We start from the raw sequence: 56943 nt of genomic DNA, 5'->3' as shown, positions 1-56943 counted from the left end.
TAAACCGGCAAGGCCAATGGCCGGGAGACGAAAAGCAATAGCCGGAAACCGCCATGGGTATGGAAATGAGTTAGGCCCGCTCAATCCGGGCTTTCGCCAAGGTCGATCCTCGGGACAAGCCAGAAGGATGACGGAGAGTTGGGCACGAGAATTCACATTGCCTTCGTCAGAAAAAAGACCGCCCGAAGGCGGTCTTTTCCAGTTATCCAGAGGTCAATCGCTCAAGTATTCGTGCCGATAGAAAGCGCGGCCTGTCCGTCGCGCTCGTAAATATCGTCGCGCAAGTGAACGACCCCGTCGCCGGTCGACCACGCTGTCACGTAGACGAAGTGCAGCGGCACCGGGTTACTGACGTTGATCGGCGTGTTGACGCCGGTCTTGATGGTCGCTTCCATCGTCTGGCGATCCCAGCCCGCCGTATCGCGCAGCAACCATACGTTCAGATCGCGCACGTTCTGTACGCGGACACAACCGGACGATTCGAAGCGCATCAACTTGTTGAATACGCCCTGCTGCGGCGTATCGTGCATATAGACGGCATAGGGGTTCGGGAAATTGATCTTCGTCGATGACATGGCGTTGATCTTGCCCGGATCCTGGCGGAACATCAGCTTGACGGCATCATCCGTATTCCAGTCGACCTGTTCCGGCGGAACTTCCTGACCCTGCTGGTCGAAGAGGCGAATCTTGTTGCGCGTCAGATAAGTCGGGTCCTTGCGCATCAGCGGAATGATGTCTTTTTCGATGATCGACTTCGGCGCGGTCCAGTAAGGATTGAGAATGACCTCGTGGATCTTGGAATCGAGGATTGGCGTCTGACGATCGATCTTGCCGACGATTGCGGTATGGCGCTGGACGACGCGGCCGCCCTCCACTGCCTCGAGCTGCGCAGCCGGAATGTTGACCATGACGTAACGTGGGCCCTGGTCGGCGGCGGCCAAAGTGCGAACACGTTCGAGGTTGGTCTGCAGCTGTCCGAGGCGGATATCGGCGGGGACATTCATTGCAGCCAGCGAATACTGCCCCATGACGCCATCGGCAGGCAGACCGTGCCGGGCCTGGAAGCGCTTAACAGCGGCATCAACATAGGTATCGAACGAATTGGAGATGCCTGCGCTCTCCGAAAGGTCGCCTGCGATCATCAAGCGCTTGCGCATGACGGCGACTGAAGGGTCGACGACGCCAAGCTGCAGCTTGACCGTGGTATCGACGCGCGGCCAACCGCCATTGCTGACGATCTGGTTATAGGTGTTGATGGCGTTTTGGATGAAAGAAGCCGTCTCCGGGCTTGCGATCGGCTGGAAGCTTGCGACCTTGCCCTTTGATGTCGAGCGCGCGTCGAACTGATCATCCCAGTTGCCGCGGCGCGGCGCCGCCAGAATCTCGCCGATATCGCTTTGCTGGGCGAATGCCGACGTTGTTGCCGCGGCGAAACCAGCAGTTGCCACGCCTCGCAGGAATGCGCGGCGATCAATTGCCGATGATCCGAATTTCTTCATGTTGTGTCCAACCCTTGGAAGTACTGCGGCCAATGCCACCTGCAACGCAAGATGAGCGGTTACGATTATCCAGAATTACCAGCAACTACTTTAACAAACAGCAATTTTAACGCTGATCGCGCAATCGTGATGCCGATCACGCCTCTCCAGCTGTCCGCCGTATTTCGCTGAGCATGCAATGACTTCGTCGATTTCCACGCCATTATGGCGGATTAATGACCCTAGGCCATGGGAAACGCACTGACTTGAAGAACCCCACAGAACAATGGTCAAAGCCCGCCCTCGCATGCAGCGAAGCCGGGCTTTTGCAGTGGAGACACTGTTAGAGCTTACATGCGGTAGGCGATGCTGTCGTTCCAGAAGCGATCGAGACGCTGGAGGGCCTTGTTCATCGACTGGAATTCTTCCGCCTTGATGCCGCCGACATGTTCGATCGACGCGATATGGCGCTCGTAGAGACCCGCCACCAGTTCCGCGACTTCCGTCCCCTTGTCCGTCAGGCTAACCCGAACGGAGCGACGATCGGTGCGGGACCGTTCATGCGAGATGAAGCCAAGCTCGACCAGTTTCTTCAGATTGTACGAAACGTTCGAGCCTAGATAGTAGCCGCGGCTGCGCAGTTCGCCGGCCGTCAGTTCAGCATTGCCGATGTTGAAAAGCAGCAATGCCTGGATAGCGTTGATGTCGCTGCGGCCGTTACGGTCGAATTCATCCTTGACGACGTCAAGCAAACGTCGATGCAAACGTTCTACCAACTGAAGTGCTTCAAGATAAAGTGTCCGCAACGCAGTATCACTGGGTGTCGAACGCTGGTTCTCACCAGACTTTCTCTGTGTGTTGTTCATAATACCTGCCTCACTGTTGTTTCGGTGTATTTTTCTCACCGTTGAGGCAACACTATCGAATACGCATAAAATTCGACTTAAAACACAGACTTAACAGTACCTTACCTCGGCTCAATCAATTTCAGGCTTAATGAAGACTTACGCCTCGCCTTAAAAAGCGCCCTATCGCCGGGGCTTGGCCTGGCGTCTTTTCTGCACGAACAGCAGGATCCTGAAGGCGATATAGAGAAGGGCCACGCCGCCGTGGATGATGGCAATCTGAGGCTTGTAGAAGAAATATCGGGAGAAAGTCGTGAACATCAATGTTTCGCCGAGCGCGGCGACGAACCAGATGACCGGGCCCCAGGAGACCATCATCCAGAGCCCTGTCGCTGCCACCGGATAGAGCACCGCGAGCGATACCGAGGCAACTTTCCATTGCCACGGCATAAGGTCGAAGCGCCACAGCATGCCCTCGTAATAACCGCTGATCTGCGCCCAATACCCTATGCCCGCCACGATACAGTAGATGGCGACGAGCCGCAGGAACCAGACAAAGCCCAGTTGCGTCAGCGTCGGGTCGAATGGCAGATGCGTCGGCCTCTCGTTCATGCCAGCTTCAGTTCACGCTCACCGAGGAGGGCGAAATAGGCGTCCACCATCTCCGGCGTCACCTCGTCAATCGAGGCCGGCTGCCACACGGGCGCATTGTCCTTATCGACGAGAAGCGAGCGGACGCCTTCATAAAAATCATGGTTTTCGAGCATGCGCGACAATATCCGGTACTCCATCTGCATACATTGATCCATTTCAAGATGCCCGCCCTCGGCGATCTGCCTGAACGTCACGTGCAGGCTGGTCGGAGAACGGGTCTTGATAAGTTCAAGGATCTGCTGCGCCCATTCGTTTCCGTTGACCCCTGAGGCGGCGAGCCGGATGAGGCAGCCGCCCAAGGTCTCCGAATCGAAGAGCACGCCGATCATATCGCGCGTTTTCTCAGGTGTTTCATAGTCCGGGTTGATGGTTTTTCCCCCTAAGGCCACTTCGGGCTTGCCGGTCCTGATCAGGCTGCGCCTGACCCTCTCCTTGTCTTCGGCCTTGATCGCGTGGGTAGCGATCCCGCTCTGCAGGCAGTCGCCCTGCCGGATTCGATTGCCCGTCAGGGCGAGATATGTGCCGAAATGTTCGGGCAGATGCGGGAGAAAGGCGCTGCCGCCGACATCGGGGAAAAAGCCGATGCCGACTTCGGGCATGGCAAAAAGTACATTCTCGGTGACGACCCGGTGCGAACCGTGCACCGATATTCCGACGCCGCCACCCATGACGATGCCGTCGATCAGGGAAACATATGGCTTGGGAAAATGCCGGATATAGGCATTGAGGCGATACTCGTCGGCGAAGAACTCGTAGAGCGGCTCTCCCGCCTTGCCGGCGTGATAAACCGCAAGAATATCGCCGCCCGCGCAAAAAGCCCTGCCCTCGCCCTCGACGATCACGCAATGGACGTCGGAATCGGTCGACCAGGCGACAAGGGCGCGGTGCATCGCATTGACCATCGTCTGCGTCAGTGCATTGAGGGCTTTCGGCCGTGTCAGCCGGACGAGCCCTGCCTTGCCGCGTCTTTCGAACAGCACCTCGCCCGCCCCACCAAAGTCGATTTCCATTCGCCCCTCCAAGCTTGAGCATGCGAGGTTAGGAAACTCAAGCGTGCCGCGTCAATGGATCCCACATCACCCCAAATATCTTGGTAGACGGCTGCTTCCCTGTTAGAACCATTACAAACAGAGGAAATGCCCGCTATGGCGGGTCAAGGCAACGATGAACAAATACCCAGCTTTCGCGGGCCCCCAGGGCCGGACCGTGGATGAAATTACACAAGGCCGCCGCCTGCGCCGGATGCGCAAGGCCGATTGGTCACGGCGGCTCGTTCAGGAAAACCAGCTGACAGTCAATGACCTCATCTGGCCAATCTTTCTGTGCGAGGGCGAAAACCGGCGCGAAGACATTGGCGCGATGCCGGGGGTCCAGCGCTTTTCGGTTGACATGGCGGTTCGGGAAGCGGAGCGCGCGGCAAAACTTGGCATTCCGGCGATCGCCACCTTTGCTAATATCGATCCGGCGCTGCGCGACGAGACGGGCTCGGGCATTCTCGACCCCGACAATCTCATCAATCGCGCGACCCGCGCCATCAAGGATGCTGTGCCGGAAATTGGCATGATCACCGACGTTGCCCTCGATCCCTTCACCAACCACGGGCATGACGGCATCCTGCGCGACGGCATCATCGTCAATGATGAGACCGTCGAACAGATCACCAAGGGGGCCGTGCTTCAGGCGGCAGCCGGGGCCGATATCATTGCGCCGTCGGACATGATGGACGGCCGTATCGGCGCCATCCGCGAGGCACTCGACCACAACGGCTTCCAGGATGTCGCCATCATGGCCTATGCGACCAAGTTTGCATCGGCCTTTTACGGTCCTTACCGCGAAGCCATCGGAACATCCGGCCGGCTCAAGGGCGACAAGAAGACCTATTATATCGATCCCGCCAATACGGACGAGGCGGTGCGCGAAGCGGAACAGGACCTGGCTGAGGGCGCGGATTCACTGATGGTCAAGCCCGGCCTTCCCTATCTCGATATTATCCGCCGGCTGAAGGATGCCTTCGCGATGCCGACGTTCGCCTATCAGGTGTCGGGCGAATACACTATGATAAAGGCGGCGGGCGCCAATGGCTGGATCGACGAAGAGCGGGTCATGATGGAGACGCTGCTCGCGTTCAAGCGGGCGGGCTGCGACGGAATTCTCACCTATTTCGCACCGATCGTTGCCGAGCGGCTAAAGGCGGGCGCCTGACTGCTCCTTGATTTTTTATTCCCGAGTTCCCAATTTCAGCGCAACGGCATTCTGTCGCCGGTTTGAAACGGAAAACGAAATGAACACCGAAACGCTTGATGGCGAAATCGTAACCAGCCGCCTTGATGACTGGCGGCTCTATCAGGGCGTGCGGACGAGCCGCGCCTTCGCCTTCCTCATCGACTATGTGATCGTGTTCTTCCTGTGCATTCCGGTGGCGATCCTCATTGCAATTCTCGGCGTCGCGACGCTCGGCCTTGGCTGGACGCTCTACGGCATCATGTTCCCCGCCGTCGCCCTCGCCTATGTGGCAACGACACTTGGCGGGCGACGTCAGGCGACCAAGGGCATGCAGATGATGGGCATCAAGCTCGAACGGCTCGACGGCCAGAAGGTCGATGGCCTGCTCGCCGTCGTCCATACTGTGCTGTTCTGGGGCCTGAACGTGGTGTTGACGCCGCTCATCCTGCTCGCAACATTCTTCCTCGACCGTAAGCGAACTGTGCACGACCTTCTTCTTGGGACGGTTGTCGTCCGCGCGTACAGCTAATTTCGAGGCTCCTTTAGCCGTAATAATTCAGGACCTTCGCTTTTCGAGGGCCGCTTTCAAGGTAGTACAAATGATGAAAATGCGTTTATCCGCGCTCGCTTTTGCGGCGCTCGCAATCTATGGGCTCGGCACGATTCCGGGCATGGCGGCATCGCCGGCCGGCCGCTATTGCGGTGAAATGATTTCAGACGGCGACTATCGCGACGTCGAGACGATATTGAACGTCGACAAGGCGGGCCACATCAACGGCACCTATGAAGCCGGTGATTCCGCGGGGCGGCTTGTCGGTAAGCTTGCTGAAAAGGACGATGGAACCGGAACCTCGCGGTCGCTGATCTGGACCGACAAATATGGAACCGGCCGGCTCGACCTTCATTTTTCTGATGACTACAAGCAATTCAACGGACGTTGGGGCGCATCGAAGGACGGCAGATTCGATGCTGTCAGCCATAGCTGGACCGGGGCTGCCTGCGGTGCGAATTGAGCAATACTACAGGGACGAAGACTTTCATTGCTGAATACAATATTATTCAATTGACGTTTCGGACGGTCATACGATTCTATTAGCTATTGAAGACCGTCCCAGGGCATGGAATGACGCACCAACCACAGCAGTCACCACAGTTTTTCCTGACAGCACCTTCGCCCTGTCCCTATCTGGAGGGGCAGCTGGAGCGCAAGGTCTTCACGCATCTTGTCGGCGGGCGCGCCAGCGAGCTCAATGATCTGCTGACGCAAGGCGGTTTCCGCCGCTCGCAGAACATCGCCTACCGTCCTGCCTGCGAAAACTGCCGCGCCTGCGTCTCCGTGCGCATCCTTGCCGGCGAGTTCAAGCAGGACAAGTCGATGCGCCGCGTCTGGAATCGCAACCGCGACCTGATCGGCAATATTCACCACGCGGAGCCCTCCACTGAGCAATATGCTCTGTTCCGGCAATATCTCGATGCCCGCCATAACAAAGGCGGCATGTCGGAGATGTCGGTTCTCGACTATGCGATGATGATCGAGGACACGCATGTGCCGACGCAGATCATCGAATACCGACGCCGCGGTCCGGACTCATTCATTACCAAGAAGGGCGAAGGCGAACTTATTGCCGTCGCGCTCACCGATATCATGGGCGATGGCCTGTCGATGGTCTATTCGTTCTTCAATCCCGAACACGCCAGCCGCTCGCTTGGCACCTTCATGATCCTCGATCATATCCAGCGCGCCGCCGCCGCAGGACTTCCCCACGTCTATCTTGGCTACTGGGTGGCGGGCTCGCGCAAGATGCAATACAAGATTCGCTACAAGCCCCAGGAGCATCTCGGCCCCAAGGGGTGGGAACGCCAAGACTGATCTATCCAGCCTGCCCTAACACTGCCCTGGCATGCGGCAAATAAAGCAATTCGGAAAAGCCGCATGTCCCAGCTTCACCTCGACCATCGCAAGGGTTTGCTCATAACCGGCCTTGGCGGCCTTATCCTGACGGCGGACATTCCGCTATTGCGGCTTGGCCATGGAGAAACCTGGTCGACATTGTTGCTGCGCAGCGCAACGACCTTCATCAGCGCCTTCCTCATCTGGCTGATCTGGAGCCTTGCGACGGGAAAGTGGCGGCCGATTGTTCCGGGCGCCGTCGGTTATGTCGTCGCCGGTCTCTACGGCCTGACCTCGATCACCTTCATGATTGCCGTCTACAATACCAAGACAGCAAACCTCGTGTTCATTCTTGCGCTCAACACGGTGTTTTCGGCGCTCCTGTCCTGGATATTCCTCAAGGAGCGGCCGAAACCTGCAACTTTTGCAGCCATGTTCTTCATGCTGGTCGGCGTCAGCATTATTGTTCGCGAAGGGCTTTCCTCCGGCCATCTTTTCGGCGATCTGGTCGCCCTGCTCTCGACCTTCATCCTGTCATCGGCAATCACGGTCAGCCGTGCCTCGGGCAAGGACATGGGATTTGCCGCGATCATCGGCACTGCGCTTCCCATGGCGGTGGCGGCGTTCATGGTTGCCCAGAACGGCTATTCGGTTGCAGTCCCGGGCTGGATCATATTCAACGGCGCTGTCGTGACGACGCTGGCATTCCTTTGCCTTGCCACCGGCCCGAAGTTCATCTCGGGACCCGAAGTCGCGATGTTCTATCTGCTTGAAACCGTGCTGACGCCAATCTGGGTGTGGATGATCTTTGCCGAGCGGCCGAGCGATCCGACCCTTGTCGGGGGGCTGATCATCATCACCGCCCTCGTCTGCCACTCGCTCTGGCAGATGTACCACAGCCGCCGGATAGCGAGATTGGGAGCACTGCGGCATCCAGTGTGATTTAGTCGAATATACCCTGATCTCGAGAATTCTCCCGCCGATGATTTCCGCAGATATCGGACTGCCGCCGCATCGTTACTCCGCGGCCTCAACGATAATCGGCCGCGATCCTTGCACGTGAACCAACTCGCCGTGTGCAACAGTCTCAGGCTCGTCGGGCTTGTTGGGGCGGAACGACCATTGGAAGGCGCGGCCCATCCAATGGCTGGCATCGTCCATGATCGTATAGAACGATGGAACGAAGACCAGCGACAGAACCGTTGAAACCAGAAGACCTCCGATAACGGCAATCGCCATCGGCGCGCGGAACTCACCGCCATCGCCGAAAGCCATGGCGGCGGGCAGCATGCCAGCAGACATGGCGATGGTCGTCATCACAATCGGGCGGATGCGCTTGCGTCCGGCATCGATGATTGCCTCGTTGCGGGCAACGCCATGCTTGACCTCCTCGACCGCGAAGTCGACGAGCATGATCGCGTTCTTGGTCACGATACCCATCAGCATCAGGATACCGATGACCACCGCCATCGACACGGAATTGTTGGTGAGCAGCAATGCCACCGCCACACCGGCGATCGACAGAGGCAACGACATCAGAATGGTGAAGGCGTGGAAGATACTGCCGAAAAGCAGGATCAGCACGACGAAGACGAGCATGAGGCCCATGATCATCGCATCGCGGAACCCGGCAAACACCTCACCCATGACCTCTGCGTCGCCCGTCTCCTGTATGCGCACGCCCTGGGGCATGGACTTCGCAGCCGGGAGGTTCTTGACGATATCGAGCCCCTCGCCGATCTCCTTGCCGCCCGCCATATTGGCGCCGACAACGACGCGGCGTTCGCGGTTGAAACGCTCGATGGAGGACGGTCCCTGGCCAAAGCTGATATCGGCGATGGATTCAAGCGGCACCACCACACCCGCCGGGGTCGTCACTGTCTGCGTACTGAGGATCGAAAGATCGCGGCGCGCTTCCTCGGTCAATTGCACGCGGATCGGAATCTGCCGGTCACCGATCGTGTATTTGGCAAGGTTCGCATCAAGATCGCCCAGCGTCGCGACACGCAATGCGTCCGACACCTGCGAAGTCGAAATGCCGAGTTCGGCGAGCTTGTCCATGCGCGGCGTAACAATGATTTCCGGCCGGTCGAGCGCGGCAGTCGACGATGCCGCCTGGAAACTGCCTGTCGCGGTCATCCCGCTCTGCAGCAGGCGGGCCTGCTCGCTGACCTTATCGCCATCGCTGCCGATAACGCCGACAGCAAACTCTCGCTCGCCGCGATCATTGACGAAATTTGCCCTGAGATCAGGCACTTCCGACAATTTATTGAAGATATCGACCTCGATCTGCTTCTGGGTCCGGTGCCGTTCGCTCTTGTGGCTGAGCTTGACGATCATCGTTGCACGGCGCGTATCGAGCGAACCCGTCGGCGACGAGCCACCGGTCACATAGGTCTGCTGGACTTCGGGAATCTCGCGCACCTTGAGCGAAGCCGCATCGGTCACGCGCAGCGTCTCGTCGATCGGCGCGCCCGGCGGCAGTTCGAGACTGACGGCGACCCGCGCCTCGTCCTGTGGCGGAACGAAACCGGAGGGCAGGAAGCCCATTGCCCAGATGGCGAGCGCGAAAAGTCCAATGCCGCTTACCAGCGTCAGCCAGCGATAGCGCAAGGTTACGCCGAGGAACCGCGTATAGCCGCGTATCCAGCCGGCTTCCTTGTCGCCATGATGCAGGCTCTTGCCGTCGCGCAGCAGATAGGCCGTCATCATCGGCGTCAGCAGGCGGGCGACGAGCAACGAGAAGAATACGGCGACTGCGACCGTCAGGCCGAACTGCTTGAAATACTGCCCGGCAATGCCGCTCATGAAGCTGACCGGCGCGAAGACGGCAATGATCGTCACCGAAATCGCGATCACGGCGAGGCCGATCTCGTCGGCGGCTTCGAGCGATGCCCTATAGGGCGACTTGCCCGAGCGCATATGGCGGACGATGTTCTCGATCTCGACGATGGCGTCGTCAACGAGGATACCGGTGACGAGGGTGATGCCGAGCAGGCTGATAAGATTGAGCGAGAAGCCCAGCATGTCGATCGCCCAGAAGGTCGGGATGGCCGACAGGGGCAAGGCGATCGCGGCAATCAGCGTCGCCCGAATATTGCGCAGGAACAGGAACACGACGATGATCGACAGCAGCGCACCTTCGACCAGCGAACTCATTGCCGATTCATAGTTGCCGTAGGTGTAGTTCACCGAATTGTCGATGATGCTGAAGCGCGCGTCCGGATACTTCTCCTTCAATTGATCCATCCGCGCCTGGACGAGCGCGTAGACATCGGTATCGCTGGCGCCCTTGGCGCGGAAAATGCCGAGGGACACAACGGTCTGGTTGTTGACCCGGGCAAAGGATTTGGGCTCCTCGAACGAGTCGCTGACGGTGCCAAGAGCATCGAGGCGCACCGAACGGCCGCCGGCGAGCGGAATTTCCACGGCCCGCAGGTCGTCGAGCGTACGCGATGCGCCAAGGGTGCGGATCGTCTGCTGCATAGTCCCGAGATCGCCGCGCCCACCGGTCAGGTCGGCATTCATCGATTTCAGTGCGCGGTTCACGTCCCAGGCGGTAACGCCAAGCGCCGTCAGCCGGTCGGGATCGAGCGAGACGCGGATTTCCCGGGTAACGCCACCATAACGCTCCACGCGGCCGACACCCTTCAGGCCCTGAATATCGCGGATGATCTTGTCATCGACGAACCAGGACAGTTCTTCCGATGTCATGGTCGGCGCCGAGACGGCATAGGTCAGGATAGACGATCCTTCGACATCGACCGAATTGATGATCGGTTCCTTGATCGTCGCCGGCAGGTCGTCGCGAATTCGCGACACGGCATCCTTGACGTCATCGAGTGCCTTTTGCGTGTCGACTTCGAGCCGGAACTCGACAAGCGTGGTGGAATTGCCTTCCGTCAAATTGGTGGTGACGTTCTTGACGCCGGTTATATTCGCAACCGAATCCTCGACCCGCTTGGCGATCTGGGTTTCAAGTTCCGTCGGCGCGACGCCGGGGTCGGTGACGGAGACCGAAATCAGCGGCACGTCAATATTGGGGAAGCGCGTGATCGGCAGTTTGGCGAAAGCCATCAGGCCGAGAACGACAAGCACCACGAAGAGAAGGATCGAGGGAACCGGGTTTCGGATCGACCAGGCAGAGATGTTCCAGTTCATTTGATGGCCCCCGTGGCCTCGTCGGTAACGCGAACCGGCGTTACGCGGTCGCCATTGGCGACGAAGGTTCCAGCGCGGGCCACGACTTCCTCGCCTTCCGCCAGACCCTTGAGGACCTCGACGGCGCGATCGTTGCGAATGCCCAATTCCACCGTCCGGCTATCGATGACGCCGTCCTTGACGACCTGCACAAGCGCGGTGCGGCCATGATAGACCACGGCGGAGAGCGGAACATTGATGCCGTCGCGACGTGTGAGTTCGACCACGGCGCGGGCGAAATTACCGGGCCTGATCGCCGGGTTCTTCTCAAGCGTGATCTTCACCGAGCCAAGGCGCGAACTTGCGTTGATTTCCGGCGAAATGAGGCGCACGCGACCGGATACCGGTTCTTCCATGCCCGAGACGCGGACCGAAACCGGCATACCCTCCTTGAGGCGAGGCAGATCGACCTCCGGGATATTGGCTGCTACTTCGAATTGCGCGTCGCGCGCAATGCGGAACAAGGGTCCTGCATTGAACGAAACGATGCCGCCAAGCAGGGCATTCCGGCTGAGCACGACGCCGGCGGTCGGTGCCTTCACGTCGGCTTTTTCCAGGCGCAGGAGAACATCTCGCTTCTGCGCGGCGACAAGCTGCAACTGCGACTGGGTGGCGACCAGCGCCTGGCGGGCGGTATTGAGACGGGCATTGGCGCTGTCGTGGGCGTTGGTGGCGTTGTCGAGCTCCATCTTGGAGTTGATGCCCTTGCTGGAGAGAGCACGTGCCCGCTCCAGCGCTTCCATGGCTTGGCGCACGGCAATCTCGGCATCGACGATTTGGGCCTCGGACTGCGAAATCGAAGCGTCGGCCTGAGCCCGCTGGGCATCAATCTGTGCGAGTTGTATCTGCAGCGCGGACTTGTCGAGGCGGGCAAGAATGTCGCCCTCCTTCACCACATCGCCCTGATCGGCGTTGAGTTCGAGGACGAGCAGGCCGGCAACATCGGTCCCGACCGCAACCTCCTGGCGCGGCACGATGGTGCCGTTTACGGTGATTGTCGAGACCATCTCGCTCTTACCCGCGGGTATGACATTGATGACCGGCGCTTTAGTCTCGGGGACGGCGGCAGCGGCTTTTTCTTCAGCCATCGCGCCCGCCATGACGGAAAGGGAGAGGCTCGACACGAGAGCCAGGGAAACAAGAACTTTTTTGCTGTAACGGCTCATCGGGAAAACTCGAGTTGGAGCGATCTTCAAATCTTAGAACTTGTCGGGCGCAGCATCGCTACCGCGAGCGCACGAAACACGGGCTCCAGCGCCTCGACCGGGAGGCCCTGGGCCGGAAAGTTGCGCATGATGATCCCCTCGCCCATGGCGGCCAGCGATGCGACTACCAGATCCATATCGGCGATCGGATCGATTTCGCCCCGCGCCTTGGCAGCTTCGAGGGCTGCATGCAGCTTTTCGCGCATCATCCCTTCGTGCAGTTCGCAGGTTGCCGCGACGGTTTCGTTTCGCATCGCCTCGGCCCGTACCTCGACAAAAAGACGCGCGCTGGAATCGGCCGGGCCCGGACCGCTATCGTTCAGCGACATCTTGCGCACATGGTCGGTGCCGACCTGGGTAATCGCATCGATGATATTGTTGGACTGCAGCATGCGATCGAGGATCTCGTTGCTTTGCTGGCGATGCATCGCCGCGATCGTCTCGATAATCGCTTCCTTGGAAGGAAAATAGCGGTAAAGCGCACCCGGGCTCATGCCTGCCTCGGAGCAAATATCGTTCATCGACGCGCCACGGAAGCCAGAACGGATAAAACAGCTCATTGCGGCGTTAAGAATACGCTCCTCCTGCGCTTCGCGATTGCGCGCGCGCTTGCCGAAGAGTTTGGCCACGAAGCAATGAGAGCCTTCCGCATCATCGTCGGAAGCGCTCCTTGCCTGCTTGGGCAGGACTTGATCAACCATCGATCCACCGAAATGAGAGAGAACGTTCTCTCTCATTTATATGAATGCGGGATGGCCGTCAATATGCGAGAGATCACTCTCGTTTATATGTCTATGCGGGAGATGCCAAGCGATGAAGCCGTCGCGTAATGTCATCCGCCTTCTTGCGAACCTGCGCCACGTCATAGGCCACCTGCATCTTTAACCAGTGGTCGGCCCTGCCGCCAATTACATATTCCAATCGCAGCGCCATTTCCGCAGTGATTGCGCTTTGGCCTGATAAAACTCGATACACCTGAGATCTTGTCACGCCCAGTGCTTGCGCGACTACTGTCACCGGCAGTCTGAGCGCCTCAATATCATCCTTGAGAAGTGCACCCGGATGCGGCGGATTCTTCATCGGCATGGCAATCTCCTAATGATAGTCTTCAAAGTCGACGTCGAAAACATTTCGCTCCGACATTGAAAATGTAATGCGCCAGTTCGCCAGAACCGTGACTGCCCATCGTCCGCTGCGATCTCCCTTCAGCGGATGCAGCTTCAGCGAAGGTCGATCCATGTCGTGCAGCGCTTCGGCCGAGTCGAGAGCGGCCAATATCGATGCGACCCTAGTTAGGTGAGTAACATTGCGATTTGCAGGCGAACCCCTCTCTTCCGCTATCCAGGTCAGCCAATCCTGCAGCCCTTTTTACTGACTGCAACTTCTGCATGCTGAAACGAGGTTCTTGCGTACTAGAGGTCGCAGCTGACCCATCATGAATAGCCCCATCGCAATATGCAAAATCAATTTTATATCCAACCATACCTAACATTTTCAGGGCCGCAGTCCGTTGCGGGGCAGTAGGAGGTATCTATAACATGACGCCCTGTACGAAGCTGTTGGTTAGAGGCGGCTAGAAGGGTCATCTCCAACGGCGTTCAAGCTTTCATACCCCTGCACCGCCGTCGAATTGGCTATCACGACCTCATGTACTGGTAGGCATGGCTTCTTCGTATGGATAACGCGGTGACAACTGGCGCAAACCATGGCCATTTCATCCACCCGAGTAATGCTGTCTGGCTGTAGTTCTTCTATCGGAACCTTATGGTGTGCCTCAATACAACGCTCACCATCCAAGCCGTACAAAGCAATGGGATCGAGGCCACATGCCTCGCACATAAGCTTTCCGTTGTTCTTGTCCTTGTAGTACTTCTTGGCACGCGCCGCGAATGCTCGATCTCGTTCTTTATAGACGTGCATCCGCACCAGCAAGCGCCCCTCGACACCGATAATGTCCTCCTCGATGTCGGTAGCTGGTTTTGAAGCGATGTCTTCCACTGCAGTTGCCGATGCGGCATTCGTAAGGCCGAATATTTCGTTCTGTATATCATTGATTCTGTCGGCCGCTTCCCGGATGGCAGTCGAATTTACGCCCTTGGAAACTTCATCACCGTGCGCGGTTATGGCGGCGGCTAGGTCTGGATGCTTGCTGGTGATTTCCACAAGATTGTTCAAGTCCACCGCAATGGCTTTGAAGCGATCCTGTAGTTCAATCTGGTAGTCTGAGTTCCGTATGGAGACGCGCAACGGCGCCAGTGTTGCCGTCATGCCATCATCTTCAATAATATCGAAGTCCATGGAATCCATGACGAACGACTTGTTCCTCAGAGGAAAGGCGACCTCGTACAAGGTGTCTTCGCGGGCTGGTTCAGGTAGCCTAGCGACTGCCATCACCAATTGTGGCAAATGGAACTTCTTTCTATTATTCTTGTCGAACTTACGAAGCCGGGGCTTTCCCTGAGCTTTTATCGCTCGTACTTCCGCTGGAATAATAACGTCTAGCGGCTCGAATAGCACTAAGAGGTCGCGATCTTGAAGCGATTCTGCGGGTACATACTCGAACTCTCCACGTCCCCCCGACGATCTCCACCGAACGGAGCATGTGGTCATGGTTAATCCTTTATAAGTTTGATTCGTGATAGTAGAATATCATCTGTACGATTCTTCGCTACGTGGTGCATTGACGACCTGACTCCAAACGTCGTATGGTTGGCCAATGTTCTCTTTATGTTCTCTATTGGAGTGAAACTCTGTCATACAAGGTCGCCTCATTTTTCTCTGGGATCGGCGGGCTCGACCTAGGGCTTGAACGCGCCGGATTCGACGTGCGGTTCCAATGTGAAGTGAAGCCCTTCTGCCGCGAAATCCTCCAGCAGCATTGGCCTAACCTCCCGCTTGACGACGATATTAGGAAGCTCGATGACACAAAAATCCCTGAAGCTGACGTTTGGGCAGCAGGATTCCCATGCCAGGACCTCTCGCTTGCACGCATGGGGCCTCGATCTGGGCTTCGAGGCGACCAATCTGGACTCTTTCACGACTTTATGCGCCTCGTTCGAGGACGCACTCCACGAGCCATTGTCCTCGAAAATGTCCACGGCCTTCTCTCTAGTCACGGAGGACGCGACTTCGCCATCGTACTCAAGGCGTTGGACGAACTCGGGTATGGTGTCGGATGGCGTGTGCTTAACAGCAAAGACTTCGGAGTCCCCCAGCAGCGCCGTCGTGTCTACATTGTTGCCATGCATCGAGACTCACGAGGTCCCGGACAAGTACTTTTTGAGCCAAAATGCGGCGACTGGAATTCTAAGAAGGGTAGACAGGATGAAGAGAAATCTGCCTCCCTCTTTCAGACAATCATTGGAGATGCTCTCAAAGGACCCCTCGTAAAGAGCATTGCTCACTGCATCTATGCCGAGTCGGCACGCCATACGGGGACTGATTGGTCTCGTAACTATGTCTGGTATCCGGATGGACGCGTAAGACGCTTTACTCCTAATGAGATTGAGCGAGTTCAAGGGTTCCCTGAGGATTGGACGAGGCCACGCCATTTTGATGAGCGGCAGGCTGATCGCATCGATAGCTTGCGCTATCATGCTGTTGGCAATGCTGTGACGCCTCCCGTGGCCGAGTGGGTCGGTCGTCAGTTGATGAATGTGATGAAGGCGCAGGACGGCGAGATGGTTCGCTCGCTTGTCGCAGCGGAATGAAGTCCGCCTAGGGGCGCGACACTATGGTCGATCAAATCTCAGCCGAGCGCAGATCAGCCGTTATGGGGAAGATCAAAGCTACAAACACCGGCCCCGAGATAAGGGTACGGAAAGCTGCGCATGCAGTAGGCCTTAGATTTCGTTTACAAAGATCTGACCTGCCGGGCAAGCCTGATCTTGTCTTCCCAAAGTTGAAGACTGCCCTGTTTGTGCATGGGTGCTTTTGGCATCAGCATCAGGGCTGCAGACGCGCGTCCGTGCCGAAAACAAGAACCGAGTACTGGAACGAAAAGTTAGCGCGCAATGTCGCCAGAGATGCAGCGACAATACCCGCCTTACAAGCGAGGGGATGGCGGACGGTTACGATCTGGGAGTGCGAAACTGCCGACCAGAATGCGCTTCAATCCATAATACGGGGGCGCCTATTTCTACAATGCACGGAAGTATCAGGCTAATCGACTTGCAAGTGATGGCCCTTTGCTACTCGCTGAAAGATGCCTAGTTCGCTTATTTCTCGTGCAGCATGCTCCACGAGTTTACCCCGCAGCTTGCCCGGCGGAGAAATACCCAGCCGTTCCAGTAGGCTTAACAACTCGGAATTGGATGCCATCATGTCGCCCAAGTACCTACGCAACTCGTCCTGAGAAAGTCCGAGGAGGAGTCATCAGGCCTTGCGATCCGCTTAAGTGGCGTCATCACAAGTTCTATTGCTTTCTCTGAACCGGCTACGCCTTCGGGCATCCCCAGACTGAAGAATTTTACGAGGGGTATTCTAGCTCTGCGCAGCCGATACCTCCCAATGGGGATTGCCAAGCTTGGCACCATATCCGGAGGCAGGCGGCCAGGATCATTATGTTGTAGAGGCGCTTAAGCGCGCGGCTTCTAAACGATTTGATCATATGGTTGTCTCATGTCGCGCGACAATAGACAACAACAATCGTTCGGAACAGACGACTTAAGTCGCAAGCGATATCAAGCAAACTTGCCGGAGCGCGGGAAACCCTTCGGCACCATCCGTCCGGCGGTTGCGCGCGGGCCGATCCACTCAAGGAGTTCGGCCTCGCTTCGGCTGAAGGTGCGCTCGGCCGCGTCCTGCCAGGTCAGGCCCTGCGCCATGGCGAAGATGCGGATATCGGACACGCCTCCATCCTTGTAGCGCTGCAGCCGCACACCCTTGCCCCGTCCGAGTTCGGGCACCTCCGACAGCGGGAACACCAGCATCTTGCGGTTTTCGCCGACGATGGCAACCGTATCGCCTGTAACCGGAATGCAATGGCGCGCCTCGTCCGGTGCCTTGACGTTCATCACCTGCTTGCCCTTGCGGGTATTGGCGATCACCTCGGCCTCGGGAACGACGAAACCATTGCCGACATGCGAGGACAGCAGCAGTTTGCGCTCGGGGCTATGCACGAAGGCCGTGACAATGTCCTGGTCGTTCTCCATGTCGACAATGATGCGGATCGGCTCGCCATGGCCGCGCCCGCCCGGCAGGCTGTTGGCGCCGATGGTGTAGAACTTGCCGCCAGTGGTGAGGACAAGGATGCGGTCCGTTGTTTCTGCATGGAAGGCAAGCTTAAGCTTGTCGCCTTCCTTGAAGGTCAGCGCCGAGAAATCGGCAAGATGTCCCTTCATGGCGCGCATCCAGCCCTTTTCGGAGACGACGACGGTGACCGGCTCCTTCTCGATCATCGCATGATGAATATCGGTCAGGTCGTGCTGCGGCGCCTCCGCGAATGTGGTGCGACGCTTGCCGAGCAGCGTATGCGGCGCATATTTTTTCTGCATTTCCGAGATTTGCCAGGAAATGGTCTGCCATTGCTTGGGTTCGGAACCGAGGAGTTGTTCAATCTCACGCTTTTCGGCGGTGAGACCGTCAAATTCCTTGCGAATCTCGAACTCCTCAAGCTTGCGCAGCGAGCGAAGCCGCATGTTGAGGATGGCTTCGGCCTGAACGTCTGTGAGTTCGAAGCGCCTGATCATCTCCTGTTTCGGCTCATCCTCCTCGCGGATTATGCGGATGACCTCATCGATGTTGAGATAGGCGATAAGCATGCCGCCAAGGATTTCGAGACGGCGTTCGATCTCGCCGAGCCGGTGGCGCGAGCGCCGGATAAGCACATCCTTGCGGTGTTCGAGCCACTCCTTCAAGACATCGCGCAACGACAGGACATTCGGCACCTTGCCGTTGGACAGCACGTTCATGTTCAAGGGGAAACGGGTTTCAAGTTCCGTCAGTTTGAACAGCGATTCCATCAGGATGTCCGGATTTACACTCCGGCTCTTCGGTTCGAGGACAAGGCGCACGTCCTCGGTGGATTCGTCGCGCACATCGTCGAGCAGCGGCAATTTCTTGGCAATCAGGAGTTCGGCGATCTTCTCGATCAGCCGTGACTTCTGCACCTGATACGGGATCTCGGTGATGACGATATTCCAGGTGCCCCTTCCCTGATCCTCAACCTCCCAGCGGGCACGCAGGCGGAAACCGCCGCGACCGGTCTTGTAGGCGTCAAGAATGGCATCCGCTGTTTCGACGAGGATACCGCCGGTCGGGAAATCGGGACCGCGCACCTTGGTCTTGAGCGGGTCTTCCTCCTCCACGGTCGACATCAGGTCCTCGACGCTCGCGTCCGGATGCTTGATCAGATGCAGCGCGGCCGCGCAAAGCTCGGAAACATTATGCGGCGGTATCGACGTCGCCATGCCGACGGCGATGCCAGACGAGCCATTGGCGAGAAGATTCGGGAATGCGCCCGGGAGGACGATCGGTTCCTCGTCCTCTTCATTATAGGTTGGCCGGAAATCGACCGCGTCCTCGGTAATGCCCTCAAGAAGCAGCATGGCGACATCGGTCATCCGCGCTTCGGTGTAGCGCATTGCCGCCGGGTTATCGCCGTCGATATTGCCGAAATTGCCCTGGCCGTCGACGACCGGATAGCGCACGGCGAAATCCTGCGACAGGCGCACCAGCGCATCATAGATCGACTGGTCGCCATGCGGATGGAACTTGCCCATGACTTCGCCGACGATACGCGCGCACTTGGCATAGGACTGGTCCGGCGAAAGGCGCAGAAGCCGCATGGCATGCATGATACGGCGATGCACCGGCTTCAGCCCGTCGCGCACGTCCGGCAGCGCGCGATGCATGATCGTCGAAAGGGCATAGGCGAGATAGCGCTCCTCCAGCGCCGCCTTCAGATCGACCGGCTCGATATTATTGTCATTGTCGTCGCCATTATCTGGCGGAATCACGCTTTTTCCCATGTCAATGGGTTATCAACTCGCCGATTCGGCGGCAAGCAATGATTCGCCAAGATCACAGCCAGTTGGCCCTGCCGGACGCACAGCTCTTGCTTTCGATCTGCAAATCTGACCTTCTCGCCCTTTAACAGCAAAGCTCCTCGGTGATGGCCATAGTTTTGCCGCTGCTGCACGCTTCGAATACGGGAACAGAAGGGATCAACTCATGGCTTCAATGCATCTGAATTCCAGCCTGCGCGTCCTCGGCGCAACCTCTGCTCTCATGATCATCTTTGCCGGATCGGCCTATGCGGTCGATGGAAATGCCGTCGCAGGGCGCCTCAAGGCCGTCTATGCCGAACAGGGCGGCACCTTCGACTACGGCAGTGTGGAAACCAACGGCTCGACTGTCGTCCTGAAGGATACAAAAGTATCGACCGCGGGCGTCAAGGAAAGTTTCAGCGCCGGCGACGTGACATTGACCGACGTATCTGACGCGCCCGGAGGCGGTTTCAAGATTGGCTCGCTGACGATCCCCGACATCAACTTCACCCCTGAAGGCGAACCCGGCAGCAAGGTCAATGTCAGCGGCATCAGCCTTGCTGGAATCACCTTGCCTCCTGAAGGCTCAACCGATCCGCTTGCCAAAATCCTTCAATATGAAAAGGCCGAGATCAAGCACTTCGACGTCAATGCAAAGGGCAAGGACGTCTTCAACGCCGACAATCTGACGGTCACCGTGTCGCCGATCACCGCGTCTGCCCCCGTCACCTTCACCTCCAACGTGGAACGCTTCAAGGCGGATCTGTCGACGGTGGAAGACCCGAAGGCGAAAGACGCCCTCAAGGCGCTCGGCTATGAGACGCTCACTGGCAAGATCGACATGAGCGGCAGTTGGAACATGGCCGATGGCCGGCTCAACATCGAAAAGATGGACTATATCGCCGACAATGCCGGTACACTCGGCATCAAGCTCGACATTTCCGGCTATACGCTCGATTTCATCAAGGGCTTGCAGGAAGCCACCAAGAACATGGAAGGCAAGCCCGATGATGCGCAGGGCATGGCCATGCTCGGCCTCATGCAGCAACTGAGCTTCAACAGCGCTGCGATCCGCTTCGACGACGCGTCCCTCACTTACAAGGCACTTGATTATGTCGCCAAGCAACAGGGCGCCAAGCGTTCTGACCTGATCAATCAGGCGAAGATGATCATTCCGATGGCCGCCACGCAGTTGAAGAATGCCGATTTCGCGCAAGCGCTCGCCCAGGCGACCAGCACCTATCTCGACAACCCGAAAACGATTGAAATCAAGGCGATGCCGGCAAAGCCCGTACCCTTCGCTATCATCGCGGCGGGCGGCATGGCCGATCCGAAATCGCTGATCAAGACGCTCGGGGTGACTGTCACCGCCACGGAGTAGCATTTCGCGCGACATGGATCCTCGGGCCGAGCCCGAGGATGATGGCGGAGGGAGTCGGTGCAACTCCGTTTGTTCCCCGGACGAGCTCCAAGATAGATTTTGGCGTAGCAAAAAGCCCGGCATTGCAGCCGGGCTTTTCTGTATTCAAAACCACATCGGCGAGGTTTTTAAACCTCTTTCTTCACCGGATTGAGGCGGATGTGCAAGTCACGCAGCTGCGCCTGCGACACTTCCGAAGGTGCATTCATCAGAAGATCGTAGGCTTGCTGGTTCATCGGGAACATGGTGATCTCGCGCAGGTTCCTGGCACCGACGAGCAGCATGACGATGCGATCGATGCCGGCAGCCATGCCACCATGCGGCGGAGCGCCATACTGGAATGCCCGGTAAAGCGCGCCGAAACGCTCTTCCACCGTCTCGCGCGAGTGTCCAACGGCCTCGAACGCCTTGACCATCGTCTCCGGCAGGTGGTTGCGGATGCCGCCCGAGGCAATTTCGAAGCCGTTGCAGACCATGTCGTACTGGAACGCCTTGATCGTCAGAGGATCCTGGTGTTCCAACGCGTCGATGCCGCCCTGCGGCATGGAAAACGGGTTGTGGGCAAAATCGATCTTCTTTTCTTCCTCCAGCCATTCGAAGAAGGGAAAATCGACGATCCAGCAGAGCTTGAACTGGTCGCGATCGACGAGGTTGAGTTCCTCGCCCGCGCGGGTGCGCGCCGCGCCGGCAAAGGAGACGAACTTTTTCGGATCGCCCGCCACGAAGAACACGGCGTCGCCTTCGTCGAGATCAAGCTGCGTCCGGATGGCTTCGGTACGTTCCGGGCCGATATTCTTGGCAAGCGGTCCGGCACCTTCCAGCGCCTCGCCTTCCTTGCGCCAGAAAATATAGCCGAGGCCGGGCTGTCCTTCACCTTGCGCCCAGGAGTTCATGCGATCGCAGAATGCGCGCGATCCGCCGGTTTTGGCCGGTATCGCCCAGACCTCGACCTTTGGATCGTTGGCGATCATGTTGGCGAAAACCTTGAAGCCCGAGCCGGCAAAATGCTCGGTGACGGCTTCCATCTCGATCGGGTTGCGCAGATCCGGCTTGTCGGAGCCGTATTTGCGCATGGCGACGTCGTAGGAAATCCTCGGGAATTCCTGCGTTACCGGCTTGCCATTGGCAAACTCCTCGAAGATGCCGCGCAGCACCGGTTCCATCGTCGAAAGCACGTCGTTCTGCTCGACGAAGCTCATCTCGATATCGAGCTGGTAGAATTCGCCGGGCAGGCGGTCGGCACGCGGGTCCTCATCGCGGAAGCACGGTGCGATCTGGAAATAGCGATCGAAGCCCGACATCATGATGAGCTGCTTGTATTGCTGTGGCGCCTGCGGCAGGGCGTAGAAGTTGCCGGGATGTATGCGGCTCGGAACGAGGAAATCGCGCGCGCCTTCCGGCGAAGAGGCGGTCAGGATCGGCGTCGAGAATTCCGTAAAGCCGATTTCCGACATGCGGCGGCGCATCGCCGAGATGATCTTCGTGCGCGCCATGATGTTCTTGTGCAGCGTGTCGCGACGCAGGTCGAGGAAGCGGTACTTCAGACGGATATCTTCGGGGTAGTCGAGCTCGCCGAAGACCGGCAGCGGCAATTCCTTGGCAGCCGACAGCACTTCGATCTCGCGGGCGAAGATTTCGATCTCTCCGGTCGGCATGTTCGGGTTGATCGTATCGTCGGTACGGGCCTTGACCTCACCGTCGACGCGGATAACCCATTCGCCGCGCACGGTTTCCGCCAATTTGAATGCTGGCGAATCCGGGCTCGCAACGATTTGCGTGAGACCATAGTGGTCGCGCAGGTCGATGAAGAGAATGCCGCCGTGGTCGCGGACGCGATGGACCCAGCCGGATAGACGAACAGTCGAACCAACGTCCGATTTACGCAAGGCTGCGCAGGTGTGGCTGCGGTAACGGTGCATGGTATGTGCCTCTGAATTTATGCTGGTTGCCGAAAAGCGTGGGAAATGCCCCGGCATGAGCCAAGAATTTGGGCGGACAAGCGCATTTTGAGGGTGATTTGTCAAGATCGGGGCGGAGACAAACGCATTCTCATTCGCTATAGAAAATTTATGAGCATGATTACAACCACCGACCAACTTGAACAGGCTGTCGCGGCCCTTTCGCAATCCGATTTCGTGACCGTCGATACGGAATTCATCCGGGAGACCACCTTCTGGCCGGAACTCTGCGTCATTCAGCTTGCCTCGCCTGATCATACTGCGATCGTTGATGCGCTGGCGCCGGGCCTTGATCTTGCTGCTTTTTTTCGGCTGATGGCCGATGAGAAGATCGTCAAGGTCTTCCATGCCGCGCGCCAGGACATCGAAATCATCTTCCACCTCGGAAATCTCATCCCGCATCCGGTTTTCGACACGCAGGTTGCGGCCATGGTATGCGGTTTTGGCGATGCGATTGCCTATGATCAGCTGGTTCAGCGCATCGTCGGGGCGCAAATCGACAAATCGTCACGCTTTACCGACTGGCGTCGCCGCCCGCTCTCCGAAAAGCAGCTCGACTATGCGCTCGCCGACGTGACGCATCTGCGCGACATCTATCTTCATCTGAAGCAGAGCCTTCAGGAAGAGGGCCGCACCGACTGGGTGCTTGACGAGATGAAAATCCTGACGGCGCGCGAAACCTACGACATGCATCCGGATGATGCGTGGAAGCGGCTGAAGATGCGCCTGCGCAAGCCGCAGGAACTCGCGGTTCTGCGCAGTGTCGCGGCCTGGCGCGAACGCGAGGCGCGCGAGCGGAACGTGCCGCGCGGGCGCGTGCTCAAGGACGATGCGATTTATGAGATCGCGCAGCAGCAGCCACGCGATGCGGAGGCGATGTCACGCCTCAGAACGATCCCGAAAGGCTGGGAACGATCGAGCATGGCGACCGGCCTTCTCAATGCGGTGAATCTCGCGCTCGACCTGCCGAAGGAAGACATGCCGCGCCTGCCGAAATCCGTGCAGTCGCCGGAAGGCGCCGGTGCTGCCGCTGAACTCCTCAAGGTGCTTTTGCGCCTTGTCACCGAGGAGCATGGTGTCGCCGCGAAGGTGGTTGCGACAACCGACGAGATCGACCGGATCGCCGCCGAGGGCGACGTCGACGACATTCCGGCGCTGCAGGGCTGGCGGCGCGAGGTTTTCGGCGAAAAGGCGCTGCAGCTGATCAACGGATCGCTTTGCCTCAAATTCGAAAACAGGAAGATTCGGGCAGTTCCCTGGCCAGAAGAGTAAGCCGATAGTTCGGCCGTGATCGTAGCATCGCTTTGGCGATGCAGCTAACGTCCCGGCATGATCACATCACATATTAGGCAACCACGCATGTCCAGTCCCGCCGTTTCGACGACCCCGCCGCTTGCCAGAGAGATTGCCCTTCTCGCGGTGCTTGCCACGCTGTGGGGGGCTTCCTATACCTTCATCAAGATCGGCGTGGAAACCATTCCGCCCGTTACATTTATTGCCGCGCGCACCTTGATTGCCGGAGCGCTACTGCTCGCCATCATCAGGATGCGTGGTCTCGCACTGCCGCGAGATCCGGACGTGTGGAAGCGCTTCTTCATCCAGGCCTGCATCAACAGTGTCATCCCCTTTACCCTGGTTGCCTGGGCCGAAATCACCGTCGACGCCGGTCTTGCTACGATCCTCAATTCGACGACCCCGATCTTCACGTTCCTGCTCACCGTGCTCATCACACGGCACGAACCTGTGACCGCCCGCAAGGTGTTCGGCGTCACTGCTGGCGTCGTTGGCATCAGCCTGATCATCGGCCTTGAGGCCTTCAACGGCCTCGGCAAGGAACTTGTCTCGCAGCTCGCAATTGTCACTGCGACAATTTCCTATGCGTGCGCAGCTATTTTCGGCCGCGGCTTCAAGGGGATGGACCCGATGATGCCTGCGGCGGGCTCGATGATATGCGGTGCGGTCATGCTCATACCCTTGAGCCTTGTCTTCGACCATCCGTGGACGATCGTACCGTCAACCGCGTCGATTGCAGCCCTGTTTGGCCTTGCGGTTTTCTCGACCGCCCTCGCCTTCGTGATCTTTTTCCGCCTCGTCCATACGCTGGGATCGGTCAGCACAACGTCGCAAGCCTATCTGCGCGTGCCGATCGGGGTTGGAATCGGCGTCCTGTTCCTCGGGGAAAGCCTGAGCTCGACCGCATGGCTTGGGCTCGTTTGCGTCATTGCCGGGGTCGCAGCCATGACCCTGCCCGCGCGCAAGAAAGTAACGGCCGCGCCGATCTAGCGGTCAATCGCCAATTGCCTTGCGGTTAAGGTCGGCTCCGAGAACTAGGAGCCGATCGTCATCCGGATGTTTTTACCGGTAAGTTTCGCCAGTTGCTGCAGCCGGCCCTCCGGCACATCGCCGATAAGGTCTGCCTTGGACTTGTGAACAACGAGATCGATGCCGTTTGCCGTCGCCTTCCAGGACAGGTAAGGCACCACCCCGGCCATCGAGGCCGAGAAGGGGTAGACGATGCGCATGACCGCCGCGAGGATGCGCGAATATTCGAGCAGGCGCGGCGTGGCAATCGCCGCGAGGTCCGGATCGGCGACGCTGTTGGTAATGCCTTCATGGCGGAAAAAATTGGCAAGAGCGATATAGGCGCGGCCGGGGTGATCGATACCGATAAAGGCGGCGTTGGAAATCATGTTCAAGGCCTGCGAGCCGCGATAATCCGGATGGGCGCGCCAACTGATATCCGCTACGAGGCAGGCAGCACGCCGATAGCGGCTTTCGTCCTCGGTCTCGTCATACCCGAGCGCGGCAAAGGCGCCACCGGTCCATTCGGCAAGCTCGCGCGCATAGGCAGGCGAGCGGGCGCGAAGTACCGCCAGTTCATCGGCTGCCGAGATGAGCGGGTCTTCCAGTTGCTCGCTTTCAGAAAGCAGCGAATAGAGAAATCCCTCGCGTACCCCAAGCGCCGAGAATACAACCTGGGCCGGACGCATCAGTTTGATGGTTTCGAGCAGCGCAATTGCGCCATAGGAAAGCAATGAGCGGCGGTTTTTCGAGACGTCCTCTATGCCGCGCATATAATCGAGATCGCCGGCGGCGACGAGCTTCAGGAAGCGCTGCGCCTCCTCGAACGGAATTTCGTAATGATGCATGACATGCAGCGGATAGTGCGTCGCGCTCATATGCAGCTTGGCGAGATTTCGCCAGGTGCCGCCGACGGCATAGAAGGTGCGCCCCTTGCCATTGGCCAGAAGCTTGGCAGAAGCCAGATACTTCCGTGCTATCGTCACTGCTGCCGTGAGATCACCATCGGCCATGTCCTGCAGGCGCAGGCCGCCAAGCGGAAGTGTGATCCCGTCGCCGATCTGACGCCCCTTGACGTCGACGAGTTCGAGACTGCCGCCGCCGAGGTCGCCGGCAATCCCGTCCGGATCGTGAAATCCCGAGATGATGCCGAGGGCGGAATAGTACGCTTCCTCGCGGCCCGAAAGCACCCGGATAGGTTCTTTGAGCAGCGCCTCGGCTTCCTTGATGAACATCGAGCCGTTCTCGGCCTCGCGCGCTGCGGCCGTTGCGAGAACGTCGAGCGAAACCGCTCCCGCCTGATCGGCCAGGGCCCGGAAGCGGCGCAGCGCACGCAGCGCGCTTTGCACCGCCTTGGCATTCAGCTTGTGTGTCTTGACCAGACCCTTGCCGAGACCGCAGAGAATCTTCTCGTTGAACAGCACAGTGGGCGAGCGGTTGACGCCTTCGTAAACGACAAGGCGCACTGAGTTCGAGCCAATGTCGATAACTGCGGCCGGCTGGCGCCCCTGTACGCGTCCCTGTGCAGCGGAGATCATGCAGCCTTGTTTCTTTTCGAGCGCTTGCGATGGGCAATCAGTCGAGGTGCCGAGGATTTCAGCGACTTGCCACGGCCGGAAAGGCTGGGATTTGTCATGAAATATTCCTGCGCGTTGAAAGCTTCTTCACCTTCGGCCGGCTCAATCCGGCGCGACGTTCCGTCTGCTAGTAACTCGTAACTCTGCTGGTTGTCGAGAACGTTGGCCAGCATAATCTGTGAAAGAACCTGTTGATGCACAGTTGGATTGGTGATCGGCACCAGCGTCTCCACGCGGCGGTCGAGATTGCGTGTCATCATGTCGGCCGAACCGAAATAGACGAGTGCTTTTTCGGAGGGCAATCCTTCGCCGTTGCCGAAGCAGAAGATGCGGCTGTGCTCGAGGAAACGGCCGACAATCGATTTTGCGCGAATGTTTTCCGAAAGCCCCGGCACCTGCGGGCGCAGGCAGCAAATGCCGCGAACGACCAGGTCGATTTCGACACCGTGCTTGCTCGCCTTATAGAGCGCGTCGATGATCTCGGCGTCGACCAGCGAATTCACCTTCATCCAGATCGAAGCCGGACGTCCGGCCTTGGCGTGCTCGATCTCTTCGGCGATGTGCTGGAGGATGCGCGGACGCAGCGAAATCGGCGAAACGGCAATGCGCATTTCCCCTGATGGCGGTGTATAGCCGGTGATGTAGTTGAAAATCTGCGCCACGTCGCGGCCGATGGCCTGCTCGCAGGTGAAGAACGAGAGATCGGTATAGATCTTCGCCGTGATCGGATGGTAGTTGCCGGTGCCAAGATGCACGTAACTGCGCAGCCGGTTTTCTTCGCGCCGCACCACAAGCGACATCTTCGCATGCGTCTTCAACTCGATGAAGCCGAAGACCACCTGCACGCCGGCGCGCTCCAGGTCTCGCGCCCAACGGATATTCGCCTCTTCGTCGAACCGCGCCTTGAGTTCGATCAATGCCGTCACCGACTTGCCGCTTTCGGCCGCATCGATAAGCGCGCGCACGATCGGGCTGTCGTTCGATGTGCGGTAGAGCGTCTGCTTGATGGCGACGACATCGGGATCGGCGGCGGCCTGGCGCAGGAACTGGACAACGACATCAAAGGATTCGTAAGGATGGTGAACGATGATGTCCTTCTCGCGGATCGCCGCAAAGCAATCGCCGCCATGTTCGCGGACACGCTCGGGGAAGCGCGGATTGTAGGGCACGAATTTGAGGTCGGCCCGCGGTATGCCGACGATTTCCGACATCATGTTGAGGGCGAGCAGGCCTTCGAGCACGCTGATGCGATTGTCCGGCACGCCAAGCTCGGTGGCAACGAAGCTGCGCAGCGATTCCGGCATTTCGTCGTCGAACTCGATGCGGATCACCTGGCCGCGGCGGCGGCGCTTCAATGCACTTTCGAAGAGGCGCACCAGATCCTCGGCCTCCTCTTCCACCTCGATATCGCTGTCGCGAATGATGCGGAACGTGCCTGCCCCCTTGATTTCGTAGCCGGGAAACAGCCGCCCGGTGAAGAGGCTGATTGCATCTTCCAGTGTCAGAAAGCGGAAATGGCCGCTCTCGTCGGGAATCTGGATGAAACGCTTCAGCGCCTGCGGCAGGCGCAGCAGCGCCGTCATCGGGCGATTGTCGCTGCTGCGGTTGAGCAACATGGCGATGGTAAATCCGAGATTGGGGATGAATGGAAACGGGTGCGCCGGGTCGATGGCGAGTGGGGTCAGCACCGGATAGATGGTTTCAAGAAAGTGATCTTCGAGCCACGCCTGTTCGGCGCTGGTAAGCCGGTCCGGCCGCACGATCTCGATATTTTCCTTCAGCATTTCGGCGCGCAGTTCCGTCAGCCTGATCTGCTGCGCGGCCTGGAGCCGCCCAACCTCTTCGAGCACGAAATCGAGCTGTTCCTGCGGGGTGCGCCCGTCGTCGCTGCGATCGGAGACGCCGGCACGAACCTGACCGGCCAGCCCGGCGATGCGAACCATGAAGAACTCGTCGAGATTGGCGGCCGAGATCGACAGGAAACGCAGCCGTTCCAGCAGGGGCTGGTGCGCGTTGTGGGCTTCCTCCAGCACGCGGCGATTGAACTGCAGCCAGGAGAACTCGCGATTGACGAACCGATCGACGCTTTTCGGCAGATCGGGCAGATCGACGCTCTCCACCGGTTGCGGAATGAGGGGCGCCTGTTCGTTCATAATTGTTCTCCAATCAAATACTGGCTGCCACTATACGGGCAACGGAATATACGGTCATGTCTCAACGGCAAACTAATGCGGTGTTTTGACAGATTGTTTGCAAGCGTCTTGAAATCGCATTCAGGATGATACAAACCCTAGGGAAAGAGAAGTCAATTGCGCCAAGGCGCGTTGAGCGGCGAGTCGTCAGGAGCGTAAAATGGCTGGACACAGCATCCCTCATTTCCAGAACAGCGCTGGTCATGCAGCGATCAGCATCGGCGTGAAGGAATTCATGTGTGTCGGCGCCAATCCTCCGTTCGATCACCCGCACGTATTTCTGGATCTTGGCGACGACAATGAAAAGGTCTGCCCCTATTGCTCGACGCTTTACCGCTACGATCCCTCGCTTCCCGCCGAGGTGACGGTGCCGGAAGGCTGCATCTACGTCGATAGGGCTGCTTGAACCCGGACGGAGAAACTGGTTCCATCCGGATGTCCTCTGGCCCGACCCTGATTGATCTCAAGACAGAACGTAACAGGCGAATTCCCAATCCTGACCAGATCATTATTGCGGGGGCCGGCATTGCCGGCCTGACGCTCGCCCTTGCCCTGAGCGACAAGGGTTTTTCGGTTCAGCTTTTCGAGAAGAGTGCGACGCTTGCCGAGATCGGCGCAGGCCTGCAGCTTTCACCCAATGCCACGCGCCTTCTCGATCGCCTTGGTGTACTCGAACGGCTGAAATATGCCTCCGTCGAGCCGCAGGCCATCTGCCTCCAGGACGGGCGAAGCGGCGCAAATCTGCTGCATCTGCCGATCGGCGAAACGGCAAGACAGCGTTGGGGCGCGCCTTATATCGTTTGCCACCGCGCCGACCTGCAAAATGCGTTGCTCAATGAGGCCCGCAACCGTCCCAACATTGCGATCCAGCTGCAATCGACGGTGACGCAATACAAGTCGGACGCCGAAGGCATTTTGGTTCGGGTCCAGTATCATGACCGTATCGAAGAACATCGCGGGGCGCTGCTCGCAGGCGCCGACGGCGTATGGTCGGACATGCGCACCGCTCTGTCCGACACGGACCGCGCCCGTTACACGGGAACGATCGCCTGGCGTTCTTCGGTCGCGGTCGACCAATTGCCGCCCGCCTTTGCCGCGCTGATGCCTCCCGGCACCAATGTCGTGGCGTGGACCGGCGCCAATGCCCACCTGATCGCCTACCCCATTCGCTCCGGACAGGTGATCAATTTCGTGGCGGTTGCACCGGACCGAAACATTCGCCGCCGCTGGGACGACCAGCAGTCCAACAATGCCAGCCAGGATTTCATCCGCGCGTACGCAGCTTGGAATCAAGGCATTTGCGACCTGATGCGCGCCGGCCGGCCCTGGACGCCCTGGCGGCTGTTTGCCATGAAGAAATGCCAGTTCAAGATCGAGGAGCGCGTGGTCCTCATCGGGGATGCCGCCCACGCCATGACACCCTATGCGGCACAGGGCGCGGCCATGGCCATCGAAGACGCCTGCCTGCTGGCGGCTGCGCTTGCCACCGACGGCAAGAAATGGACGACGGCGCTCGATCAATTCAGCAAGGCACGATCCAAACGGGTCGGTGCGGTGGTGCGACGCGGCGCATTGAACCAGCTTGCCTACCATGCAAGAGGTCCGGTTGCGCTTGCACGCAACGTCGTCTTTCGCAATCGGCCAGCCGATAAGTTCGTCGAGGGCTTCGACTGGCTCTATGGATTTGATCCGGAGAAGCGTGGCTGATTATTCGGCGGCCGTTGTGGCACGGCGCTTGAGCTGCCGGTCCCGTCATTCCCGTGCTCTTGGCCCGCAGATCCACTCACGCGCTAACTACTCGCAAAAGGAAGAATGGATCCTCGGGACAAGTGCCCGAGCATGACGGCCGAGGGGCCCGAGGATAACGTCGGAGGCCCCAAGGATGACGGCGGAGATGCCCGGGACGACCGCTCAGAGCGATGAAACAAATCAAAGCGGCGGCCGTGAGGCCGCCGCTTTCAACATTTGTCTCGTCAGTGCAGGATCTGGCTGAGGAACAGCTTGGTGCGCTCGTGCTGTGGATTGTCGAAGAATTCCGCTGGCGCGTTCTGTTCGACGATCTGGCCCTGATCCATAAAGATCACCCGGTTGGCGACCTGGCGGGCAAAACCCATTTCGTGAGTAACGCACACCATGGTCATGCCCTCTTCGGCAAGTTGCACCATCGTGTCCAACACTTCCTTGATCATTTCCGGATCGAGCGCCGAAGTGGGCTCATCGAACAGCATGATGCGCGGGTTCATGCACAGCGAGCGGGCGATAGCCACGCGCTGCTGCTGGCCACCGGACAACTGGCCCGGATACTTATTGGCCTGTTCCGGAATCTTGACGCGCTCGAGATAGTGCATCGCGACCTCGTCCGCCTTCTTCTTCGGCATCTTGCGAACCCAGATCGGCGCCAGCGTGCAATTCTCGAGGATTGTCAGATGCGGGAACAGATTGAAGTGCTGGAAGACCATGCCGACTTCGCGGCGGACTTCGTCGATCTTCTTCAAGTCGTTCGTAAGCTCGATACCATCGACAATGATCTTGCCGCTCTGGTGTTCTTCAAGGCGGTTGATGCAGCGGATCATGGTCGACTTGCCCGATCCCGAAGGACCCGCAACGACGATACGTTCGCCGCGCATGACCTTGAGGTTGATATCCTTGAGGACGTGGAAATCCCCGTACCACTTGTTCATGTTGATAATATCGACGGCCACGTCCGTCTTCGACACGTGCAAGAGCGATCGGTCGACGTGGATTTCATTTGGGTCAACAACGTTTTCGGTTGTCATTATGCGGTGCTCCTCAGCGTTTATGTCCTTTGTCGAGCCGCTTTTCCATGAAGATGGAATAGCGCGACATCCCGAAACAGAAAATCCAGAATACGAAACCGGCAAAAATCAAGCCGGAGATGGGGGTCTGCGGTGATGCCCAATTAGCATCGGCGAAGTGCTGCTTCACGGTTCCCAGCAGGTCGAACATGCTGATGACCGTTACAAGGCTGGTATCCTTGAAGAGGCCAATGAACGTGTTGACGATGCCGGGGATGACCAGCTTGAGCGCCTGCGGAAGGATGATGAGCCCGGTCTTCTGCCAATAGCTCAACCCCAGCGAATCTGCGCCCTCATACTGGCCCTTGGGAATTGCCTGCAGACCGCCGCGCACCACTTCCGCCATATAGGCCGAAGCAAAGAGCGCAACACCGATCAGCGCACGCAGATATTTGTCGAAGGATACGCCCGGCGGCAGGAACAGCGGCAGCATATAGCTTGCCATGAATAGCACCGTGATAAGCGGGATGCCGCGGATCGTCTCGATGAAGATGACGCACAGCATCTTGATTACCGGCATCTTCGAGCGCCGGCCCAGCGCAAGCGCTATGCCGAGCGGCAGCGATACTGAAATGCCGACGAAGGATAGCGTCAACGTTACCAATAGTCCGCCCCAATTGGCCGTCTCCACATAAGGCAAGCCGAACCAGCCGCCGACAAGCAGGAAGAAGGCGACGATCGGGAAGATGAAGAAGAAGACGATGGCGTTCGCAACTTTGTACGGGGCCTTCGGAATGAGCAGCGGCACGAGCAGCAAGACAAACAGGATCGCGACGATATTGACGCGCCAGTGCTGATCGATCGGATAGGGCCCATACATGAACTGGCTGAAGTTGGCGTTCACATAGGCCCAGCAGGCGCCTGACCACCCCTCAGGCTGGATGCCGCCCTGCGCCACCGTGGAGCAGACCGACCGGTCCGGACCGGACCAGACGGCGTTTACGAACAGCCAGTTGATGATGCCGGGCAGGAACCAGGCGATCACCAGCAGCGCAAATACGGTCAGAGCCGTATCCATCGGCGTCGCGAAGAGATTGATTCTCATCCAGCGGATAATGCCCCGCTCGCCAAGCGGCGGCGTCTGCTCCTGCAACATTTCGGTGCGAACATAGCTCAGATTATTATCCATGATCAGCGCTCCACCAGTGCCACTCTGGCGTTGAACCAGTTCATGAAGATCGAAGTCAGAACGCTGATGCCGAGATAAACCACCATCCAGATCGCAACTACTTCAATCGAGTGTCCCGTCTGGTTGAGGATGGTACCGCCCACTGCCACGAGATCGGGATAACCGATCGCAACAGCCAGGGACGAGTTCTTGGTGAGATTCAAATACTGGCTCGTCAGCGGCGGAATGATGATGCGCATCGCTTGCGGGACGATGACGAGCCGGGTCGTTGGACCGGCACGCAGCCCGAGCGCATGGGAAGCCTCGGACTGACCCTTGCCCACGCCGCGAATACCGGCGCGGACGATCTCGGCAATGAAGGACGCCGTATAAAACGACAGCGCCAGATAGAGCGACATGAATTCCGGGCCGATTTGCGCGCCGCCCTTGAGATTGAACGAGCCAAGGACGGGATAGTCGAACGACAGCGGAAAACCCTTGATCAGCAAGGCGAGCAGCGGGAGACCGACGATCAGAGCAAGTGCCGTCAGTCCAACCGGAAATTGCTGCCCGGTGACCATCTGGCGCTTGCGCGCCCAGCGCTTTACGAGGAGCGCGCCGACGATACCGACGATGAGGCCCACGCCGGCAAGCCATGCGCCTTCGCCAAACACCGGCGACGGAAAGAAGAAACCGCGATTATTGAGGTAGGTATTGAACGGCAGATGGATGCTCTGGCGCGCCTGAGGCAGCACCGAGAGAACGCCGAGATACCAGAAGAAGATGACCAGCAGCGGCGGAATGTTGCGGAATATCTCCACATAAACCGTGCAGATCTTGCGGATCAGCCAGTTATGCGACAACCGCCCGATACCGATGACGAAGCCGATGATCGTCGCAGTTATGATGCCTACGAAGGCGACCGTGATCGTATTGAGGATGCCGACCCAAAGCGCCTTGATATAGGTGGAATCGCTCGAATAGGCCAGATACGGGCTGCTGCTGATGTCGAAACCGGAACGGCCGTCCAGAAATCCGAAGCCAGACGCCAGATTAGCGCGCTGAAGATTGGTGATGGTATTGTTGATAATCCAGTAAATAAGACCCGCGATGACGACAACCGTCAGTACCTGAAAAACAAGTCCGCGAACTTTCGGATCGTAAAGAAGCGACGCCTTGGCGCTCGATCTTCCGACAGGCGTTATGTCCTGCGATGCCATTGACCCCTCGATTCATTCGTTTTTATTCTTATTATTATTGTTTTATGGTCGAGGGCGAGGAGGCAATGCCCCCTCGCCCCATGTTATTTGAGCATGAGTTAATCAGCGGATCGGCATCGCGTATTGCAGGCCGCCCTTGCTCCATTGTGCATTGATGCCGCGGGCAATCTTGAGCTTGCTGCCCGAGCCGATGTTGGTCTCGAAGACTTCGCCGTAATTGCCGACTGCCTTGACGATGTTGACCACCCAATCGTTGGTGAGGCCAAGGTCCGTCCCGAGCTTGGTATTGGCTTCCTGGCCGAGAACGCGCTTGATTTCCGGACTGTCGCTCTTCGTCAGTTCCTCGACATTTGCCTTGGTGATGCCGAGTTCTTCGGCGGTCAGCAGCGCAAAGTGCGTCCAGCGAATGATATCCGCCCACTGATCGTCACCCTGGCGTACGACCGGACCAAGTGGCTCCTTCGAGATGATCTCGGGAAGAACGACATGGTCGTCCGGCGCCGAGAGCGTCAGGCGGATGGAGTAAAGGCCGGACTGGTCGGTAGTGTAGACGTCGCAACGGCCGGAATCATAAGCCGCGTTGACTTCTTCGAGCTTCTCGAACACGACGGGATTATATTCCATCTTGTTCGCCTTGAAATAGTCAGCGAGGTTGAGCTCAGTTGTGGTGCCGGCCTGCACGCAGACCGAAGCGCCTGAAAGCTGCAGGGCCGAGTTGATGCCCGACAGCTTCTTCGAGTTGATCATGAAGCCCTGGCCGTCAAAATAGTTGACGCCGGTGAAATCAAAGCCCTGCGTATCGCGGCTGAGCGTCCACGTGGTGTTGCGGATCAGAACGTCGATTTCGCCGGACTGCAGGGCCGGGAGACGATCCTTCGCCGAGAGAGGCGTAAACTTTACCTTGGTTCCATCGCCAAAGATCGCAGCAGCGACCGCGCGGCAATAATCGACGTCGAAACCGGACCATTCGCCCTTGTCATTCGGAGCGCCGAAGCCGGCAAGACCGGTATTGACGCCGCACTGGAGGAAGCCCTTCTTCTTGACGTCGTCGAGTGTGCTGGCGGAGGCAGCGGTCGCCAACAGAACGAGCGCCGAAACAGCAAGCGTGCCCTTCAAAACAAGATTTTTCATAACAAGTGTACCCTTTGGTTGTATTGCCCTTAGTTCCCAGAGAGGAAAAGTACGATATTGGCAGGTAACCCCCATACCCAAAAAGGGCCCAATACCTCTCCCATTCACCGCTGCATCGAAGGCCATTCTGTCTGTTTGGTCAAGGTACAATCTTTGCTTGAGAATATTGCAAAACAGGCCGTTAACCTGCCCTCAAAGCGATTATTCTGATTATTCGCTGTGCAAATCGCGATCCGCTCACCAAAAATTGTCGCGAAAGCGGATTTTGGGCCAGAATCGCCCGTCAGAAACAAAGGCAGTGCGGCGCCCTGAAAGGAACCTTGCAAGGGCAACCGTCAGTAGAAAGCCGACGCTGTAGCCGGCCACGACATCGGTCGGATAGTGGGCGCGCACCAGGATGCGGGTAAATGCGATGAACATCGTTGCGAGGATGATCGCAATCCGCCAGCGCGGAAACCACAATGCAAGCACCGCGCCGACGGCACCCATGGTCGTCGAATGGCCCGACGGAAAACTTGCGAAATCATATCCCGACACAAAGGGCGAGAAGGCATTTGGACCCAGCGTATCGATGAATTTCGGCCGGGCGCGCCCGATCAGAAACTTTGCGATATTTGTGAAAATACCCGAAAGTGCGATCGCCCAGAACGCGAATGTCGCTTGCGAATAGATCAAGCCGAACTGAACTCTCCTTGTCCGCGCCAGACCCCACCAATCGATGCCGATAAGGCAAACTGCGACGGCAAACGCTGGTATCAAATACCACTGAGAAAGACCAATGTCAGTCAGGTGACGCGCCTCGCGCAAGCGCCCGTGCGATGACAGCGTGCGCGACAGCCACTCATCGTAGGGGTGCAGCAAGAGAATGACGAAGACGATCATGACCGCAGCCATGGTCATTCCTTGCGTCCAGGCGGGTTCGGTCGCCGGATAAGCGGGCGCATTCATGCGGCGCAGAAAGCGGATGACGGACTGGCCCGCGCGCACGAAGCCGGAGGGGCGGTCCTGAAGCTGATCCGTCATATTTCCTTTCGACGCTCCCTGTTGCAACCGGCGCGCTGCCGGATTATCGACTTCTAACCAGACAGACAAGATGTGGAGACGAACTCATGGACAAGCAACCGGGCAAGCCGGCGAAACTGGGCATCAATACCAGATTGGCACATGGTGGATACGATCCGCACGACTATCATGGCTTTGTCAATCCGCCCGTCGTCCATGCCTCGACGGTGCTTTTCCCCGACGCTGAAACCATGGCGGGCCACAAGCAGAAATACACATACGCAACGCATGGAACGCCGACAACGGATGCGCTTTGCCGCGCAATCGACGAACTCGAGGGCTCGGCAGGAACGTTGCTCGTCCCTTCAGGACTGGTTGCGGTAACGCTCCCCCTCCTCGCTTTTCTTGCCCCTGGCGATCACCTGCTGATGGTCGATTGCTGCTACGGCAATACAAGGCACTTCTGCAACACGATGCTGAAGCAGTTCGGTGTCGAGGTCGAATATTACGATCCGCTCATCGGTGCGGGTATCGAAAAGCTGATCAAGGCGAACACCCGCGTCGTCTTCACCGAATCGCCGGGTTCCAACACGTTCGAAGTACAGGACATTCCGGCTATCGTGGAAAAGGCACATGCTGCCGGCGCCATCGTGATGATGGACAATACCTGGGCAACGCCGCTCTATTTCAGGGCGCTCGACTTCGGCGTGGACATAACGATTCACGCAGCAACGAAATATCCATCAGGACATTCCGACATATTGATGGGAACGGTTTCCGCCACCGAGGCATGCTTCAAGAAGCTCGACGCTGCCTATACCGCCCTCGGACTCTGCGTAGGCGGTGACGATGCCTACCAGATCCTGCGGGGCTTGAGGACCATGGGCGTGCGCATGGAACGGCATGCCAAGAGTGCGCTCGAAATTGCCAATTGGCTGGATCGGCAGGACGGAGTGGTCGAAGTCCTCCATCCGGCGCTTGAAAGCCATGCCGGCCACACCCTCTGGAAACGCGACTTCGGCGGCGCCGGCGGCGTGTTCTCAATCGTCATCGCTGGCGGGGTGAACCAGGCGCACGCCTTCCTCAATGCGCTGAAGATATTCGGTCTCGGCTATTCCTGGGGCGGCTATGAGAGCCTTGCCGTCCACGTCAATCTTGGCGGGCGGGTCATCACCGGAAAAAACTATGCCGGCCCCTTGATCCGCCTCCAGATCGGGCTCGAAGACCCTGCCGATCTGATTGCGGATATCGAAAATGCGCTTGCGGCAGCAAGAACAGCGTGAACGACGTGAAGAGAAGTGATTTCAGTTCATGCGGGGTTCTTGTTAGAACGACCGGATGAAACGCTTCGCTGCGATCTTCGCGCTGATTACTGCGCTTTGCATTGGCTGGGTGCCGGTATTCGCCGCACCCGGACGGCTCGCTGCGGAAATCGGGACGCAGCACCACGGTGTCGAGACGCCAGCGGCCCGGCACATCGATCACCAGCGCAAGTGTCATGGGCAGAACCATTGCGTGCAAGACCCCGCGCCGCATCTGGCCGCTTGCGCCGCCTGTATCGGCGTTCCAGCAACGGCACTCATGGTTTTAGTTGCCGCAAAGCCTCGAATCGTCATTCCACGCGACCGGCAACTGCCGCTCGTCAACGGCATACCCGCGCCCCTGCCACGTCCCCCCAAGCTCTGATCGTAAACACTTTTCGCAATTGACGCGCAGGTGAGCCGGGCCAAAGCCTCGCGCATGATTTCTGCTGGCCCAAGGAAAGTTACAACAATGAACAGAATATATACGACAGCGCTGGTTCTCGGCATGGCCTCCGCTACGCCCGTTATCGCCCAGGACCACAATACGCACGGGAAGATGCAACATGAGATGTCCGCAAAGCCCGCCGGCGATCAGAGTGCCCCGTCGAAAGCCTTTGCCGCGGCCAATGCCAAAATGCACGAGGATATGGCGATCGAGTTCACGGGAAAGGCCGACGAGGATTTCGTGCGGGGAATGATCGCGCACCACCAGGGTGCAATAGACATGGCGAAGATTGAACTCGAATACGGGAAGGATGCGGAAATCCGTAAACTCGCTGGCGAGATCATCGCGGCACAGGAGGCGGAAATCAAACAGATGAAAAGGTGGCTGGCCAAAAACGGCGGCTGACGCTTCAAAAAAATCACCCGCCGGCGAGACCGGCGGGTGACCACATTCTTGACTTGAAACTAGATACGCATCTCATAGCTCGCGGCGCGCTTTTGCAAGCACAGTTGCCAGAGACTATAGGCGGCATCGGCATAGGTCGAAGTGCCCACCTTGAATTCAGCTGAACGCAACGGCAATAGATCTTCAATGACGTCCAATGTGCGTGCCGGAAGAATGTCCGTGCAAGTCCACAGGCGGCGGAACACGGTACTGATCGCGACCCGCTTCTCGTTAACGTCAATTACCGGTTCATCAGTGCCGAGTTCCCAGTCCTCAAGTGCATCGATCGCGTCTTGGAAGGCGTTTTGCAATATGATCGGCGCGTGGCCGTCGTGAAGTGGGTGCAGCAAACCAGGCATTCCTGTCTCCTCACTCTTTGGGTTGCACGACCGGGGGCTCCCGGAAGTAGAATCATAAGGGCGGAACGACGGTTTCAGCAAGCGCAAACTGCGATACCATACTAAATTACTAGGCATATCGGATTAAATCCAGACTTCCCGACAGTTTTAACCTTCTTTTCTTATCTATTATATAAGGGAAAGCTCGCATGTTATTGATCAAAAACATTTCCGCCATTTGCCCAATTTAACGACGCGCCCCCCCGCTGGGCCGTGAACGGCGAAATGAGAACCCGTTTCCGGCCAGGAATCACTGCCCGAATTGATCAATTAGAACCATTTGACGATGGAACCGAACTTAAGTAAGAATTTGATCATTGCTTTTTTCTTTTTTAGATTTTTTTCGGATTTAAAGGTCATGTATTTCGATGAATACGTGGAGCTGATATCCACATCTATTTTTACTTTCCAGAGAAAGAAACCTCGCCTCGGCCCACTGACGGCGCTGCGGTTGTTTGCGGCCGAATTTCTTCGGTCGTCTGGCGGGCGCGGAATTGATAAACTACCAAGCGCAGTCCAGGCCGCCCTCGAAGTGCGGTGCCACGGCGACGTAGCCATGGTGTGCCGGATACTCGATGGAGTTGGCGCGCTGCGCCGCAATTCCACTGTGCTGGAACTCGGCGCCGGCCGCGGCGAAACCACAAGCGAACTCGCCACATGCGGTGCATTTACGCGCGTGCTGGCGGTTGAGCCGGAACCCGAAAATTTCCGTGCGCTCGTTCGAAAGCTTGCCGACAATAATCTCGATGGGGTTGTAGACAAGGTTCCCTGCGCCGCCGGCATGATCGATGGCATGATCAACTTCCATGTTAACCGAACCGACAGCCTCAAGAGCAGCGTCAGGCAAAAACATGCATCGGACATGCCGCTGCGGACCACGGTCAACACGGCCCAAACTATATTGGACGATGCGCGTGTCCCCACAAACCAGTTGGGCCTCGTCTGGATCGACATTGAGGGTTACGAGACGATGGCGTGCCTTGGCCTTCTCCAGGTCATGCGGCAGAGCATCCCCATTTACGTGGTCATGTCACCAAATCCGGCCCAACCGGGCCAGACCGCAAGTTTTTTGCGCTTTCTTGCAACTCATTACCATCGCTGTGTTGTATTTGACGACGAAAGCGCGCGGATAACCACGATAATGGATATTCCGACCAATCGCGTCGGCCAGCGCGTTCTGATTGTCGACTGAGCTCGATCATGGTGCAGCCGCCTCGGCATCACCCCCGGCGGTTGCTGGTCGAGCGGTCGCCATTCAGTATGTCGCGCACTTCATGACGTCTGCGTTGCGCGAGATTTTGGACACCCATCTTGCCAAAACATCGCCATTAGCCCATTCATGTCCGCGCTGCTTCGCGATCGGGGATATTTGACTTATGACGATACGGCACCTTCAGGTGATCACCCTTACCGTAGTTCTTGCCGGTTGCGGCAACATCCAGGGCCAACTCGACAACGAGAAGATTTCGTCGCTGAACTACGATACGACAGACTGCGCGGCTCTGATCGCTCAGCGCAACCAGAAGATGGCCGAGGTCAGCCGCCTGACAAATGGCGCCGGCTACCAGGACCCCAATATCATCGTGGGTCTTGGGCCTTTCCTTCCCGACTATCGCACCAATAACCAGAAGCAGGCCGGGCCGCTGCAGGGCCAGGTCGATTCGATGACACGTTCGATCGACCGCAGGAAATGTGCCGGTTAACCTACCCCCTTACTGAAAAAGCAAGTCTCCTGCCAGCATCCACGCTTAAATATTGAGAACTACACTCATATTTTTGAAGAAGATGCGTCCGATTTACTTTTGTTTGTAAAAATTGTTTCGTTGTGTGAAGTTGATTCCACGCCATACAATCACGAGTTGAGGGGACCATCATGATTCTGGGTATGACGCCATTTACCTTGTTCCACGTGATCTTGAGCCTTATTGGCATCGTGACAGGACTGGTAGTCCTGTCGGGCCTGCTCAAGTCGGAGACCTGGCCGGGCTGGACCTTTATCTTCCTGCTGACGACGGTCGCCACGAGCGTGACCGGATTTCTGTTCCCATTCAGCGGTTTCACCCCGGCGATTGGCGTCGGGATCATCTCGATGGTATTTCTTATTCTGGCAATCGCCGCCCTCTATGCATTCCGCCTCGCGGGATCGTGGCGCTGGGTCTATGTGTTATGCGCGATCGTGTCGCTCTACCTCAACGTTTTCGTCCTTGTCGCGCAATCGTTTCAGAAGATCCCAGCCCTTAACGCACTCGCGCCCACGCAGTCGGAACCGCCATTCGCAATCAGCCAGGGGATCGTGCTTGTACTTTTCATCATCGCCGGGTTTCTTTCCCTGCGGCGGTTCCATCCGCTGCAAGCTTGAAAAATGCACTAAAAGAGCCGGTCTAGGCTGCTTGACCGGTATCCTATTCTTGTTTTTCACGGCATGTTGAATAACAAACGCAGAATGTGACTGCCGCCAACATTGATCTTAGTTGTATAAGCACGAAACTAGGCGTACACATATCGGCTTAGGCGACAATTAAGCTTTCAGCCTTCCGACCAACGGAAGGTAATTTGCTCTTCTCCAGGGAGTGACGAAATGGGCGACGTGACGCTTCATCTGCCCCATAATGCCAGTTGTGCAAGCCAACAAATTCTACAAAAAGTCCGCGAAGAGATGCCAAAGAAGCCCGCAAGCCCCAATAAGCTTTCGGATATTTTGAGGCGCGCCAAGGGTGGTTTCACCCATCGCAGGTTCAAACAGCACACGGCATGACGACAATGAAAATTTAAAATATTTGACCTGCCGGCTTGCTGGCAGGTCAAAATTGCGTCCTTCCCGCCAAGACGTGCCGGGTTGCTTACAATGGGCGAGTGCGGGGCATTCGAAGCCCGCCACCCCAATCATTTCAATACACGTTTGTCTCTGCAACCATAGGGTCGTATGACTTCGGCGTTGACCCGTTTAAGTTGCAGCTCTGCCAGACCTTGCTATTATCGCTACGATTGTAATGTCGCCGGGCTCAACAGGCGCAGCCTTGACGCAATCGGTTGACGTTGCTCGTGCGCCCGGACTGGCCTAGCGGCGATACACTTTCGAACTAGTGCACATTTCCGCTTTTGATCTAACGACGTAGCCTGAATTGTTGAATTGTTTTCAACCTGCCACCATGGCTTGATGCGACCTGAGCCGCATTCATTAGTTGGCTCTAAGTCCTCTTAATCACTGTGTCACGGGCAGATGTGGGAGGCACCAATGGATGAGGAGGATGAACGGAAGGAACGAGAGGACTACGCGCCCTACCTCACTTCAATCTGGGGTTACCTCATCATCTTTCTGATCATCATACCGGTAGTCTTGTATCTGGGCCGTCAGTTCGGAAGGTGAGTAGTTGTGCCGTTTATCGCGTTGAAGAAGAGGGCAAAAACCCCCGCAGCGAATATTCCAGCCACATTCGATGACAACACACGCTGCTTTGACGGTGAATTCAAAGCCTATCTCTATTGGCCGCTCGCGGTCGTGCTGATTGCTATCGCTGCGACGAGTTATATCGCCGGAATGTATTACGCCTCGTGAGCGTGCCAGCGCTCAGCGCGGAGCCTCGAATTCCGGAACCTTGCTGTCCTCACCGAAAAACAGCTTCTTGGGATCATCTGCAAAATCCGAAACCGCCCTGTCGATGCTGTCGACCGATCGGCGGCTCGCCGAGATGAATTTCTGCACCTCCGGCAGCTTAGTGCCGGTGAAGCTGCCGATGTTCTTCAAGATGGACGCCAATTGAGCATCCAGGGTTTTGGCCTGCTGTTGATAGGCTTCAAGCTTGGCACGTGCGTCGCTGACCGCGCTGCCTTTTTCATCTGACAGTTCACGATCGACCTTCGCCAAGGCATTGTCGATTTTAACGGAGGCTTCGTTGATGCGGGCGATCACGTCACGCGCATCATGCGTGATCTCATTGAGGCTTTTTGCGCGCTCGCCATATTTATTGATCAGATCGGTGCTGGCAGCCAACTTGTCTGTCGCCGCCTTGGCCTGGTTGATGCCTTCGACAAATGGCCCTCGGGTGTCCGCAATGTATTTCTCGGTCGCCGTCGTTGCCTTGTCGACGCGGTCAATCCAGTCCTGCGCGGTCTGAACCAGCGTTTTCAACGATGTCGGGTCAATGTCGACGCGCGCAACAGTGTCCTCCTTTTCCGCCTCCTCCAGAAGCTTCGGCTCATAGGCCTTGCCGCCTTTCAACTCGATATAGGCGCGGCCCGCCAGCAGTTCGAACGCTAGCGTCGCAACGGTCGAACGCGTAATCGGCGTTGTCGCATCGACATCGGTTTGGACGATCACGGCGTCCGGATTGGTCGAATCGATATACAATCGACGCACCTGTCCGACCTTTAAGCCATTGAAATAGACCGGACTATTGGCAGCGAGGCCAGTCACGGATCCGGGGACCCTTATTTCGAGCGTGGCAGTCTCGCGCGTCTCTCCATAACGCCCGATCCAGTAAAAGAAACCGAATGCGAGGAAACTCACCGCAAGCAAGAATATAGCTACAAGAAAATAGTTGGCCTTGGTTTCCATTGAAATTCCGGAATGAACACAGGTTCAGAAAATTGATCTTCTCATTACCGCCTCATGTCGCGGCAAATCAATGGCGTTCAGCCTTAAAGCATACCATTGCACGCATTGATCGAGGTGTTGGTTGTGACGAATGTCGGATTGGCCAAGTTTGGCAGCCGTGCCGGGAGCAGCAAACCGGGCCCGGCGCTTCGGCACGTATGGCGCTCGCCCAGCGTTCGGATTAACTTGAATATCCAGGAACGCATTTTCGGATATTGTCGAACAATGATGAAGCTCGAGGGGATTGCAACCTTTGTTGCCGTGGCCGAAGCAGGCTCGATCAGTGAGGCCGCCCGCCGGCTGCGGCTATCAAAATCGATCGTCAGTGAAAGGCTTGCGGAGCTGGAGCGTCAGATCGGGGCTGTGCTCCTGCATCGCACAACGCGCAGTCTTGCCCTGACCGAGGATGGCGCAGCCTTCCTCGATCGCGCGGCACGCATTACGCGTGAGGTGGAGGATGCGGCAGCCGACATGGCCGAGCGGCGCGGCCTGCTGGTGGGCCCGTTGCGCATTTCCGCACCCGTAACTTTCGGGCGCATGCATCTCGGCCCTGCCCTTTTCCCGTTTCTCAAAGCGCATCCCGATATCGAGCTTTTTCTCGATCTCGACGACCGCCGCGTCGACGTGGCGTCAGATGGTTACGATGCCGTCATACGCCACGGTTTAATTGCTGATTCCCGCCTCATCACCTGGCGCCTGGCGAGCAGCCAGCGCGTGCTCGTCGCATCGCCCGCTTATATCGAAAGGTATGGAACGCCGGATTCGATCGAATCGCTCGACCAACACAAAGGTATTTTTTATGCAAACCGCGGCGTGGCCGATTGGAGTTTCCCAACGAACGGCACCGCGACGACGGTTCGTGGCCGGATCGGGCTTAGGGTCAACAATGGCGACACGATGCGCGACGCCGCCATTGCCGGGATCGGGATAGCAATGCTGCCGAGCTTCGTCGCCGGCGAAGCGATCAAGGCCGGGCAATTGCAGGTTATCGATATCGGCGTGGCGGCGGTGGCCGAACACATCTATATCGCCCATCCCGAAGGCCGCACGCCTTCGGCCAAGCTGAGGGCGCTTGCCGACCATCTGCGCAAGGCGTTCGGATCCCCGGCCTATTGGGACTGTTGAAACCATTCAGCCTGCGTTCAGCAGGTCGATCGTACAAAGATCACACTAGAAATTATGGGACCGAAGGTTCTTTGACTGGACGGCGAGCCGTTGCACTTCGCGCTGGAACTTTTTCCGGCGCGCAGTTGTTGAACAGTGATAGAATAGCGGGTCCGTATGGGAGGTAGACTTCTATGTCCATCAGATATTTGACGCTGGCTGCAGCAGCGGGTCTCTCTGCGGTTTTTCTTTCGGGCTGCGTCGAGACGACAGGTCCTTATTACGGCGGCTATGGCGGATATGGCGGCTATTACGGGACGACCATCTATAGCGGATTTTATGATGGCCCCGGTTATAACGGCTACCGCTATAACCCTTACCGGAATGACCGCTACAGGTATGATCGCTACAGATACGATCGCTCGCGTTACGATCGCAATGGCAATGACGACCGCCGTCATTACAGCAACAGCGACAACAACCGCCCGAACGTCAACCCGCCATCAAATCCCCGTCCGTCCTCGAATAACGACGGCGGTTACGGGGACCAGAAGATCTACCTGCCGCGCGGCGGCGACGCCTATATGGGTGGGTCGGGACGGTCGCACCAATAAGGTCAGCGATGACGCAGCGCATCTTGCGACAATTGGCGGGATTGGTCCAAAAGCAGGAGGCGAAAACGGGGGAGCGACAATGTCCGATGCCTTGCTCGAGCGCTTGATCCCTTTTATCGGCGAGTGGCGCACGGACGCAACCGTTGGCGGCAAGCCCATGGCCAGCGGTCATACCCGTTTTGAATGGCTGGCCAACAGGCAGTTCGTGATCCAGCGGGCCGACGCGGAGATCGCGCCGAGCCTCCCACGCGAATGGACGGAAAATTCCCCGTTTCCGATCACGTCCATCATAGGGCTCGATGATGCGACCGGGCTTTTCACGATGCTTTACACCGATGCGCGGCACGTACACCGCGTCGTCAACATGACGGTGGGTGACGGCGTGTGGAAGCTTTGGCGCAATTCCCCGGGTTTCTTTCAGCGCTATGTCGGTACGTTCGACACCGGAGGAAACACGATCAAAGGTTCGTGGCAACGCTCGCAAGACGGCACGTACTGGGCGCACGACTTCGATCTAGTATATCGCAGGGTCGGGTAATTAACCGAAGTCGTGAACGTAGCAGGCAATTGCGGATCCAAAGTCGTATACCTTCCACGCGCCAGCAGCGGCAGCTACTTTCCCGGATCATGTGGTCACGCTGGTCTTGCCGTTTGCTGCGGGCGGTTCGCCGGATGTTGTCGCTCGCGTGGTCGCGGCCAAGATGTCCGGTCTCCTCGGCCAGCAGTCATTGTCCAGAACATGGGCGGCGGCGGCGCCAGCCTTGGAGCCAGCTTCGCGGCGCGGGCCGAGCCGGATGGCTACAAGGATCACGCATTGATCTTCTGGAAGATTGTCTTGACCGTGCGATGCAGCCAGGGCCATCTCACCAATATGCCGGACAATTTCCGCGTGAACTGGCTGGGAGGCCGGTAGTCTGAAAGTTTCTCGGCAATCGTCCTGGCGTCGGTGGCAGGGTCTGAGTCCAGAAAGGCCTGGGTCAGAGTTTCGATCGCAGAGGAGCGCGCGGCCTCGATGGACTGTTCTGCTGCGTGATCGCGCTTGTAAAAGGACGAGTCGCGCGTTTCTTCAAGATACGACAATCCCCACTTCTGGTCGGGCTCGAGATGACACCCCTCGCCCCACTCGTTCCAGGCATTGATGAAGATGAAATTGTCTTCGCCCGTGTCAAACTCGGTTCGCGTATAGGCCCGCAAATAGCGCAGCCATCTGCCATAGAGTGACGGGTTGGAATTTATTATTGTCGTTGCCGTGTTCTGGCGACGCGCTGTGTTGTCCCAGCTTGGAATAATTCCACGATAAAGCCGAAACGCGGGCACCGGCCGATTGATGCTTTGGGCCACCATCTTGCGGTAGTCGACAAAGCGGCCGGAGAACTCCGGATTGGTCGTGACCGGTGACCGGTCGGGCCGGCTTTCCGAACCGATGAATTTGTGCGGCGGGAATTCGACCAGTGCATCGGCCCCGCACTCTTCAGGCGCCGAGATATCATAAAAATCCACCGCGGCAATGTGCAGGTCCGGAAACCCCTGCCGCTTCGCAAACTCGCGCCAGACGGCGAAACTCTTCTTCGGGTTTGGAATTTCCTTGGCGTGATAGACGACAAGCAGCGGTTTGCCGTCGATCTTGATATAGCGATCGTCCTTGAAGTAATCGATGAGGCTTGCGATGAAGGCCTCATCGTCGCCATCGGCATATTTTTGTTCGAGAAGCACGCTCCTGGTGTCGCCGTCCCAGGTGCGGGTCCAGTTTTCGTTGGCCCAGCAAAGGCAAAACTTGATATCAATATCCGATTTGAGAAAATTTTCTGCGGGACGCTCAAGAATGCGTCGCCCGCTGAACCAGTAATGGTAGAAGCAGAAGCCGTGGATGCCATATTGGCGCGCCAGAGCAGCCTGTTCCGCGAGGGGTTCCACATAGGACAGATCGTAGAAGCCGAGCTCGCGCGGGATATGCGGCTGGTAATGGCCGTCGAAATTGGGCCGGCCACGCGCAACGTTGGTCCACTCGGTAAAGCCCGGACCCCACCAAGCGGAGTTTTCCTTCACCCGATGAAACTGGGGCAGATAGAAGGCGATCAGCTTGGAAGTGTCTGTGGATTCTGTGAGAGAGCGGCCGCTGTCTGAAACATCCCGGCCCACCGGATTGGCAGCAGATTCAGAACGCTCGGGCTCAAAAAGGCGGTTCATTGGCTACCTCGTCCTAGTGCTCGCCCGGGCACTAATTTTGGCGATCCCGGCTGGATTCGAACCAGCGACCGTCGGCTTAGAAGGCCGGTGCTCTATCCAGCTGAGCTACGGGACCGTTTGGTATCGGCGCGCCCATCCTCACGGATAGTCGCCAATTCAGTAAATCAATGCGTCCAGGGCTGCTTGCGGTCGAAGCGAAAATTTTCCGAATAGGAGACGGCGCGGCGGCGCGTTTCCTTGGGTTCCAGTACCGTGAAAGCGATGCCGTTTTTTTGCGCGTAGGCGATCGCCTCTTCCTTGGTCTCGAAAGTCAGTCGAATCTGGCTCTTCATGTCGCGCGACGAGGTATAGCCCATCAACGGTTCAACCTTGCGCGGCTGCTCCGGCTCATATTCGAGCGTCCAAGTGTCGGCTTTCGCTTTCCCTGACTGCATGGCTGTTTTTGCTGGACGATAAATGCGCGCTGCCATCGAAGAATCCCTTTATCTGCAATGCCGATATATTACAGGCTTTTGCCGAACTCCAGCAGCAACTTCACTGAAAATGGTCGGAGCGGCAGGATTCGAACCTGCGACCCTCTGGTCCCAAACCAGATGCGCTACCAGACTGCGCTACGCTCCGTCCGTTCTTGGACGCTGAGTTCCCTATTGTCTTAGCTTCGATAACGCAAGAGCCGAAATCAAGAAAACGGTCTAAAACGGAATAAACGGGTTGCAGTGGCGCGTTGTGCCGCCAAAAGCCTCACCCCGCCGTCAGCCTGATGCACAAAATCAGGCAATGGATTCTGAACCTGACAGCGCCTACGACGTCGAACTGTAGGTTACAGTAATGTACTTTACAGGCCACTTGGCGACGCTGACACTCCACGCGTTGCAAGTATCACGGAATGGGGTGCGGCCCTGTGGCGCAATCGCTTCAGGTGATTGCGCCCTCACGAGGACCTTGCTTCGCGTGGCCAAGAGGAGGGTTCCATGCGCTCTCGCTATCTGCACGTCTCTCGCGCCTTCATTGCCGCCATTGGCTTTACCGCCCTGACTGGAATCGGTTGCCCGACAGCTTTCGCGCAATCGGTGAGCGGGCAAGCGGGTTCACCGGGGGCCACGACCACGATCGACGGCAAGCAACTTCCCCCACCACCCCCTAAATTCGGCGGGGTGATCAAAGAAAAGGCCGCGGACTCGCAACCCTGGTGGGCGCCGCGCGTGGTACCCCCGAAAGGCGCGCCCAACATCCTCCTGATCATGACGGACGACCAGGGCTTTGGCGCTCCAAGCACCTTTGGTGGCGTCATACCGACGCCGGCGATGGACCGGATCGCCAATGCCGGACTGCGTTTCACCAATTTCCACTCGACGTCGCTGTGTTCGCCGACACGGGCGGCATTGATAACGGGCCGCAACCACCACTCGGTCGGTGCGGGCGTGGTCGGCGAAATAGCCACCGGATATCCGGGCTATGATTCGATCATCCCAATCGAGAAGGCGACGATCGGCACAATACTCAAGGAGAACGGTTACGCGACCTCGTGGTTCGGAAAAAACCACAACACGCCCTCCTACCAGTCGAGTCAGGCAGGCCCGTTTACTCAGTGGCCGACAGGGATGGGCTTTGATTATTTCTACGGGTTCGTAGGCGGCGACGCCAGTCAATGGCAGCCGAACCTCTTTCGCAACACCACGGCCATCTATCCGTTCGAAGGCAACCCCGGCTGGAACCTCGAAACGGCAATGGCTGACGAAGCCATCCAGTATATGAAGCAGTTGAAGGAAATCGCGCCCGAAAAGCCGTTCTTTGTCTATTACGTGCCCGGCGCCACGCATGCCCCGCACCACCCGACGCCGGAATGGATCAAGAAGATCAGCGCCATGCACCTGTTCGACGAGGGCTGGAACAAGCTTCGCGAGACCATTTTCGCCAACCAGAAGCGCCTCGGGATCATGCCCGACAACGCCCGGCTGACGCCCTGGCCGAAGGAACTGCCCGAATGGGATTCGCTCGGTTTGGAGGAGAAGAAGCTCTTCATCAGGCAAGCGGATGTCTATGGGGCATACCTTGCCTACGCCGACAACGAGATTGGCCGGGTTATTCAGGCCGTCGAAGACCTCGGCGAACTGGACAACACGCTGATCATTTATATCGGCGGTGATAACGGCGCGAGTGCCGAGGGCATGCTCAACGGCACGCCCAACGAGTTCACCACCTTCAACGGCGTCGACGTGCCCGTAAAGGACCAGTATCTCTGGTATCCGTTCTGGGGGTCCGAGCGAACGTTCCCGCATTATGCCGCGGCCTGGGCATGGGCGATGGATACGCCATTCAAATGGGTCAAACAGGTACCATCGCATTTCGGCGGCACTTCACAAGGCGTCGCCATGTCCTGGCCCGGCCACATTACGGACGTCGGCGGTATCCGACGCCAGTTCCATCATGTCATCGATATCGTGCCGACCTTGCTCGAAGCAACCGGCATATCAGCGCCCGAAACGGTCAACGGGATCGAGCAGCGCCCCATAGAGGGGACGAGCATGGTGTATACGTGGGACAAGGCAAACGCCACCGCGCCGACCCGGCACAAGACGCAGTATTTTGAAATGCTCGGCAATCGCGCCATCTACGACAATGGCTGGGTCGCGGCGACAACGCCTGCAACCCGGCCATGGGAGCTCAGCACCGCAACGCCGCCCGATGTGATATCCGGTTATAAATGGGAGCTTTACAATGTCGACGAGGATCCGACCCAGTTCAACGATCTTGCGGCAGCCATGCCGGACAAGCTCAAGCAACTGCAGGACCTGTTCTATGCGGAGGCAAAGAAGTACGACGTCCTGCCGCTCGACAATTCGACGCTTTCGCGATGGAACACGCCGCGGCCAAGTCTCACGGCCGGCCGAACGGAATTTACTTACTCTGGCGAACTAAGCGGCGTTCCGGCGAGTGCCGCGCCAGGTACGCTCAACAAGTCCTACACCATCAGTGCTGACGTGGAGATACCCGCAGGCGGTGCCGAAGGCATGATCGTCACCGAGGGCGGAAGGTTCGGCGGCTACGGTCTGTTCCTGAGCAAAGGCGAATTCGGCGTCGGTCGCGGCAAGATCATGTTTCTCTACAACCTTCTCGACCTCAAGCGGACCATGTGGGAAGGCCCGGAACTGGAACCCGGCAAGCACACAATTGTCTTTGATTTCAAATCGGACGGTAAAGGTCTCGGCACGGGCGGGACCGGCGTCCTTTCAGTAGATGGCAAGGAAGTTGCCAGGAACACCATGGATCACACCATTCCGGTTACCTTCCCCGAGGATGAGAGTTTTGATGTTGGCCTCGATACCCGCACCGGAGTTTCGCTCGTCGAATACCGCTACGATTCCCCGTTCAAGTTTACGGGAACGATCGACAGAGTGACCTTCAAGCTCGGGCAGTAGAGAAAGGGGCAAACGATAATGCCGGGGCTCGTAGATCCGAAGCCGCTTCTCTCCGTGATGGCTGCGGCCGAGGGCGCGACCGCAGTGGCGCTGTTGTTTGCGCCTGCAATGCTCATCGACCTGCTCCTCGGCACGGGCCTTGATGCGACCGCTGCCACGGTCGCACGTGTAGCCGGTGTAGCGCTGCTCGCCCTTGGCATTGCTTGCTGGCGGGCAAGCGCCGACGTGTCGAGCGATGCCACGCGCGGGCTGGTCGCGGCCATGCTTGTCTATAATTTCGGCGTCTCCGCAGTTCTGGTGCTGGCGGCGTTCCGCCATGGACTATTCGGCATCGGCCTCTGGCCAGTCGCTATCGCCCACATTGCGATCGCTGGCTGGTGTCTCGCATTTATTTTGGCACTTTCCCGCGAGAGCGCTTGAGGGTTGTGGGCAACAGATAATCAAAGCGATTTGAGACTTTTGTTCAATTGACGATGAGCGTGCCCGCTGGTAGCGGTGATATCATGAAAATCGCAATTTTTATCGTCGTGGTTAGTAGGCGCATGGGCAGGATGGCGTAGCCATCCGGCGAAAGCTACCCATGCGCGTTCCAAGGGCTCCTGACGGGGCTTTTTTTGTGCCTTGAATCTGGCCCTGCCCCGTCAAATCCACGTTTCCCTTTTCGCGACGGATCAAGCCATGACGAGTAACAGTCCTGCCTGCAATGCACCCATAAATTTCACTGAGAATGCCAAGATCAACCCACCGCCCATTGCGATCCTGATTTTCCTGACAGCTCTGGCGGCGCTGCCGGTGAACATGATCCTACCATCGCTGCCGAATATTGCGGCTGCGTTCAAAGCGGATTTCGCGCTGGTCAACCTGTCGGTGGCCGGATACGCCATCGCCACTGCACTCATCGAACTCATCGCTGGCGCGGTATCAGATCGCTATGGTCGCCGACCGGTCGCCTTGGCCTCGATCTGCATCTTCATTGTCGCCTCGATCGGCTGTGCCTTGGCCACAAATATCGGACTGTTTCTGATGTTCCGGGCGATGCAGGCATCCATAGCTGCGTGTTTTTCAATTGCCCTCGTGATGATCAAGGAGACCATGGGAGAAGGACGTGCTGCAAGCAGATTTGGCTACCTCGCCATGGGCTGGGCGATTGCACCAATGTTGGGGCCGTCATTGGGCGGGATTCTGGATCAGGCGTTCGGGTGGCGAGCGAGCTTCATTTTGTTCGCAATGTTAGGCGCAGTCGGGCTCGGTCTATCAGCATGGGGTCTGCCTGAAACCGCCTCGGTACGACCCCACCGTAACCACTTGGAGGCCTATGGCCAGCTCCTCGGCTCGGCAAGGTTCTGGGCATACACGCTGTGCATGGCCGCCTCGATGGGGACGCTCTATATCTTCTTCGGCGGGGCGCCGTTGGCCTTTGGCCCGTCCGCCGGTCGGTCGAGTGCGATGTTGGGCATGTATATGGGAATGGTGCCTTTGGGATTTATCCTCGGCAGCTATTTGGCCGGTCGCTATGCTTTCCACGGCGGGACGGCTACGACGCTTGTCTTCGCACGCCTTGTCACCTGCATAGGTCTTGCGGCGGGGCTAGCACTCTCGATGGCAGGCGCTGCCCACAGCCTTGCGTTCTTTATTCCATGCATGTTCGTCGGTGTCGGCAATGGGCTTACCATGCCCGCCGCCAATGCGGGGGTTCTGTCCATTCGAGCCGAACTTGCCGGCACTGCCGCGGGGCTCGCGGCTGCAATCTCACTTGGCGGAGGGGCGCTTATTGCGTCAGTGGCAGGGTTGTTTCTGTCTGAACCGGTTTCAGTGCAATTGATGCTGGGTCTGATGCTCGCCACGGCGTCGCTGGCGCTGGTGGCGGCACTCTACGCAGCGCTTGTCGGTCGTCTTCGGGCTCGGTAGGACCCCATTTAAACTAGAGATCGAAAGCGGCCTGCCCTTCGTCGATAGCCGTCACCAGGCTGGCGGCGAGCGCGCGCGTTATCTTCGATTTGCGCTCAAGTGCTGCCCTGTCCAGCCGTTCAACGATCCGATTTGCCGTCGAGAGCGAGCGCTCGATATGGCTTACAAGAAAGCCGATTACGCTGGGTTCGACGGCAATCTGCCTGTCGGCGAAAAGCTTGTAGAGGACGCCGGACAACAGCATGTCGTCGGGCTCGCCGATTTCCACAGTCGTCGCCGCCTTCAGGCGCGAGGCAAGGTCCGGCAGCGTCACCGGCCAATTGGCCGGCCATTTGCGCGATGTCATCAACAGGCTTGAGCCGCTCTGCCGGACGTTATTGATGAGGTGGAAGAGACCGGCTTCGTCGATTGGGGCGTCGCCAATATCGTCGATGAGGAATGGACCTGCCTCGCCCGCGGCGGCGCCGATCCGTCGCGGATCGACGACGAGGGCATTGGCCTCGGCCTTCCAGATTGCAGCAAGGTGCGTCTTGCCTGAACCGGTCGGCCCTGCGAGCACCACGACGGGCGCAATCCATTCCGGCCAGCGATCGACGATATCCACGGCCGCCATGTTGGATGAGGACACGATAAGGTCGTCGCGGGAATATCCCGGCTCATGGCCGAGATCGAGCGGGAGTTGGCGGGGCGAAGTCGTGCTGGTCATGGCGATGAAATACAGCCAGCTCTCCTGCCCTGTCACCTCAATTGTTTGGGCTCATCGGATTTGGGGTAGTCGCCTGTGTAGAGCGGGGATTGTTGATAGCGTCCGATCATGAACCGCACGAGAACGCCGATGGCAGCGGCGGTAGGTACGGCGATCAGCATGCCGGTGAAGCCAAGGAGCGTTCCGAATGCGAACAGCGCGAACATGAGCCATACCGGATGCAGGCCGACGGACGAACCGACGAGTTTCGGCTGAAGAATATTGCCTTCGATGAACTGGCCGACGCCAAACGCGATGGCGACGCCGAGAATATGGCCCCATTCGGGCCAGAACTGCACCATGGCCACGCCGAGCGCAACGACAAGGCCGACCAGCGATCCGACATAGGGAATAAAACTGATCAGACCGGCAAAGAGGCCAATGAGAAGGCCGAAGTTCAACCCGACAATGGTAAGACCGACGGCATAGATGACGCCGAGCAGGAGGCAGACGGTGCCCTGGCCGCGGACGAACCCGGCGATCGCCTTGTTCATGTCGCGGGCAATGGCACGTATCGTATAGACGTGCTGGCGCGGTACCAGGTTGTCGATCTTCGAAACCATCCGGTCCCAATCAAGCAGCATGTAGAATGCCACGACGGGCGTGACGACGAAGAGCGCAAAGACATCGATCAGCGTCTTGCCCGAACTCCAGATTGATTGCAGCAGCGTGGTCAGGAAACCCGCGCCCTGCTGCAGCAGCGAATCGAGGCTGTTGCGGATCACCGAAGCGTCTACGCCGATGAAATTCTTCAGCCATTGCGAATCGCGGTTGGCGATCAACTCCTGCAGGCGCGCCACGTAACTTGGCAGGCGCGCGATGAAATCGCTCATCTGCGAAGCGAGAACGGGCACGAGGATGATGAGGAGCAGCGCGAATGTCACGATGAACAGGACAAGGATGACCACCGTCGCAAGCAGTCGCGACAGGCCGAGCCGCTGCAGCCGGTCCGCCACGGGATCAAGGAAATAGGCCAGCACCATGCCTGCCACAAATGGCAGCAGGATCGAGGAGAACATATAGAGGAAAAGGCCGAGGAAAAGGAGAGCGGCTGTCCAGAACACCGCCTGACGGCGCACGCTGCTGGCAAGCGTATTGACCTCAACTTCCACATGGATGTCACGATCGGGAATTTCGACCGGGATCGCCTGTGTCTTGGTCGTGACTACGCCCTTGCTTTCAGTCTTTGTCATATCCAGCCATGTGTTTTGTCCAGGCGACGAGATAGGCAGTCGCGGAAGCTACGGTCAAGAGGGCAACGCCCCAGGTGAGCACGGCGCGGATGCCGGTAAATGAATAATCAAATGTAATATCAGCAAGCGTCACCACGACGAGTATGATTTGAAATACGGTATTCGCCTTTGAGACCAGTAATGGATGCATTGCGACCGGCCTGTCAATGACAGTGCCGAGCACCACCGCTCCAATGATGAAGATATCTCGTGAAACGACAATGACGACGAGCCAGACCGGCAACTCCTTGAGGAAACCAAGGACCACATACAGCGACACGAGCAATACCTTGTCGGCAATCGGATCGAGATAGGCGCCAAGGTCGGATTTCTGGTTGTAGCGGCGCGCGATGAACCCGTCGACACCGTCCGAAACACCGGCGACGATAAATCCTGCAAGAGCTGCTCCGACGTAACCGGACAACAGCGCCATGACGATCAACGGAACCAGAATAAAACGGAAGATGGTGATGTAGTTGGGAATGGTCACGCGTCTTCCTCAAGGCATGCTTCTCTGCTCTACATGGAGCGATGAAAGCTGACGCTCAAGTGCTTGCGCGGGGCAAAGTGTCAATAAGTGGCGTTTTCTCCGCCGCTCCCGGCATAAGTTCTTGCAGCCACGCGTAAGTCGTGCCATTTCGCCATCAAAATCCGGAGCTGACGATGAGTGACAAGAACCAAGCCGGCAAGAATGGCCTCACCTATGCGCAGGCAGGCGTCGACATCGATGCCGGCAATCTGCTCGTCGAAAAGATCAAGCCGATCGTGCGCTCGACGCGGCGGCCCGGCGCCGACGGTGAAATCGGCGGCTTCGGCGGCCTTTTTGACCTCAAGGCGGCGGGCTTCACCGATCCGGTCCTGGTGGCGGCCAATGACGGCGTCGGCACCAAATTGAAGATTGCCATCGACGCCGGCGTCCACGACACGGTCGGCATCGATCTCGTTGCCATGTGCGTGAACGATCTCGTCGTGCAGGGCGCCGAGCCGCTGTTCTTTCTTGACTACTTCGCCACCGGCAAGCTCGACCCCGATCAGGGCGCCGCGATCGTCAGCGGCATCGCGGAAGGTTGCCTGCAGGCCGGCTGCGCACTTATCGGCGGTGAAACGGCGGAAATGCCGGGCATGTATCGCGACAGCGACTATGACCTCGCTGGATTTGCAGTCGGCGCAGCCGAGCGCAATGAACTGCTGCCGTCCGGCGACATCGTCGAAGGCGATGTCATTCTCGGACTTGCCTCTTCGGGCGTTCATTCCAACGGCTTTTCGCTGGTGCGCCGCATCGTCGAACTTTCCGGACTCGGCTGGGATGACAATGCACCGTTCAAATCCGGTACGCCGCTTGGCGAAGCATTGCTTACGCCGACGCGCATTTACGTAAAGCCGCTCCTTGCCGCCATTCGCGAAACAAAGGCGATCAAGGCGCTCGCCCATATTACCGGCGGCGGCTTTCCGGACAATATTCCCCGCGTGCTGCCAAAGCACTTGACCGCCAGCATCGATCTTTCCGCCATCAAGGTTCCGTCCGTATTCTCCTGGCTCGCCAGCACCGGCGGCGTCGAGCGCGATGAAATGCTGCGCACCTTCAATTGCGGGATCGGCATGATCGCAGTCGTAGCGCCTGAGAATGTCGACACGGTACTCACCGCATTGAAATCGCAGGGCGAAGATGCGGTGCGCCTCGGGGCCATGGTGGCTGGTGCCGATCGGGGCGTCGTCTACCAGGGTAAGCTGGCGCTGTGAGCGCGATGCAAAAGAAGCGGGTGGCCATCCTGATTTCCGGGCGCGGCTCCAATATGAGCGCGCTCATCGAAGCAGCAAAGGTGCCCAACTATCCGGCGGAAGTCGTTGTCGTCATTGCCAACAAGGCCGATGCCGCCGGGCTCGCGGCAGCGCGCGCCGAAGGGATCGAAGCGATCGCCATCCCGCATCGAGATTTTACCTCCAAGGCTGAGCACGAAGCCGCGGTCTCCGCCGCGCTCCATGCGGCCAACGCCGATATTGTCTGCCTTGCCGGCTATATGCGGCTGATCTCGCCGGAATTCGTCAGGCAATGGGAAGGCCGGATGCTCAACATCCACCCTTCCCTGCTGCCGCTGTTCAGGGGGCTTCACACCCACGAACAGGTGCTCGCATCCGGCATGCGCGTGCATGGTTGCACCGTGCATTTCGTCACCGAAGGCATGGACGAGGGTCCGGCCATTGCCCAGACCGCAGTTGCCGTAAAGACCGGCGACACGCCGGCGACCTTGGCGGAGCGCGTTCTATCCGTCGAGCACGAAACCTATGCTCGTGCACTTGCGCTGGTTGCCAGCGGCAAGGCCACGATGCACGAAGGGCGC

Annotated in this window: 54 protein-coding genes, 2 tRNA genes and 1 pseudogene (1 of these 57 running past the window's edge); 29 read left to right on the top strand and 28 right to left on the bottom strand. The window is 58.0% G+C overall.

Annotation, left to right across the window (positions count from 1 at the left end):
- Positions 1-221: 221 nt before the first annotated feature.
- The 4 genes from BLR72_RS12865 to BLR72_RS12850 all read right to left on the bottom strand — a co-directional run bounded on the left by BLR72_RS12865 (position 222) and on the right by BLR72_RS12850 (position 3987).
- A complete protein-coding gene (locus BLR72_RS12865) occupies positions 222-1499 on the bottom strand; it encodes a L,D-transpeptidase family protein (protein ID WP_027232387.1) in 1278 nt (425 codons plus the stop codon).
- Between the two features lie 329 nt (positions 1500-1828).
- On the bottom strand, positions 1829-2344 hold the full coding sequence (locus BLR72_RS12860; RefSeq protein WP_027232386.1) for a transcriptional regulator LdtR: 516 nt from the start codon (positions 2342-2344) through the stop codon (positions 1829-1831).
- Positions 2345-2506: 162 nt separating this feature from the next.
- Complete coding sequence (locus tag BLR72_RS12855; protein ID WP_027232385.1) at positions 2507-2935, bottom strand: DUF6163 family protein; 429 nt, start codon at positions 2933-2935, stop codon at positions 2507-2509.
- Positions 2932-3987: an enoyl-CoA hydratase/isomerase family protein gene (locus BLR72_RS12850; RefSeq protein ID WP_091949112.1), complete on the bottom strand. Its 1056-nt coding sequence runs from the start codon at positions 3985-3987 to the stop codon at positions 2932-2934. The genes BLR72_RS12855 and BLR72_RS12850 overlap by 4 nt, the downstream gene beginning before the upstream one ends.
- A 154-nt stretch (positions 3988-4141) precedes the next feature.
- Here BLR72_RS12850 and hemB point away from each other — a divergent pair, with 154 nt between their 5' ends.
- The 5 genes from hemB (at position 4142) to BLR72_RS12825 (ending at position 8033) form a co-directional block, all read left to right on the top strand.
- A complete protein-coding gene (gene hemB, locus BLR72_RS12845) occupies positions 4142-5179 on the top strand; it encodes a porphobilinogen synthase (RefSeq protein ID WP_091949109.1) in 1038 nt (345 codons plus the stop codon).
- A 79-nt stretch (positions 5180-5258) separates the two neighbouring features.
- The gene (locus tag BLR72_RS12840; RefSeq protein WP_091949106.1) at positions 5259-5729 is read left to right on the top strand and encodes an RDD family protein; all 471 of its coding nucleotides are present in this window, start codon (positions 5259-5261) and stop codon (positions 5727-5729) included.
- Between the two features lie 70 nt (positions 5730-5799).
- Positions 5800-6213 (top strand): hypothetical protein, encoded by a 414-nt coding sequence (locus BLR72_RS12835; protein ID WP_091949103.1) that lies wholly within the window; start codon positions 5800-5802, stop codon positions 6211-6213.
- A gap of 110 nt (positions 6214-6323) precedes the next feature.
- Entirely contained in the window at positions 6324-7070 is a 747-nt protein-coding gene (locus BLR72_RS12830) for an arginyltransferase (RefSeq protein WP_027232381.1), read from the top strand.
- A 63-nt stretch (positions 7071-7133) separates the two neighbouring features.
- Positions 7134-8033 (top strand): DMT family transporter, encoded by a 900-nt coding sequence (locus tag BLR72_RS12825; protein ID WP_091949100.1) that lies wholly within the window; start codon positions 7134-7136, stop codon positions 8031-8033.
- Between the two features lie 75 nt (positions 8034-8108).
- Here BLR72_RS12825 and BLR72_RS12820 read toward each other — a convergent pair whose 3' ends face one another.
- The 6 genes from BLR72_RS12820 to BLR72_RS12795 form a co-directional block, all read right to left on the bottom strand.
- Positions 8109-11252, bottom strand: a complete 3144-nt coding sequence (locus BLR72_RS12820; protein ID WP_091949098.1) for an efflux RND transporter permease subunit — start codon at positions 11250-11252, stop codon at positions 8109-8111.
- Positions 11249-12457 carry an efflux RND transporter periplasmic adaptor subunit gene (locus tag BLR72_RS12815; protein WP_091949095.1) on the bottom strand — a complete coding sequence of 403 codons (1209 nt, stop codon included), beginning with the start codon at positions 12455-12457 and terminating at the stop codon, positions 11249-11251. Before BLR72_RS12815 ends, BLR72_RS12820 begins: the two co-directional genes overlap by 4 nt.
- A gap of 26 nt (positions 12458-12483) precedes the next feature.
- Positions 12484-13197, bottom strand: a complete 714-nt coding sequence (locus BLR72_RS22475; protein ID WP_175492354.1) for a TetR/AcrR family transcriptional regulator — start codon at positions 13195-13197, stop codon at positions 12484-12486.
- 91 nt (positions 13198-13288) lie between these two features.
- Positions 13289-13582, bottom strand: a complete 294-nt coding sequence (locus BLR72_RS12805; protein WP_091949094.1) for a HigA family addiction module antitoxin — start codon at positions 13580-13582, stop codon at positions 13289-13291.
- A gap of 9 nt (positions 13583-13591) precedes the next feature.
- Positions 13592-13837, bottom strand: a complete 246-nt coding sequence (locus tag BLR72_RS12800; RefSeq protein WP_280140132.1) for a type II toxin-antitoxin system RelE/ParE family toxin — start codon at positions 13835-13837, stop codon at positions 13592-13594.
- 222 nt (positions 13838-14059) lie between these two features.
- Positions 14060-14803, bottom strand: coding sequence for an HNH endonuclease (locus BLR72_RS12795; RefSeq protein WP_139202530.1), 744 nt, complete (start codon positions 14801-14803; stop codon positions 14060-14062).
- A 398-nt stretch (positions 14804-15201) separates the two neighbouring features.
- On the opposite strand from BLR72_RS12795, the gene dcm reads away from it, so the two are divergent.
- Entirely contained in the window at positions 15202-16206 is a 1005-nt protein-coding gene (dcm, locus tag BLR72_RS12790) for a DNA cytosine methyltransferase (protein ID WP_091949085.1), read from the top strand.
- A gap of 23 nt (positions 16207-16229) precedes the next feature.
- Positions 16230-16661, top strand: coding sequence for a very short patch repair endonuclease (locus BLR72_RS12785; protein ID WP_091949082.1), 432 nt, complete (start codon positions 16230-16232; stop codon positions 16659-16661).
- Between the two features lie 517 nt (positions 16662-17178).
- Here the strand turns inward: BLR72_RS12785 and parC are convergent.
- Positions 17179-19467, bottom strand: coding sequence for a DNA topoisomerase IV subunit A (parC, locus tag BLR72_RS12780; protein WP_091949079.1), 2289 nt, complete (start codon positions 19465-19467; stop codon positions 17179-17181).
- Positions 19468-19669: 202 nt separating this feature from the next.
- On the opposite strand from parC, the gene BLR72_RS12775 reads away from it, so the two are divergent.
- Positions 19670-20866 carry a hypothetical protein gene (locus BLR72_RS12775; RefSeq protein WP_091949076.1) on the top strand — a complete coding sequence of 399 codons (1197 nt, stop codon included), beginning with the start codon at positions 19670-19672 and terminating at the stop codon, positions 20864-20866.
- Positions 20867-21033: 167 nt separating this feature from the next.
- Here the strand turns inward: BLR72_RS12775 and aspS are convergent, their stop codons facing one another.
- Positions 21034-22824, bottom strand: coding sequence for an aspartate--tRNA ligase (gene aspS, locus BLR72_RS12770; protein WP_091949074.1), 1791 nt, complete (start codon positions 22822-22824; stop codon positions 21034-21036).
- A gap of 150 nt (positions 22825-22974) precedes the next feature.
- Here aspS and rnd point away from each other — a divergent pair, with 150 nt between their 5' ends.
- Together rnd and BLR72_RS12760 are read left to right on the top strand one after the other, a co-directional pair.
- Positions 22975-24135, top strand: a complete 1161-nt coding sequence (gene rnd / locus BLR72_RS12765) for a ribonuclease D (protein ID WP_027232374.1) — start codon at positions 22975-22977, stop codon at positions 24133-24135.
- An 87-nt stretch (positions 24136-24222) separates the two neighbouring features.
- The gene (locus BLR72_RS12760; RefSeq protein ID WP_091949071.1) at positions 24223-25146 is read left to right on the top strand and encodes a DMT family transporter; all 924 of its coding nucleotides are present in this window, start codon (positions 24223-24225) and stop codon (positions 25144-25146) included.
- A 44-nt stretch (positions 25147-25190) separates the two neighbouring features.
- Here the strand turns inward: BLR72_RS12760 and ppx are convergent, their stop codons facing one another.
- Together ppx and BLR72_RS12750 are read right to left on the bottom strand one after the other, a co-directional pair.
- Positions 25191-26702, bottom strand: coding sequence for an exopolyphosphatase (gene ppx / locus BLR72_RS12755; protein WP_091949068.1), 1512 nt, complete (start codon positions 26700-26702; stop codon positions 25191-25193).
- Complete coding sequence (locus BLR72_RS12750) at positions 26699-28894, bottom strand: RNA degradosome polyphosphate kinase (RefSeq protein WP_091949065.1); 2196 nt, start codon at positions 28892-28894, stop codon at positions 26699-26701. The genes ppx and BLR72_RS12750 overlap by 4 nt, the downstream gene beginning before the upstream one ends.
- Positions 28895-29093: 199 nt before the next feature.
- Here BLR72_RS12750 and BLR72_RS12745 point away from each other — a divergent pair, with 199 nt between their 5' ends.
- Both BLR72_RS12745 and BLR72_RS12740 read left to right on the top strand, forming a co-directional pair.
- A complete protein-coding gene (locus BLR72_RS12745; protein WP_027232370.1) occupies positions 29094-29339 on the top strand; it encodes a zinc-finger domain-containing protein in 246 nt (81 codons plus the stop codon).
- A 29-nt stretch (positions 29340-29368) separates the two neighbouring features.
- Positions 29369-30640 carry an FAD-dependent monooxygenase gene (locus tag BLR72_RS12740; RefSeq protein WP_091949062.1) on the top strand — a complete coding sequence of 424 codons (1272 nt, stop codon included), beginning with the start codon at positions 29369-29371 and terminating at the stop codon, positions 30638-30640.
- A 266-nt stretch (positions 30641-30906) separates the two neighbouring features.
- Here the strand turns inward: BLR72_RS12740 and BLR72_RS12735 are convergent, their stop codons facing one another.
- The 5 genes from BLR72_RS12735 to BLR72_RS12715 form a co-directional block, all read right to left on the bottom strand.
- Positions 30907-31710, bottom strand: a complete 804-nt coding sequence (locus BLR72_RS12735; RefSeq protein ID WP_027232368.1) for an amino acid ABC transporter ATP-binding protein — start codon at positions 31708-31710, stop codon at positions 30907-30909.
- Between the two features lie 13 nt (positions 31711-31723).
- The gene (locus BLR72_RS12730; protein ID WP_027232367.1) at positions 31724-32878 is read right to left on the bottom strand and encodes an amino acid ABC transporter permease; all 1155 of its coding nucleotides are present in this window, start codon (positions 32876-32878) and stop codon (positions 31724-31726) included.
- A gap of 2 nt (positions 32879-32880) precedes the next feature.
- Positions 32881-34077 carry an amino acid ABC transporter permease gene (locus tag BLR72_RS12725; protein WP_091918971.1) on the bottom strand — a complete coding sequence of 399 codons (1197 nt, stop codon included), beginning with the start codon at positions 34075-34077 and terminating at the stop codon, positions 32881-32883.
- Between the two features lie 102 nt (positions 34078-34179).
- The gene (locus BLR72_RS12720; RefSeq protein WP_027232365.1) at positions 34180-35208 is read right to left on the bottom strand and encodes an amino acid ABC transporter substrate-binding protein; all 1029 of its coding nucleotides are present in this window, start codon (positions 35206-35208) and stop codon (positions 34180-34182) included.
- Positions 35209-35445: 237 nt separating this feature from the next.
- On the bottom strand, positions 35446-36231 hold the full coding sequence (locus BLR72_RS12715) for a phosphatase PAP2 family protein (RefSeq protein WP_091949059.1): 786 nt from the start codon (positions 36229-36231) through the stop codon (positions 35446-35448).
- Positions 36232-36317: 86 nt separating this feature from the next.
- Here BLR72_RS12715 and BLR72_RS12710 point away from each other — a divergent pair, with 86 nt between their 5' ends.
- The 3 genes from BLR72_RS12710 to BLR72_RS12700 all read left to right on the top strand — a co-directional run bounded on the left by BLR72_RS12710 (position 36318) and on the right by BLR72_RS12700 (position 38364).
- Complete coding sequence (locus tag BLR72_RS12710; RefSeq protein ID WP_091949056.1) at positions 36318-37493, top strand: cystathionine beta-lyase; 1176 nt, start codon at positions 36318-36320, stop codon at positions 37491-37493.
- Positions 37494-37548: 55 nt separating this feature from the next.
- Positions 37549-37896, top strand: a complete 348-nt coding sequence (locus BLR72_RS12705; RefSeq protein ID WP_091949053.1) for a hypothetical protein — start codon at positions 37549-37551, stop codon at positions 37894-37896.
- Between the two features lie 87 nt (positions 37897-37983).
- Positions 37984-38364 (top strand): CopM family metallochaperone, encoded by a 381-nt coding sequence (locus BLR72_RS12700; RefSeq protein WP_244506693.1) that lies wholly within the window; start codon positions 37984-37986, stop codon positions 38362-38364.
- A 59-nt stretch (positions 38365-38423) separates the two neighbouring features.
- Here the strand turns inward: BLR72_RS12700 and BLR72_RS12695 are convergent, their stop codons facing one another.
- On the bottom strand, positions 38424-38762 hold the full coding sequence (locus BLR72_RS12695) for a BRA0787 family protein (RefSeq protein WP_027232361.1): 339 nt from the start codon (positions 38760-38762) through the stop codon (positions 38424-38426).
- 325 nt (positions 38763-39087) lie between these two features.
- Here BLR72_RS12695 and BLR72_RS12690 point away from each other — a divergent pair, with 325 nt between their 5' ends.
- The 5 genes from BLR72_RS12690 to BLR72_RS12675 all read left to right on the top strand — a co-directional run bounded on the left by BLR72_RS12690 (position 39088) and on the right by BLR72_RS12675 (position 42357).
- Positions 39088-39993 carry an FkbM family methyltransferase gene (locus tag BLR72_RS12690; RefSeq protein ID WP_091949047.1) on the top strand — a complete coding sequence of 302 codons (906 nt, stop codon included), beginning with the start codon at positions 39088-39090 and terminating at the stop codon, positions 39991-39993.
- A gap of 184 nt (positions 39994-40177) precedes the next feature.
- On the top strand, positions 40178-40504 hold the full coding sequence (locus tag BLR72_RS12685; protein ID WP_051615116.1) for a hypothetical protein: 327 nt from the start codon (positions 40178-40180) through the stop codon (positions 40502-40504).
- Between the two features lie 170 nt (positions 40505-40674).
- The gene (locus BLR72_RS12680) at positions 40675-41160 is read left to right on the top strand and encodes a hypothetical protein (RefSeq protein ID WP_091949044.1); all 486 of its coding nucleotides are present in this window, start codon (positions 40675-40677) and stop codon (positions 41158-41160) included.
- 219 nt (positions 41161-41379) lie between these two features.
- Positions 41380-41556: a hypothetical protein gene (locus tag BLR72_RS22470; protein WP_153667724.1), complete on the top strand. Its 177-nt coding sequence runs from the start codon at positions 41380-41382 to the stop codon at positions 41554-41556.
- A gap of 618 nt (positions 41557-42174) precedes the next feature.
- Positions 42175-42357, top strand: a complete 183-nt coding sequence (locus tag BLR72_RS12675; RefSeq protein ID WP_091918987.1) for a hypothetical protein — start codon at positions 42175-42177, stop codon at positions 42355-42357.
- A 12-nt stretch (positions 42358-42369) separates the two neighbouring features.
- Here BLR72_RS12675 and BLR72_RS12670 read toward each other — a convergent pair whose 3' ends face one another.
- Positions 42370-43356 carry an MlaD family protein gene (locus BLR72_RS12670; protein ID WP_091949042.1) on the bottom strand — a complete coding sequence of 329 codons (987 nt, stop codon included), beginning with the start codon at positions 43354-43356 and terminating at the stop codon, positions 42370-42372.
- Between the two features lie 264 nt (positions 43357-43620).
- On the opposite strand from BLR72_RS12670, the gene BLR72_RS12665 reads away from it, so the two are divergent.
- From BLR72_RS12665 to BLR72_RS22715, 4 genes and pseudogenes are all read left to right on the top strand, one after another.
- The gene (locus BLR72_RS12665; RefSeq protein ID WP_091949597.1) at positions 43621-44520 is read left to right on the top strand and encodes a LysR family transcriptional regulator; all 900 of its coding nucleotides are present in this window, start codon (positions 43621-43623) and stop codon (positions 44518-44520) included.
- A 173-nt stretch (positions 44521-44693) separates the two neighbouring features.
- Positions 44694-45113 (top strand): hypothetical protein, encoded by a 420-nt coding sequence (locus tag BLR72_RS12660; protein WP_091949039.1) that lies wholly within the window; start codon positions 44694-44696, stop codon positions 45111-45113.
- A gap of 79 nt (positions 45114-45192) precedes the next feature.
- Positions 45193-45651 (top strand): hypothetical protein, encoded by a 459-nt coding sequence (locus BLR72_RS12655; protein WP_091949037.1) that lies wholly within the window; start codon positions 45193-45195, stop codon positions 45649-45651.
- 28 nt (positions 45652-45679) lie between these two features.
- A pseudogene (locus BLR72_RS22715) lies at positions 45680-45915 on the top strand (tripartite tricarboxylate transporter substrate-binding protein); the annotation flags it as partial.
- 5 nt (positions 45916-45920) lie between these two features.
- Here BLR72_RS22715 and BLR72_RS12645 read toward each other — a convergent pair.
- The 4 genes from BLR72_RS12645 to BLR72_RS12630 form a co-directional block, all read right to left on the bottom strand.
- Positions 45921-47300, bottom strand: coding sequence for a glycosyltransferase WbsX family protein (locus BLR72_RS12645; RefSeq protein ID WP_091949032.1), 1380 nt, complete (start codon positions 47298-47300; stop codon positions 45921-45923).
- A 38-nt stretch (positions 47301-47338) separates the two neighbouring features.
- Positions 47339-47415, bottom strand: a tRNA-Arg gene (locus BLR72_RS12640).
- Positions 47416-47464: 49 nt separating this feature from the next.
- Positions 47465-47770 carry an ETC complex I subunit gene (locus BLR72_RS12635; RefSeq protein ID WP_027232353.1) on the bottom strand — a complete coding sequence of 102 codons (306 nt, stop codon included), beginning with the start codon at positions 47768-47770 and terminating at the stop codon, positions 47465-47467.
- Positions 47771-47844: 74 nt separating this feature from the next.
- Positions 47845-47921, bottom strand: a tRNA-Pro gene (locus BLR72_RS12630).
- 350 nt (positions 47922-48271) lie between these two features.
- Between BLR72_RS12630 and BLR72_RS12625 the strand changes: the two genes are divergently transcribed.
- The 3 genes from BLR72_RS12625 to BLR72_RS12615 all read left to right on the top strand — a co-directional run bounded on the left by BLR72_RS12625 (position 48272) and on the right by BLR72_RS12615 (position 52627).
- Positions 48272-50719 (top strand): arylsulfatase, encoded by a 2448-nt coding sequence (locus tag BLR72_RS12625; RefSeq protein ID WP_091949029.1) that lies wholly within the window; start codon positions 48272-48274, stop codon positions 50717-50719.
- Between the two features lie 18 nt (positions 50720-50737).
- Positions 50738-51139: a hypothetical protein gene (locus tag BLR72_RS12620; RefSeq protein ID WP_091949026.1), complete on the top strand. Its 402-nt coding sequence runs from the start codon at positions 50738-50740 to the stop codon at positions 51137-51139.
- Positions 51140-51397: 258 nt separating this feature from the next.
- The gene (locus BLR72_RS12615) at positions 51398-52627 is read left to right on the top strand and encodes an MFS transporter (protein WP_091949024.1); all 1230 of its coding nucleotides are present in this window, start codon (positions 51398-51400) and stop codon (positions 52625-52627) included.
- Positions 52628-52640: 13 nt separating this feature from the next.
- Here BLR72_RS12615 and hdaA read toward each other — a convergent pair whose 3' ends face one another.
- Genes hdaA through BLR72_RS12600 form a run of 3 tightly spaced genes read right to left on the bottom strand, consistent with a single transcriptional unit; the run spans position 52641 to position 55094 of the window.
- Positions 52641-53333, bottom strand: coding sequence for a DnaA regulatory inactivator HdaA (hdaA, locus tag BLR72_RS12610; RefSeq protein WP_091949022.1), 693 nt, complete (start codon positions 53331-53333; stop codon positions 52641-52643).
- A gap of 32 nt (positions 53334-53365) precedes the next feature.
- Positions 53366-54565, bottom strand: coding sequence for an AI-2E family transporter (locus tag BLR72_RS12605; RefSeq protein WP_027229767.1), 1200 nt, complete (start codon positions 54563-54565; stop codon positions 53366-53368).
- The gene (locus BLR72_RS12600; RefSeq protein WP_091949019.1) at positions 54552-55094 is read right to left on the bottom strand and encodes a CDP-alcohol phosphatidyltransferase family protein; all 543 of its coding nucleotides are present in this window, start codon (positions 55092-55094) and stop codon (positions 54552-54554) included. The genes BLR72_RS12605 and BLR72_RS12600 overlap by 14 nt, the downstream gene beginning before the upstream one ends.
- Before the next feature lie 173 nt (positions 55095-55267).
- On the opposite strand from BLR72_RS12600, the gene purM reads away from it, so the two are divergent.
- On the top strand, positions 55268-56344 hold the full coding sequence (purM, locus tag BLR72_RS12595) for a phosphoribosylformylglycinamidine cyclo-ligase (protein WP_091949016.1): 1077 nt from the start codon (positions 55268-55270) through the stop codon (positions 56342-56344).
- A 5-nt stretch (positions 56345-56349) separates the two neighbouring features.
- Positions 56350-56943, top strand: partial view of a phosphoribosylglycinamide formyltransferase gene (gene purN, locus BLR72_RS12590; protein WP_091949012.1) — the 5' portion only. Its footprint extends 18 nt past the window's final position; 594 of the gene's 612 nt are visible here — the first part of the coding sequence; it begins with the start codon at positions 56350-56352; its stop codon lies off the right edge, out of view.

The sequence above is a fragment of the Phyllobacterium sp. YR620 genome (assembly GCF_900104165.1).
GTDB classification, from domain to species: domain Bacteria; phylum Pseudomonadota; class Alphaproteobacteria; order Rhizobiales; family Rhizobiaceae; genus Phyllobacterium; species Phyllobacterium pellucidum.
The sequence above is the reverse complement of the archived record's forward strand: the minus strand, read 5'-3'. Positions and strand labels throughout refer to the sequence as shown.

Excerpts from the sequence above, each read along its gene's own strand:
- BLR72_RS12700 (WP_244506693.1), top strand. The coding sequence starts at position 37,984 with ATGAACAGAATATATACGACAGCGCTGGTTCTCGGCATGGCCTCCGCT.
- BLR72_RS12840 (WP_091949106.1), top strand. The coding sequence starts at position 5,259 with ATGAACACCGAAACGCTTGATGGCGAAATCGTAACCAGCCGCCTTGAT.
- ppx (WP_091949068.1), bottom strand. The coding sequence starts at position 26,702 with ATGATCTCCGCTGCACAGGGACGCGTACAGGGGCGCCAGCCGGCCGCA.
- BLR72_RS12750 (WP_091949065.1), bottom strand. The coding sequence starts at position 28,894 with ATGAACGAACAGGCGCCCCTCATTCCGCAACCGGTGGAGAGCGTCGAT.
- BLR72_RS12805 (WP_091949094.1), bottom strand. The coding sequence starts at position 13,582 with ATGCCGATGAAGAATCCGCCGCATCCGGGTGCACTTCTCAAGGATGAT.
- BLR72_RS12710 (WP_091949056.1), top strand. The coding sequence starts at position 36,318 with ATGGACAAGCAACCGGGCAAGCCGGCGAAACTGGGCATCAATACCAGA.
- BLR72_RS12685 (WP_051615116.1), top strand. The coding sequence starts at position 40,178 with ATGACGATACGGCACCTTCAGGTGATCACCCTTACCGTAGTTCTTGCC.
- aspS (WP_091949074.1), bottom strand. The coding sequence starts at position 22,824 with ATGCACCGTTACCGCAGCCACACCTGCGCAGCCTTGCGTAAATCGGAC.
- BLR72_RS12725 (WP_091918971.1), bottom strand. The coding sequence starts at position 34,077 with ATGGCATCGCAGGACATAACGCCTGTCGGAAGATCGAGCGCCAAGGCG.
- BLR72_RS12705 (WP_091949053.1), top strand. The coding sequence starts at position 37,549 with ATGAAACGCTTCGCTGCGATCTTCGCGCTGATTACTGCGCTTTGCATT.
- BLR72_RS12695 (WP_027232361.1), bottom strand. The coding sequence starts at position 38,762 with ATGCCTGGTTTGCTGCACCCACTTCACGACGGCCACGCGCCGATCATA.
- BLR72_RS12735 (WP_027232368.1), bottom strand. The coding sequence starts at position 31,710 with ATGACAACCGAAAACGTTGTTGACCCAAATGAAATCCACGTCGACCGA.
- BLR72_RS12815 (WP_091949095.1), bottom strand. The coding sequence starts at position 12,457 with ATGAGCCGTTACAGCAAAAAAGTTCTTGTTTCCCTGGCTCTCGTGTCG.
- BLR72_RS12720 (WP_027232365.1), bottom strand. The coding sequence starts at position 35,208 with ATGAAAAATCTTGTTTTGAAGGGCACGCTTGCTGTTTCGGCGCTCGTT.
- BLR72_RS12680 (WP_091949044.1), top strand. The coding sequence starts at position 40,675 with ATGATTCTGGGTATGACGCCATTTACCTTGTTCCACGTGATCTTGAGC.
- BLR72_RS12740 (WP_091949062.1), top strand. The coding sequence starts at position 29,369 with ATGTCCTCTGGCCCGACCCTGATTGATCTCAAGACAGAACGTAACAGG.
- BLR72_RS12655 (WP_091949037.1), top strand. The coding sequence starts at position 45,193 with ATGTCCGATGCCTTGCTCGAGCGCTTGATCCCTTTTATCGGCGAGTGG.
- BLR72_RS12660 (WP_091949039.1), top strand. The coding sequence starts at position 44,694 with ATGTCCATCAGATATTTGACGCTGGCTGCAGCAGCGGGTCTCTCTGCG.
- BLR72_RS12850 (WP_091949112.1), bottom strand. The coding sequence starts at position 3,987 with ATGGAAATCGACTTTGGTGGGGCGGGCGAGGTGCTGTTCGAAAGACGC.
- BLR72_RS12775 (WP_091949076.1), top strand. The coding sequence starts at position 19,670 with ATGGCTTCAATGCATCTGAATTCCAGCCTGCGCGTCCTCGGCGCAACC.
- BLR72_RS12615 (WP_091949024.1), top strand. The coding sequence starts at position 51,398 with ATGACGAGTAACAGTCCTGCCTGCAATGCACCCATAAATTTCACTGAG.
- BLR72_RS12665 (WP_091949597.1), top strand. The coding sequence starts at position 43,621 with ATGATGAAGCTCGAGGGGATTGCAACCTTTGTTGCCGTGGCCGAAGCA.
- BLR72_RS12820 (WP_091949098.1), bottom strand. The coding sequence starts at position 11,252 with ATGAACTGGAACATCTCTGCCTGGTCGATCCGAAACCCGGTTCCCTCG.
- dcm (WP_091949085.1), top strand. The coding sequence starts at position 15,202 with ATGGTTGGCCAATGTTCTCTTTATGTTCTCTATTGGAGTGAAACTCTG.
- BLR72_RS12760 (WP_091949071.1), top strand. The coding sequence starts at position 24,223 with ATGTCCAGTCCCGCCGTTTCGACGACCCCGCCGCTTGCCAGAGAGATT.
- BLR72_RS12690 (WP_091949047.1), top strand. The coding sequence starts at position 39,088 with ATGGAACCGAACTTAAGTAAGAATTTGATCATTGCTTTTTTCTTTTTT.
- BLR72_RS12645 (WP_091949032.1), bottom strand. The coding sequence starts at position 47,300 with ATGAACCGCCTTTTTGAGCCCGAGCGTTCTGAATCTGCTGCCAATCCG.
- BLR72_RS12745 (WP_027232370.1), top strand. The coding sequence starts at position 29,094 with ATGGCTGGACACAGCATCCCTCATTTCCAGAACAGCGCTGGTCATGCA.
- BLR72_RS12855 (WP_027232385.1), bottom strand. The coding sequence starts at position 2,935 with ATGAACGAGAGGCCGACGCATCTGCCATTCGACCCGACGCTGACGCAA.
- BLR72_RS22470 (WP_153667724.1), top strand. The coding sequence starts at position 41,380 with ATGGGCGACGTGACGCTTCATCTGCCCCATAATGCCAGTTGTGCAAGC.
- BLR72_RS12635 (WP_027232353.1), bottom strand. The coding sequence starts at position 47,770 with ATGGCAGCGCGCATTTATCGTCCAGCAAAAACAGCCATGCAGTCAGGG.
- hdaA (WP_091949022.1), bottom strand. The coding sequence starts at position 53,333 with ATGACCAGCACGACTTCGCCCCGCCAACTCCCGCTCGATCTCGGCCAT.
- rnd (WP_027232374.1), top strand. The coding sequence starts at position 22,975 with ATGAGCATGATTACAACCACCGACCAACTTGAACAGGCTGTCGCGGCC.
- BLR72_RS12715 (WP_091949059.1), bottom strand. The coding sequence starts at position 36,231 with ATGACGGATCAGCTTCAGGACCGCCCCTCCGGCTTCGTGCGCGCGGGC.
- purM (WP_091949016.1), top strand. The coding sequence starts at position 55,268 with ATGAGTGACAAGAACCAAGCCGGCAAGAATGGCCTCACCTATGCGCAG.
- parC (WP_091949079.1), bottom strand. The coding sequence starts at position 19,467 with ATGGGAAAAAGCGTGATTCCGCCAGATAATGGCGACGACAATGACAAT.
- BLR72_RS12620 (WP_091949026.1), top strand. The coding sequence starts at position 50,738 with ATGCCGGGGCTCGTAGATCCGAAGCCGCTTCTCTCCGTGATGGCTGCG.
- BLR72_RS12625 (WP_091949029.1), top strand. The coding sequence starts at position 48,272 with ATGCGCTCTCGCTATCTGCACGTCTCTCGCGCCTTCATTGCCGCCATT.
- BLR72_RS12785 (WP_091949082.1), top strand. The coding sequence starts at position 16,230 with ATGGTCGATCAAATCTCAGCCGAGCGCAGATCAGCCGTTATGGGGAAG.
- BLR72_RS12860 (WP_027232386.1), bottom strand. The coding sequence starts at position 2,344 with ATGAACAACACACAGAGAAAGTCTGGTGAGAACCAGCGTTCGACACCC.
- BLR72_RS12830 (WP_027232381.1), top strand. The coding sequence starts at position 6,324 with ATGACGCACCAACCACAGCAGTCACCACAGTTTTTCCTGACAGCACCT.
- BLR72_RS12835 (WP_091949103.1), top strand. The coding sequence starts at position 5,800 with ATGATGAAAATGCGTTTATCCGCGCTCGCTTTTGCGGCGCTCGCAATC.
- BLR72_RS12795 (WP_139202530.1), bottom strand. The coding sequence starts at position 14,803 with ATGGATTCCATGGACTTCGATATTATTGAAGATGATGGCATGACGGCA.
- BLR72_RS12825 (WP_091949100.1), top strand. The coding sequence starts at position 7,134 with ATGTCCCAGCTTCACCTCGACCATCGCAAGGGTTTGCTCATAACCGGC.
- BLR72_RS12670 (WP_091949042.1), bottom strand. The coding sequence starts at position 43,356 with ATGGAAACCAAGGCCAACTATTTTCTTGTAGCTATATTCTTGCTTGCG.
- BLR72_RS12865 (WP_027232387.1), bottom strand. The coding sequence starts at position 1,499 with ATGAAGAAATTCGGATCATCGGCAATTGATCGCCGCGCATTCCTGCGA.
- BLR72_RS12605 (WP_027229767.1), bottom strand. The coding sequence starts at position 54,565 with ATGACAAAGACTGAAAGCAAGGGCGTAGTCACGACCAAGACACAGGCG.
- BLR72_RS22475 (WP_175492354.1), bottom strand. The coding sequence starts at position 13,197 with ATGGTTGATCAAGTCCTGCCCAAGCAGGCAAGGAGCGCTTCCGACGAT.
- hemB (WP_091949109.1), top strand. The coding sequence starts at position 4,142 with ATGAACAAATACCCAGCTTTCGCGGGCCCCCAGGGCCGGACCGTGGAT.
- BLR72_RS12730 (WP_027232367.1), bottom strand. The coding sequence starts at position 32,878 with ATGGATAATAATCTGAGCTATGTTCGCACCGAAATGTTGCAGGAGCAG.